We start from the raw sequence: 56,826 nt of genomic DNA on the forward strand, positions 1-56,826 counted from the left end.
CCGACCTTCGACGCCCAGACGGTCGACGTCGAGCCCGGCGAGCAGGCCACACGTGTCGACCTGCTGGCGCTGACGCGCGGGCCGGAGCAGGCGGACGAGACGGCCACACCGGCCGACCGGTACAGCTTCCGGACCGTCTCGGGCGTGCCCGCGGGCTTCGTGGCCGCCGTCGAGGGGTCCGAGCTGGTCGTGTCCGCGCCCGCGACGACCCCGAAGGGCACGACCGGCCGGATCGAGATGCAGCTCCTGTACGGGCGCAGCGGGGTGATGGACGTCGCGGTCGACCTCCGTGTCGTCGCGAGCCTCCGCCGCACCGCGACCGTCCAGAACTTCACGATCGACGACGGTGCGCAGGGTCGTGAGAGGAGCGTCGACGTCCTCGAGGGCTCGGTGAACCCGTTCCCCGACCAGGGGCCGCTGACGGTGGTCGGCGCGGTCGTCGAGACGCAGGGGGCGGGCACGGCCTCGGCGACGTCGAGCAGCGTCTCCGTGCGCCCGGGCAACGAGTTCATCGGCCTGATGGTCGTGCGGTTCCGTGTGCGAGACGTGACCGGCGACCCGGGACGTGAGGTCGAGGGCCGCGTGACCGTCCGGGTCAGCGGTGTCCCGCTCGCGCCCGTCCCGCCCCGGATCGGGGAGGTCCGTGACCGTACGGTCGTCCTGTCCTGGACCGCACCCGACAACCGCGGCGAGCCGATCACGGAGTACCGCGTCACGGCCCAGCCGGGTGGCGCGACGCGCTCGTGCGTGAGCACGACCTGCACCATCGACGGTCTGACCAACGACGTCGAGTACAAGTTCACCGTCGCGGCCCGCAACCGGGTCGGCTGGTCCGAGGAGTCGCCGGCATCGGCCCCTGCGCGCCCGGACGCGGTGCCGGACGCCCCCGCCGCGCCGAGGCTGACGTCGGGTGACGGCGCACTCGCGGTCGCGTGGAGCGCGCCGACGTCGAACGGGTCGGCGATCACCGGCTACGACGTGGAGGTCGTCGGCCCCAACGGCGTGTCGACGCGTACGACGACCGCGACGTCCCTGACGGTCGACGGGCTGCAGAACGGCGCGCAGTACCAGGTGCGGGTCCGTGCCAAGAACCGCGCGCCCGAGCCCGGTCCGTGGAGCCCGTACGCCCTCGAGGTGCCGGCAGGCGTGCCGGACGCCCCGGAGGTGACGGCGGAACGCAAGAGCCAGGGCTGGTACGAGCAGGCCAGCGTCGCCGTGAGCTGGACGACGCCCGATGGCAACGGCGACGCGGTGGCCCAGTACGAGGTGCTCGTCGACGGCAGCGCGTCCTGCGGGATGACAGGGCCCAACTCCTGCGTCATCGCCCCGGCCGAGCGTGGCCGGACCTACTCCATCACGGTGCGTGCCCGGAACAAGGCCGGTTGGTCGGCCTTCGGCTCCACGTCGGGAGAGACGTTCAGCGCGCCCACGGCACCGCGCGACGTCCGGCTGGTCGCCGGCGCCGCGGCGGACTGGGGTCGGGCCACCGCGACCCTGTCGTGGTCGCCGCCGCAGGACGCGGGCGGTGCCGGCATCTCCGTCGCGTCGTACCGCGTCACCGGGCCCGGCGTCGACGAGCCCGTCGACGGCACGTCGCTCGACTTCTCCGGCCTCGGGGCGCAGACCCTCGGGCCCTTCACCGTCGTCGCGGTGTCGTCCCGGGGCCTGACGGGGGAGGCGGCGACGTCGGCCGCTCTCGACATCGTCACCCGGCCCCAGCAGCCCACGGTCACGGTGACCACCGCCGGCGTCGACCAGGTCGCCATCGCGTTCTCCGAGGGGAACGACGGCGGTGCGCCCATCGGTCGTCGCGAGTACTCGGTGAACGGCGGACCGGTGACGACCGAGCGCCCCGCGTCGCCCTTCTCGTCGGGCCGCGAGGTCACGGTGAGGTACCGGGTGCAGAACTCGCAGGGCTGGAGCCCGTGGGCCGAGTCCCGGGCGCAGCCGGGTGCGCCGAGCGTCCCCGGGAGCCCCGGCGTGACGGTCTCGTCCGGCCAGCCCGCGCGGACGCTGCAGTTCACCCTGGTGGCACCGGGGTCGGACGGTGGCCGCGCGATCGACCGGTACGAGTACCGCGTGACCGGCCCGGGGCGTCCCCTCGAGGGCACCGCGGGGAGCGACCCCGTGACCCTGGACGACCTGGCGCCCGGTGAGTACGTCGTCACGGTCCGGGCACGCAACAGCGTGGGCTGGGGGCAGTGGTCCGCCGGCGTCCCGGCCACCGTGGCCGCCGAGCCGCCGGCCACCGAGCCATGACCCGCCGTCCGCACGGCCCCGTCGTCCTCCTGTCCCGCACGTCCGTCCCGAGGAGCCCTTGCACATGACCCCCGAGCAGACCACCTGGTTCGCCGAGACGTTCGACGCCCTGGTGGCCAACGTCGGGCAGGCGCTGCTCGGCAAGGAGGAGACCGTCCGCCTCGTGCTGATCGCGATGCTCGCGGACGGGCACGTGCTGCTCGAGGACGCACCGGGCACCGGCAAGACGTCGCTGGCCAAGGCCATCTCGGCGACCGTGCAGGGCTCGCACCACCGCATCCAGTTCACGCCCGACCTGCTGCCGTCGGACGTCACCGGCGTGACGATCTACGACCAGTCGTCGCAGCGCTTCGAGTTCCACCCCGGTCCGATCTTCGCGTCCGTGGTCCTGGCCGACGAGATCAACCGCGCGTCGCCCAAGACCCAGGCGGCGCTGCTCGAGGTCATGGAGGAGGCGAACGTGACGGTCGACGGGGTCACCCACCCCGTGGGGCGGCCCTTCATGGTCATCGCGACGCAGAACCCGATCGAGCAGGCCGGCACGTACCGCCTCCCCGAGGCCCAGCTGGACCGGTTCCTGCTCAAGACGTCGCTCGGCTACCCGGACCGCGCCTCGTCGGTCGAGATCCTCGCCGGTCTCAAGGACCGCACGGCGGCCCTGCGCCCGCGCATCACGACGCAGGCCGTGGGGACGATGGCCGACCTCGCGCTGACGGTGCACGTCGACCCGGCCGTGCTCGACTACGTCGCGCGGCTGCTCGAGGCCACGCGCGACGACCCGCAGACGTCGCTCGGGGCGAGCATCCGCGGCGGGCTGGCACTCGTGCGGTGCGCCAAGGTGGCGGCGGCCGCCGACGGGCGCGACTACGTCCTGCCGGACGACATCAAGGTGCTGGGTCAGGCCGTGCTCGCGCACCGGCTCGTGCTGGACTCCGAGGCCGAGTTCGCCGGTGTGACGGCGACCGAGGTCGTCGCCCGGGTGCTGTCCCAGGTCGCGCCGCCGGCACTGCGGCAGGGCTGAGCCATGGGTCTGCGCGTCGCGCCCCTCGGGTGGGGGGTGGCCGTCGTGGCGCTCCTCGCCCTGGGGGCGGGGCGCCTGCTCGGGTGGGGCGAGCTCGCCGCGCTCGGCGTGGCGCTGCTCGGCGTGCTCGTCGCGTCGCTGGTGATGACCGCCGGTCGCACCCGGTACCGGGTCGTGCTCGACCTGGCGGACCACCGCGTGCGCATCGGGCAGCGCGCCGTCGGCCGCGTCGACGTGCGCAACGCCGCCAGGCGCCGGTCGCTGCCGTCGCAGGTGGACCTGCCGGTCGGGGACCGTGTGGTCGAGCTGGCCGTCCCGAGCCTGCCGGCGGGTGGGACGCACGACGACCTGTTCGCGGTCCCCACCGACAGGCGCGCCGTGATCGTCGTCGGTCCCGTCGTGTCCCGTCGCGGGGACCCGCTGGGCCTGCTGCAGCGCCGGCTGCGCTGGACCGAGCCGGCCGAGCTGTTCGTCCACCCCGAGGTCGTGGCCCTGGGTGGCGCGAACGCCGGCCTGCTGCGGGACCTGGAGGGGCAGGCCACACGCGACCTGTCGGACTCGGACCTCAACTTCCACGCGCTGCGCGACTACGTCGCGGGGGACGACCGCCGGTACATCCACTGGCGCACCACCGCCCGCCGCGGCAAGCTCATGGTCAAGCAGTTCGAGGACACGCGTCGCACGCTCACGTCCATCGCGCTGGCGACGGCCGTCGGTGACTACGCGCACCCCGACGAGCTCGAGCTCGCGGTCTCGGTCGCCGCGTCGATCGCCGTGCAGGCCATCCGCGACGAGCGCGACGTCGAGCTCCTGGCCGGCACCGGTCGGCTGCGGACGGCGACGCCTCCGCTGCTCCTCGACGACTGCTCGCGCCTGTCGTGGTCACCGGCCGGCGCCGGGGTCGTCCTGCTGGGCCGCCGCGTCGTGCGTGAGACGCCCGACGCGTCCGTCGCGTTCCTCGTCACGGGGGGCACGCCGTCGGACGCCGACCTGCGCCTGGGGGCGCGCGCGCTGCCGGCCGGCACCCGCGCGGTCGTGCTGCGCTGCGCGCTGGGTCAGGACGTCGCCGTGCGCACCCAGGGGGCCCTGACGCTCGGCACCCTGGGCCGCCTGGACGACCTGCCGCGGGCGCTGCGCCGGGTGGTCGGATGAGGCCGGGCCAGCGGATCGGCGTGCGGGAGCCCGCGGACGCGGCGCGTGACGTCGTGGTGCTCGTGGCGGCCGTGACGCTGGCCCTCACGCCGCTCCTGCCGGTGTACGGCACGTCGGCCGTCCTCCCGGCGCTCGTCGGCGGGATGGTGCTCGGCACCGCCGTGACGCTCGTCGGTGCCCTGCGCAGGTGGTCCGCGCTCGTCGTCGTCGCGCTGCTGGTCGCCGTCTACGCGCTGGCCGGGGGTGCGCTGGCGGCGCCGACGACCACCGTGGCGGGGGTGGTGCCCACGCCCGCGACGTTCGTCGCGCTCGCCCGGGGGGCCGCGTCGACCTGGAAGCAGGTCCTCACGCTGCAGCCCCCGGTCGGAACGGGCGGGACGCTGCTGGTCGCCGCCTTCCTGCTCGCGCTGGTCGGCACGGCCGCGACGCTCACCCTCACGCTGCGGGTGCGCCGGCCGGCGGTCTCCTCCCTCGCGGCGGTCGTCCCGCTGCTGGTCCTCGTCGCCGCCGTCGTGCTGGGGACCCGGCAGCCGCCCGTGCCGCCGGCCGTCGCAGGCACCGTGCTGGCGGTGACCGGTCTGGCGTGGGCCGCGTGGCGGACCGGGGCCTGGCGGGCCCGGCGCGTCGTCGCGACCGGGGCGCTCGCGGCCGTGGCGGCGACCGGCGGTCTCCTCGGCGGTCCGCTGGTCGTCGCGGACCAGCCGCGCGTCGTCGTCCGCGAGGAGATCGTCCCGCCCTTCGACCCGCGCGACTACCCGAGCCCGCTCGCGTCGTTCCGGCGCCTCGTCAAGCTGGACGACACGGTCCTGCTGACCGTCGACGGCCTGCCGCAGGGTGCGCGCGTGCGTCTCGCGACGTTCGACCGGTACGACGGGGTCGTGTTCAACGTGGCCGGAGACGGCTCCGCGCAGGCGTCCGGGGAGTTCCGGCGCGTCGGCGACGCCATCGACGTCCCCGTGCGTGGCGAGGCGGCGCGGGTGGACGTCACGGTCGGTGCGCTGCAGGGCGTCTGGCTGCCGACCGTGGGCTACGCGAGGGCCGTCGACCTCGGGCGGGCCACCGGCGACCTGCGGTTCAACGACGCGACGGGGGCGGCGGTGGTCACCTCGGGCGTCCGGGAGGGGATGACGTACTCCCTCGACGTCGTCGTGCCGACGGAGCCGGAGGACGACGAGATCGGGGGAGCGGCCGCCGGCTCGGTCTCGCAGCCGGCGTCCAGCGGCGTGCCGCAGGCCGTCGCCGTCGCGGCGGCGGACGTCGCGCGCGACGCGGGGACGCCCGTCCAGGTCGCACGCGCCATCACCGACCACCTCAGCGAGCAGGGCTACTTCAGCCACGGCCTGACGGACGCCGGCGACTACCCGTCGCTCTCGGGGCACGGTGCCGCGCGGCTCGCGGAGCTGCTGGCCGGTGACGTGATGGTCGGTGACGGTGAGCAGTACGCGGCGTCGGCGGCCCTGATGATCCGTGAGATGGGCCTGCCGGCGCGCGTCGTCCTCGGGTTCGTCCCGGGGTCGGGTGACGACGTCGAGGGTGACGAGACGGCGACCGTGCCGACCGACGAGGACGGCGCCGTCGAGATCCGCGGCCGCGACGTGCAGGCGTGGGTCGAGGTGGCGTTCGCGGGCCGTGGCTGGGTGACGTTCGACCCGACCCCGCCGCGCTCGCGCACGCCCGAGCAGGAGCAGGAGGAGACGGACACCGACCCGCAGCCGCAGGTGGTGCAGCCGCCCGCGCTGCCGCCCGACCGCGTCACGCCGCCCGACGACGACACCGAGCAGCCCCAGACGGAGGACCCGCCCGCGGACGACTCGGGACTCGCGCTGTGGCTGCGCATCGCGGCCTGGGCGGGAGTCGGTCTCGCAGGGGTGCTCGTGCTGCTGTCGCCGCTGCTGGTCGTCATCGCGCTCAAGGCACGTCGGCGACGTCGACGGCGACGTGCGGCTGATCCGGTGCGACGGGTCGCGGGCGGCTGGGACGAGGTCGTCGACACGGCCCGCGACATGGGTGGCGTCCCGCCGGTCGCGGCGACCCGTCGCGAGACCGCCCGCGCATGGACCACGACCATCGCGGCGCGGCACCCCGCGGTGGCGGCCCGCATCGAGGCGCTCGCGCGGCGCGCCGACCGCGCGGTCTTCGGGGCGGGGGCTCCCGAACGGTCGGAGGTGGAGGCGTACTGGGCCGACGTGGACGCCACCGTGGGTGCGCTGCGTCGGACGCTGCCGTGGCGGCGACGCGTCCGGAGCCGTGCGTCGCTCGTCTCGTTGCGCCGGCCGTCGGCGTCGTCCCGTGCGACGCGACGACAGGCGGAGCTCCTGGCGTCGAGCGACCCCGCACCCGGACGACGCCCACGCCGTATTCGCTCGAACCGCCGAGGTGAACGATGACCAGCCGACCCGTGACCGCTCTGGACGACCGGCCCGCGGGCCTGGGGCGGCGGTTCCTCGCCGTGCTCGTCGACCAGGTGGTCGTGATGACGCTCGGTGGCGGGGTCGTGCTCGCCGCGGCGCTGCGCGTCGCGGCGGCGCTGCGCGACGGCGTCGTGCCCGCGGACGCCCCTGTCGTCCCCGTGCCCCTGCTGCTCGCTGCGGTGCTGCTGGCGGCAGCGGTCACGATCGCGCAGTGGATCGCCCACGGACGCCTCGGCTGGACCCTCGGTCGACTGCTGGTGGGCGTGCGGACGGTCGACGTGCACAGCCGCCGGCCGATCGGGGCCGGCCGCGTGCTCGTGCGGGGTCTCGTCGTGGCGGTGGGCGTGCTGGCGTGCGCGGTCGGGCAGCTCGTCGTGCTGCTCTCACCGCTGTTCGACCGGACGGGCCGGCGGCGGGGCTGGCACGACCGGGCGGTCGGCGCCGAGGTGCTGCGGGTGGTGCCGTCGTCCTCGGCCCGCGCCTCGCACGCGCCCGACGCGACGCGGCGCGCGGTGCGTGGCGGCACGGGCGGGCGCAGCGACCCCCCGGCCGGCGGGGCCGGGCCGGCCGACGTCGACGACCTGCCGTTCCTCCCGCCCGCGGGCCCGCCGACGGCCGCACCAGGGATCCCCGCGCCGTCGCCGTCGCCCGAGTCCGCCGCGCCCGCGACCGACGGGCGCGGGCTGGTGCTCGCGCCCCTGCACCCCCAGCGTTCGGCCCCCGACCTCGACACCCGCGCCATCCCGGCCGTGCGGGTGACGCCGACGCTCGCGTTCGGGTTGGCGCCCGAGCTCGAGATGACGCGTCCGGCGCCCCCCCGGACGGACGTGGCCCCGGAACCGCGCGCGGGTGGGACCGCAGGGCTGCGCGTCGCGTTCGACGACGGGCGCGTGCTCACGGTCGAGCGCCTCGCGCTGGTCGGACGCAACCCCTCGCAGGGCCCGGACGTGCAGGTCGTGCGCGTGGTCGACCCCGCTCGTTCCGTCTCGAAGACGCACCTGCAGCTCGCCGTCGACCCTGCCGGCGGCGCGTGGGTGGTGGATCGCGGCTCGACCAACGGCACCCTGGTGACGTTGCCGGACGGTGCACAGGTCGTGTGCCCGGTGGACCACCCGGTGCGGCTGCGTGAAGGCGCGGTCGTGGTGTTCGGCGACAGCTCGCTGCGGGTGGTGGCGGTGCCCGAGGTCACGGGCGACCGTCGGCCCTCGCCCTAGCGGTCCGGGCCCTCGTCCGTGGTGGACCCGTCCGCCGCGGCGCTCACGAGGGCGTCGAGCGCGTCGAGGACCCGGTCGATGCCGAACCGCCATGCGTGCTCGGCGCTGTACGGCGCGTCCATGGCGGCACCGGCTGCGGCTCCGACGCGTCGCGCCAGGGCGAAGCGGTCGCCGACGTAGTCCATGAGCCGGCCCTGCCACGCCGCCCAGACGGTGGCGATCTGCGCGGAGTGCGGGTCGGGGCGGCGCGACCGTGCCGAGGCGCGGACGAAGTCGCAGACGAAGCTGAGGGCCGCGTCACGCTCGACGTCGCCCAGCCCCGTGCCGTCCAGAGCGTGGAGCTGGTGGTCGTAGGTCGCGATCGTGCCGGGTCCGAAGGCGGTGCGCTGGTCCGTGACATCGAGCAGCCAGGCGTGTGCGGCGTACAGCGCTAGCTCGTCGGCGGCGACGTCCCGGACGCGTGCGCGCCAGGTCCGGCCGACGTGGGGCGGGCGGGACCGGCGCGCCTGGACCGCGTCGGCCATCAGCACCAGCAGGTCGTCCCGCGAGCCGACGTGCGTGTAGACGGCGTTCGGCGCGATGCCGAGCGCCGCGCCGAGACGCCGCACGGTCACGGCGTCCAGCCCGTCGTGGTCGGCGATGCCGACGGCGGTGTCGACGATCTGGGACGTCGACACCTTCGACCGGGGCCCCCTGGTGCCGGTGGGCGGCGCGGCGGGGTGGTCCCGCCACAGCAGGTCGATCAGCTCGCGCGACATCACCCTCCACTCGGGGAACACCCCGGTCCGACGATACCTTGTACGGTGCACAAGATATCGTCTCGAGAGGACCGACATGCACATCACCGGCTCGGCAGTCTCGCTCAACGTCCCCGACGTCGCGGCCTCGGCGGACTTCGCGCGGACCCATCTGGGCTTCACCGAGGAGATGTCCGCCGACGGCTTCGTCTCCCTCAGTCACCCCGACGTCGGGTTCAACCTCGCGCTGCTGCGCGTCGGCCTGTCGAGCTTCAAGCCCGCTCGGATCGCGGGGCCGGCCGGGCAGGGCCTGCTGGTGGCGTTCGTCGTCGAGGACGTCGACGCCGAGTTCGAGCGCATCGCCGCGGCAGGGGCACAGGTCGTCACGCCTCCCGAGACCGAGCCGTGGGGGGAGCGGTTCTGCCAGTTCGCCGACGCCAACGGCATCGTCTGGCAGCTCGTCCAGTGGGTCTGACTGCCCGGCCGCCCCAGCGGGGGCCGGTGTTCTAGTCTCGGGCCATGGGTGCCGTGCGACCGGCCCCGAGGATGCGGCCGGTCGAGCTCGTCGACGAGGAGGACGACCGTCCGTGGACGGCCGGCAGGCCGGCACGCGCCGACGCGGCAGACACCGGCGACGCGGGTGGGCCCGACGCCTCGGGCGCGCGCCGGCGCGAGCGTTCCTGGTGGCCCTGGGGTGCCGGAGTCCTCGTCGTGGTGGTGGGTGCCGCAGCCGTCGCCACGGGCGTCACGGAACGGGCGGCCCGCGAGCGCGCCGACGCCTTCGCTGCCCTTCCCGGCGTCGTGCGTCCGCTCGATCGCCCGCCCGTCGAGCGCTGGCGGACCGCCGCCGACGGTCCGACACCGGTGCTGGGCGCTGCGGGCGCGCTCGTGACGCTCAGCGATGCCGGAGGTCGCTGGGTCGTGCGCTCGTCCGACCTCACGACGGGCGCCACGCGCTGGGAGGTCCCGGTGGTGGAGCAGGCGGGCTCCGGGTTCGAGTCCGTCGCCGTCGCGTGCGTCGCGGGTGCGGACGCCTCGGCCGACCTCCTGTGCGCGTGGGTGGAGCCGGACGTCGTGTACGGGACCCCGGGCGGGTCGACGAACTACGTGCCGCCCACGCACGTGATCGCGCTCGCCGGCACGGACGGTGCGCAGCACGGCGCGTGGGACATCGAGGGGAGCGTGCTCGGGCTCCTGCGCCATGAGGACGACGTCCTCGTGGCGACGGGCCGCAGCGACCGGCACGTGCTCGTCGAGCGACGCGACGGGACCGACGGCACGGTCCGCTGGACCTGGACCTCCCCGGTCCCGCTCGTCGACAACGGGGGGGTCCGTGCCGTGCCCAAGCTCGTGGCGGACGGCGGCGTCGTCGCGCTGATGGCGAACTCGACCACGCTGCTCGACGTCCGCACCGGTGCCGTCCTGGAGGCCGGCCCGGCAGGCCAGCAGATCCTCGTCGCCGGGCTGCCCGACGGCGGCTTCGCGACGTGGGAGCCCGTGTACGGCGGGACGCTGCGCGACGCCGACGGCACCGTCCGGGCCAGGGTCCCCGGCCTTCCTCGCCCGGTGGTGGGGGACGGGTCGGTCGACGCGCTCCTGATCGACGTGGGCAACCGGGCGGTCGCGGTGCGGGCCGACGACGGCACGGTCGTCTGGAGACTGCCGACGTCCATGACGCCGGTCGCCGTGGCGCACGGCGTCGTCGTCATGGCAGGTGAGGCGTCGGTCGGGGCCGTGGACGGTGCGGACGGTCGGCTGCTCTGGGAGCAGGAGCTCACCGAGGCGCAGTACATCGCCCCGCTGACCGACGGACTGCACGTGCTGGTCCCGGAGCCCGACGGCGCCGACGGGTTCGACCTCGTCGCCCGAGGGCTGCGCGACGGCGTCGAGGCGTGGCGGGTCGACCTGCCGTCCGACCTGCGCCGGCTCACCGCGGTCGGCGGGCGCGTCCTCGCGCAGACGTCCACCGAGGTGATCGTCCTGGCCTGACCCCCCGCGCGCCGCGCGCGCAGGTTGCGGCGCCCCGCACGCGCGGGGGTATGGTCTTGCCGTGCGCGCACGCTCGCTGCTTCTTCGTCGCCGCGACGAGGCCCTCTAGGCCGGCTCCTCGTCGCGGTGTGTGTCGTGCCCGGCTGAGCCACCGCCGAGACCCGCGATGAAGGATCACCCGATGAGCAGCCAGAGCCCCGCCACCCCCGCGCCGATCGCAGACACCCCGATCACCGACGCACCGGCCGCCGAGCGCAACCCGCAGCAGCCCTCGGGCATGCCGGTGCACCGGTACCGCCCGTTCCACGAGCAGATCCGTGTCGACCTGCCCGACCGCACGTGGCCCGACCGGCGGATCACGCGCGCACCGCGGTGGTGCGCGGTCGACCTGCGCGACGGCAACCAGGCCCTGATCGAGCCGATGAGCCCGGCCCGCAAGCTCGAGATGTTCGAGCTGCTGGTCGACATGGGCTACAAGGAGATCGAGGTCGGGTTCCCCTCGGCGTCGCAGACCGACTTCGACTTCGTCCGGATGCTCATCGAGGAGCGTCGCATCCCGGACGACGTCGTCATCCAGGTGCTGACGCAGGCGCGCGAGCACCTCATCGAGCGCACGTACGAGGCGATCGTGGGCGCGAAGCAGGCGATCGTGCACCTCTACAACTCCACGTCCGTCCTGCAGCGCGAGGTGGTGTTCCGGTCCGACGAGGACGGGATCGCCGACATCGCCGTGTCGGGGGCCCGGTTCTGCAAGAAGTACGAGGAGCTCGTCCCCGACACCGAGGTGCTCTACGAGTACAGCCCCGAGTCGTACACCGGCACCGAGCTCGAGTACGCGGTGCGGGTCTGCAACGCGGTCCTCGACGTGCTGGAGCCGACGCCCGAGCGGCCCGTCATCATCAACCTGCCCGCGACGGTCGAGATGGCGACGCCCAACGTCTACGCCGACTCGATCGAGTGGATGAGCCGCCACCTGCACCACCGCGAGTCGGTGGTCCTGTCGCTGCACCCCCACAACGACCGGGGGACCGCGGTCGCCGCAGCCGAGCTGGGCTACCTGGCGGGCGCCGACCGCATCGAGGGCTGCCTGTTCGGCAACGGCGAGCGGACCGGCAACGTCGACCTGGTCACGCTGGGCCTCAACCTGTTCAGCCAGGGCATCGACCCGCAGATCGACTTCTCCGACATCGACCGCGTGCGGCGCACCGTCGAGCGCTGCAACCAGATGCCGGTGCACGAGCGCCACCCCTACGGCGGCGACCTGGTCTTCACGGCGTTCTCCGGCTCGCACCAGGACGCGATCAAGAAGGGGCTGGACGCCCTGGAGGTCCGCGCGGCTGCGGCGGGCACGGGCGTCGGCGACGTCGAGTGGGCCGTGCCCTACCTGCCGATCGACCCCAAGGACGTCGGCCGCTCGTACGAGGCGATCATCCGCGTCAACTCGCAGTCCGGGAAGGGCGGGATCTCCTACCTGCTCAAGTCCGAGAAGGACCTGGACCTGCCGCGCCGTCTGCAGATCGAGTTCTCGCAGGTCGTGCAGCGGCACACGGACCAGCACGGCACCGAGGTCACGGCCGACGAGCTCTGGTCGATCTTCAGCGACGAGTACCTGCCGGCGACGCCGGGTGGGCCGCTCGCGCCGTGGGGCCGGTTCACGCTGCGCGGCACGCGCGCCACGAGCACCGAGGGCGGGCAGGACACCCTCGAGGTGGACGTCGTGGACCGGGGCGTCGAGAAGACGCTGCGCGGCACGGGCAACGGCCCGGTCGCCGCGTTCGTCGCCGCGCTGCGGACGACGGGTGTCGACGTCGCGGTGCTCGACTACGCCGAGCACGCGCTGTCCGCCGGCGGCGACGCGACGGCCGCCGCCTACGTCGAGTGCGCCATCGGCGACGACATCCTGTGGGGCGTCGGCATCGACCCCTCGATCACGACGGCGTCGCTCAAGGCGATCGTCTCGGCGGTCAACCGCCACGAGCGCTGAGCGAGGGGCCGCGGTGCGCCACGTGCGCGCCGCGGCCCACCTGTCGGTGCCGCGGGGGACAATGGCACCGTGAGCCTCTACCGCGACGAGGCGATCGTGCTGCGCACCCACAAGCTGGGGGAGGCCGACCGCATCGTCACCCTCCTGACGCGCGAGCACGGCAAGGTGCGCGCCGTCGGCAAGGGCGTGCGCCGCACGACCTCGCGCTTCGGGTCCCGGCTCGAGCCCTTCATGCACATCGACGTGCAGCTCAGCACGGGACGCAACCTCGACGTCGTGACCCAGGTCGAGGCGCTCGGGTCGTACGGCCGCCAGGTCTGCGAGGACTACGCGCTCTACACGGTCGGCACGGTGATGCTCGAGACGGCCGAGCGGCTCGTCGAGGCGGAGCGCGAGCCGTCGGTCCAGCAGTACCGGCTGCTGGTCGGCGCCGTGCGGGCGCTGGCGACGCGGGCGCACGCGCCCGGGCTCGTCCTCGACTCGTACCTGCTGCGCGCACTGGCCGTCGCCGGGTGGGCCCCGAGCTTCACCGACTGCGCGCGCTGCGGGGCCCCCGGCCCGCACCACGCGTTCGCCCCGTCCGTGGGCGGCGCGGTCTGCGGGGCGTGCCGTCCGCCGGGTGCGGCGGCGCCCGCGCCGGAGACGTTCGCGCTGCTCGCGGCCCTGCTCTCGGGGGACTGGGACGTCGCCGACGCGAGCGCCGAGCGCCACCGCGCGGAGGGCAACGGGCTCGTCGCGGTGTTCTGCCAGTTCCACCTGGAGCGGCGACTGCGCTCGCTGCCGATGGTGGAGCGCGTCTGACGCCGGCGCGCTGCCCGCACGGCCGTGCCGGGTGGCACGATGTCCACCGTGCCACGCGAGACCGTCCCGCCCTACCCGCACCCGTCCGGCGCACGGCCGCCGCAGATCCCGCGGGAGCTCGTGCCGCGGCACGTCGCGGTCGTGATGGACGGCAACGGCCGCTGGGCCAACGCGCGCGGCCTGCCGCGCGTGGAGGGGCACCGCGCCGGCGAGGCATCGCTGCTGGACGTCGTCGCCGGGGCGATCGAGATCGGTGTGCAGCACATCTCGGCGTACGCGTTCTCGACGGAGAACTGGTCGCGCTCGCCCGAGGAGGTGCGGTTCCTCATGGGCTTCAACCGCGACGTCCTGCGCCGGCGCCGGGACCTCATGGACTCCTGGGGCGTGCGCGTGCGGTGGGCGGGTCGTCGCCCCCGCCTGTGGCGGTCGGTGATCAACGAGCTCGAGACCGCGGAGCGGCAGACCGCCGGCAACTCGACCTGCACCCTGACGATGTGCGTCAACTACGGCGGGCGGGCCGAGATCGCCGACGCCGCCCAGGCCATCGCCCGCGAGGTCGCGGCCGGCCGGCTCAAGCCCGAGCGGGTGAACGAGAAGACGATCCAGAAGTACCTCGACGAGCCCGACCTGCCCGACGTGGACCTCTTCCTGCGCTCGTCCGGGGAGCAGCGGATCTCGAACTTCATGCTGTGGCAGTCGGCGTACGCGGAGCTGGTGTTCCTCGACGAGCCGTGGCCCGACGTCGATCGTCGGCACCTGTGGCGCGCGGTGGAGACCTACGCGCGTCGCGACCGGAGGTACGGCGGCGCCGTGGACGCACCGGCCACGTCCTGACGGTGTCGGTGGTCGGCCGTACGGTCGGTCGTCATGGAGCTGACGATCGGGATGGTCACGGTGGACACGCACGACCCGCAGGAGCTCGGGGCCTGGTGGGCGGCCCGCACGGGCGGCCGGCTGCAGGCGTACGGCGACGACTTCGCGATCGTCGTGCGCCCCGACGGTGCACGACCGGCACTGGGCTTCCAGAAGGTCGAGGACCCGACGCCCGGCAAGAACCGGATGCACCTCGACCTCGAGGCGGCCGACGCGGCGGCCGCCGTGGCGGAGCTCGTCGCCGCGGGAGCGACGCACGTCGCGGAGCACGGCGAGCCGGACGGCTTCACGTGGACGGTGCTCGCCGACCCGCACGGCAACCAGTTCTGCGTGTCGACGGTCCACGCCGACTGAACAGGGCGGGGCCCCGAGAGACCGGGCCACCGGGTGCGCGTCAGCGGTGCTCGGGTGCGGTCACCGGCTCGGCGTGCGTGCTGCCGGCTGCCACCGCGGCGAGCCGCCGTCCGGTCCGCCGGCGCCGGCCGACCATCACGGCCCGCACCACCGCGAGGACCACGACCGCCAGCGCGGCCAGGCCCCACGGTGAGCCGGCGGCGAGCGACAGCGCGCCCCAGACGGCGCCGATCCCGACGGTGCCCCAGATGATCGCCCACATCACGGCCCCGGGGATGGACGCGAGCGTGAAGCGCAGGTAGGGCATGCGCAGCATCCCGGCGCCGACGAACACGGCGGTCTGGATGCCGACGGTGACGTACGCGAGCGTGACGGCGATCCACCCCCACCGGTGCACGAGGGCCACGCCGCGACGGGCTGAGGGCGTCGCCGCCAGGCGACCCGTGCGGTCGACGGTCCGCTGCCACCAGCCGGGGCCGTGGCGGCGTTCACCCTCGAAGCGAGCCCCGCGCTCGACGCCACGGCCGGCCCAGTACGTGAGGTGCGACCGCGCCATCACGATGCCGAAGAGGCACGTCAGCGCGACCGCGACGGGCATCCCGTCGAGGCCGTACTGGGCCAGCAGCTCCGACGACGTCATCGTTCGATCGTACGTCGGCCCTCGGAGGGCCTCACCGGCCCGTGGTCCCGGGTCCGGGCGACGGATCGGCGGCGCAGGCCGGGTCGGAGGCCGCGACCAGCACGTCGTCCAGCACGTCCGGGTGCGGGTCGCGTCCCGCGGCACGACGCCGGGCGACGAGCGGGTGCGCGACGGCCGCGGCCGCGTACAGGACGATCGCGAGGACCACGATGGTCGCTCCCGGCGGCACGTCGTTCCAGTAGGTGATCACGAGGCCCGCGACGCTGACCCCGACGCCGATCGCGCTCGCCAGCAGCATGGTGCGACCGAACGACCGCGAGACGATCTGGGCGACGGCGACCGGCACGATCATCAGGGCGCTGACCAGCAGCAGCCCCACGACGCGCATCGAGATCGTGACGGTGAGGGCCGCGAGCACGGCCACGACCATCGACAGCGCCCGCACGGGCAGCCCGCTGGCGCGCGCGAACTCCTCGTCGTGGCTCACGGCGAAGAGCGCCCAGCGCAGCCCCACGCCCACCACGAGCACGAGCACGGCCAGCGCCGCCGTCCACCACAGGTCACCGGTCGACACGGTGGAGATCGACCCGAACAGGTAGCTCATGAGGTTCGCGTTGGTGCCACCCGCGACCTTGATGAGCAGCACGCCGCCGGCGATGCCCCCGTAGAACATGATCGCGAGCGCCAGGTCGCCGCTGGTGCGGCCGCGTTCCCGGACCAGCTCGATGACGACGGATCCGACGACCGCAGCGACGACCGCGCCGGGGACCGCGAGGGAGTCGGCGGGCGACACCGCGGCCCAGCTGCCCACCAGCCAGCCCATGGCCACACCGGTCAGGGCGACGTGCCCGACGCCGTCACCCATGAGCGCCATGCGGCGCTGGACGAGGAAGGTGCCGACGACGGGGGCCGCCGCACCGACGAGGACGGCCGCGACGAGCGCACGCTGCATCAGCGGCGAGGTCAGCAGCGCGAGCACCTGCTCCCACCCGTTCACGGCGTCACCTCCAGCGTCAGGTCGGGGCCGTCGGTGGGCGGCTCGGGGTCGGCGTGCGGGTGCGTGTGGTCGTGGCCGGCGTCCCCGTGCTCCCCGCGCGCCGGCGGTGGCGGGCCGTCGTGCACGACCCGGCCGTGCCGCAGCACGACCGAGCGGTCGATGAGCGGTGCGAAGGGGCCGATCTCGTGCAGGACCACGACGACGGTGGTGCCCGCGTCGCGCAGCCGGGACAGCGCGTCGACGAACGTGCGCTGGGTGGGCAGGTCGATCCCGGAGGTGGGTTCGTCGAGCACCAGCAGCGCTGGCTCGCGCACCAGCGCGCGGGCGATGAGCACCCGCTGCTGCTGGCCACCGGACAGCTCCTGCACCCGGCGCTCCTGGAGGTCCGCGACCCCCAGCGCGTCGAGCGCGGCGAGCGCCCGCGCCCGCCGGTCGCGCGGCGGGCGCAGGCGGCGTCCGTACAGCATCCCTGACACGACGACCTCGAGCGCCGTCGTCGGGACACCACCGGCCGCCGCCATGCGCTGCGGGACGTACCCGACGCGCTGCCAGGGCACGTCCGGCCCGAGCGGTGCGCCGAGCAGCCGGACGCTGCCGGCGACGTGGGGGACGACGCCCAGCAGCGCGCGCACGAGGGTCGACTTGCCGGACCCGTTGGCGCCCAGCAGCGCGAGGACCTGCCTGGTGGGCACCGTCAGGTCCACGCCGCGGACGATGGGCTGGCCGCCGAGCGTCACGTGGACGCCCTCGGCCTCGATCGCGTTCACGAGCAGGACAATGCCACGCGCAGGGCGTCGAGGTTGGCCTCGGCGATCGAGAAGTAGTCCTGCGAGTCGTCGGTCACGCCCTCGATCGGGTCGAGCACGGCCGTCTCGACGCCGAGATCCGCGGCGAGCGTCTGCGCGACCTTGGGCGACGCGAGCGTCTCGAAGAAGATCGTCGTGACGCCCTCGTCCTGGACCACGTCGCCGATCTCCCGCAGCCGTGCCGGGGACGGCTCGGACTCGGGGTCGATGCCCGAGATGCCGACCTGGTCGAGGTCGTAGCGGTCCGCGAGGTAGCCGAAGGCCTCGTGCGAGGTGACCACGACCCGGCGCTCGCAGGTGGCCAGGGCGCGGGCGTACTCCTCGTCCAGCTCCGTCAGGCGGTCGACGAGGGCGTCGGCGTTGGCCTGGTACGTCGCGGCGCCGTCGGGGTCGATCTCGGACAGCGCGTCGGCGACCGATCCGGCGACCGCGGCCAGGCGCGTCGGGTCGAGCCAGAAGTGCGGGTCGGCACCCTCGTGGTCGTGCTCGTCCTGCGCGTGCTCGTCGTCCGCGTGCTCGTCGTCCTCGTGCGCCCCGGTGCTCTCGAGGTCCGCCTGGTCGGCCGCGTCGACCACGTGCTCGGGTGCGGTCTGCACGACGGCGTCGTCGACGGAGGGCTGGAAGCCGGACTGGTACACCACGAGGTCCGCGGCGCCGAGCTCGGCGACCTGGGCGGGGGAGAGCTCCACGTCGTGCGGCTCCGCGCCCGGGGGGGTGAGCGAACCGACCTCGACCCGGTCGCCTCCCACCTCCTCGGTGACCATCTGCAGCGGGTAGAAGGATGCGAGCGCCCGGATGGTGCCGTCGTCCCCGGGGTTCGCCGCGCAGGCCGAGGACGCCAGCACGGGCAGGACGACGACGGCGGCGAGCACACGGGAGCGACGGAGAGACCTGGACATGAGACCGATTCTCATTCACCGCGAGAACGGTTGTCAACACAGCTGCCCGGTCGCGGCGTGGCGGTCCGGGGCGCCCGTCCCCGATATCCTGGGCCGTTGTGCCCCGCGGCACCCAGCTGCGGGTTCCTCGACCCAGGAGATTCCCACCGTGGCTGCCGCACCTTCCCGTCTCGACGCCGTCGTCTCCCTCGCCAAGCGCCGGGGGTTCGTCTTCCCGAGCGGCGAGATCTACGGAGGCACCCGCTCCGCGTGGGACTACGGCCCGCTCGGGGTCGAGCTCAAGGAGAACATCAAGCGCCAGTGGTGGCGCTCGATGGTCACGAGCCGTGACGACGTCGTCGGCCTCGACTCGTCGGTCATCCTGCCGCGGCAGGTGTGGGTCGCCTCCGGCCACGTCGGGGTCTTCACCGACCCGCTGACCGAGTGCCTGTCGTGCCACAAGCGGTTCCGTGAGGACCACCTGCTCGAGGACTTCGAGGCCAAGAAGGGCCGGGCGCCCGAGACCGGGCTCGCCGAGATCGCATGTCCGAACTGCGGCACCCGCGGGCAGTGGACCGAGCCGCGCGACTTCAACATGATGCTCAAGACGTACCTCGGCCCCGTCGAGGACGAGTCCGGGCTGCACTACCTGCGTCCCGAGACCGCGCAGGGCATCTTCGTGAACTTCAAGAACGTCTACACCGCGGCGCGCATGAAGCCCCCGTTCGGCATCGGCCAGATCGGCAAGTCGTTCCGCAACGAGATCACGCCCGGCAACTTCATCTTCCGCACGCGCGAGTTCGAGCAGATGGAGATGGAGTTCTTCGTCGAGCCCGGCACCGACGAGACGTGGCACCAGTACTGGATCGACGCGCGCACCGACTGGTACGTCGACCTCGGGATCGCGCGCGAGAACCTGCGGCACTACGAGCACCCGGCCGAGAAGCTCTCGCACTACTCCAAGCGCACGGTCGACATCGAGTACAAGTTCGGCTTCAGCGGCAGCGAGTGGGGCGAGCTCGAGGGCGTCGCCAACCGCACCGACTTCGACCTCGGCACGCACTCCGAGCACTCGGGGCAGGACCTGTCGTTCTTCGACCAGGCCAAGAACGAGCGCTACGTGCCGTACGTCATCGAGCCGGCGGCGGGTCTGACGCGCTCGCTCATGGCGTTCCTCGTCGAGTCGTACACCGAGGACGAGGCCCCCAACACCAAGGGCGGCGTGGACACGCGCACCGTGCTCAAGCTCGACCCGCGGCTGGCGCCGATCAAGGCCGCCGTCCTGCCGCTGTCGCGCAACGAGCAGCTCAGCCCCAAGGCGCGCGACCTCGCCGCGGAGCTCCGCAAGAGCTGGAACGTCGAGTTCGACGACGCCGGCGCGATCGGGCGCCGCTACCGCCGCCAGGACGAGATCGGCACGCCGTTCTGCATCACCGTCGACTTCGACACGCTCGACGACCAGGCCGTGACGATCCGCCACCGCGACGACATGTCGCAGCAGCGGGTCGCGCTCGACCAGGTCACCGGGTACCTCGCGCAGCGCCTCGTCGGCGCCTGACGCGGTGCCCACCGGGCCGCGCGTCGCGTCGCGCGACCGCGACCTGCCGGGGTCGTTCGACCCGCAGGTCGTGGCCGCGATCGACGCGCGCCTGGTGGGCGTCGCCCGCGAGCACGGCGTGCACGTGCCGTGGGCCGTCGAGTCCGGCAGCCGCGCCTGGGGGTTCCCGTCGCCGGACAGCGACTACGACTGCCGGTTCGTGTACGTCCGCCCCGTGACGGACTACCTCGACCCGTGGCCGCGGCGCGACGTCGTCGAGACGCCTCTGGACGCGGTGCTCGACGTCAACGGCTGGGACCTGCTCAAGGTCGTCAGGCTCGCGGTCGGTGGTAACGCGACACCCGGCGAGTGGCTGCGCTCACCCCTGGTGTACGCGGGTGACCGGCGCTTCCGGGACGAGCTCCTCGAGCTCGTCGACGCCGCAGCCGACCGTCAGGCGGTCCGCAGGCACTACCTGCACGTGGGCCGCGACCAGTGGCAGCGCAGCGGGGCCGCACGCGGGGCGGAGGTCGCCCTCAAGCGGGTGTTCTACGGACTGCGACCTGCCGCCGCGCTGCACTGGCTCACGATGCACGACGGCACCACGCCGCCCATGAACCTCACGCAGCTGCTCGACGAGGCGCCGCCCCCTGCGGCTGTCCGGGACGACGTCGAGGCGCTCGTCGCAGCCAAGGCCGTGACCCGCGAGCTCGGCACCGGGGTGGTGCCGCCGGCGCTGCGCGCGTGGGTCGACACGCAGCTGTCGGACGCGGCGGACTCCGACGTCAGTCCCGACGGCACGACCGTGGCGCAGCGCCGCGCGGATGCCGCCGCCCGGTTCCGCGGCCTCGTGGCCCGCTGGGCGCCCGGCGGCTGAGGGCGGCCCGCCGGGAGCGCCTACCACGGTCCGTCGCGGCCACGATGCGTGACGTCCGAGGTGCCCAGGGGGCGCCGTTCAGGACTGCTCCTCCGCACGGATCCGCAGCACCACCGTGCCGCGCTTGCGACCGGTGTCGACGTAGCGGTGGGCCTCGACGACGTCCTCGAACGCGTACGTCCGGTCGACGACCGGCCGCACGACCCCCTCGGCCGCGAGCCGCAGGAGCTCGGCGAGGTCGGCGGCCGACGTCGGCAGGTCGCCGGTGACGGCGCGGACGCCGCGGAGCCCGGCGAACGGCGTCCCGAGGGTGCCTGCCAGGTCGGCGACGACGAGCAGCAGCGTGCCGCCACGTCGCAGCACGCGGCGGGCGCGGGCGACGGGCAGCGTGCCGACGCAGTCGACGACGACGTCGACGCGCCGTCCGAGCGTCGTGACGTCCTGCGTGAGGTGGTCGACCACGTCGGTGGCGCCGAGCGAGCGCACGAGGTCGGCGTTCGGTGCGCTGCACACCGCGGTGACGCGTGCACCGCGGGCGGCGGCCAGCTGGACGACCATCGTCCCGACGGCGCCCGACGCGCCGTTGACGAGCACCTCGACGCCGGGCCGCACGCCGGCACGGCGCAGGAACTTGTGAGCGGTGAGCCCGCCGAAGACGAGCGCGACGGCCTCGTCGAGCCGCAGGGCGTCGGGGACGTGCGCGACGACGCCGGACGCGGGCACGCGCACGAGCTCGGCGTGGCCGCCGAACCCGGACCCCGTCGCCGCGACGACGCGGTCGCCGGGGCGGAACCCTGTCACCCGTGGGCCGGTGGCGGCGACGACGCCGGCGACCTCCATGCCGAGCACCTGCCGCCGCGGGCGACGGAAGCCGACGACGGGACCGGCGAGCGCGCCCATGCCGCGGGGCAGGTCCCGCGCGCGCAGCCGGTGGTCCGCGACGCTCACGTCCGAGGCGTACGCGCGCACGAGCAGGTCGTCAGGGCCGAGCGCGGGCACCGGGACGTCGGCGAGGTGGACGACCTCCGGCCCGCCGTAGCGCTCGTGCACCGCGGCGCGCATGCGGTGGCCGACGCCGGAGGCGGTCGGGGCCGTGGGGTCGCTGCGGTGGGGAGTGGTCGGCACGATCGCCTCCGGGGTTCGGGCCTTACGACGTAAGGCTTACGCTGTAAGGGTCGCATCCGACGGTGCGGCGCGTCAACGGTCGGCCGGGACGGTGAGAGGGTGGTGGCGTGGTCGAGGCTCCCGTCGCCGGCGCGTCGCGTCCGCGGCTGACGCGTGAGCGTGTGCTGCGCCGCGCCGTCGACATCGCCGACGCCGCAGGCGTCGAAGCCCTGACGATGCGGCGGCTCGCCGACGAGCTCGGCGTCGAGGCCATGTCGCTGTACCACCACGTGCGCGGCAAGGGGGGCATCCTCGACGGCGCCGTCGAGCTCGTGCTCGACGAGCTGGCCGCCGCAGCCGACGCGAGCGCGGTGCCGCCCGAGGACGGCGGGTGGCGGGCGGCGGTGCGTGCCCGGCTCGTCGCCGCGCGCACGGTTATGCTGCGTCACCCGTGGGCGCCCGACGTCATGGCGGCGCGCAGCGTCATGACCGTGGGCGCGGCGCGGCACGTCGACGCCGTCGTCGGTCTCATGCATGCCGGCGGCCTGTCGTACGACCTCGTGCACCACGGGCTGCACGCGCTGGGCAGCCGGATGTTCGGGTTCAGCCCCGAGATCGCCGAGCCCGACGCCGGTGACCAGCAGGGCGCCGACGCCCTCGCCGGGATGGCCGAGCTGGTGCCGCACCTCGCTGCCATGCTCGCCGAGGTCGCGCACGACGACGCCACGACGCTCGGGTGGTGCGACGACCAGACCGAGTTCGAGTTCGGTCTCGACCTCGTCCTCGACGGTCTCGAGCGGCTCGCGCGCGGCTCGTCGGCCACGGGTGACGGTCCTGGCTGAGCGTCGGCCCGCCGCCCGTGCGTGTCAGCGGGCGACGTCCCGGTAGCGCGCGCGCGTCGCGACCTCCACCTCTGCGGCCGGCTCAAGCGGAGCCCCGATAGCGGCGGGGGAGCCAGGAGTCCCGGGGCCGGTGGACAATGGGGCGGTGCCCGAGACGACCACGACGCCGCACGAGAGCCCGCGGACGACCTCCGCGGTCCTGCCGCCCCTGCGCATCGGCCCCATCACCGTGGACACGCCCGTCGTGCTCGCGCCCATGGCCGGCGTCACCAACGCCGCCTTCCGGCGGCTGTGCCGCGAGTCCGGTGCCGGCCTGTACGTCGCCGAGATGCTGACGTCCCGCGCGCTCGTCGAGCGCAACCCCGAGTCCTTCCGCATCATCGCGTTCGAGCCGGACGAGGTGCCCCGGTCGGTGCAGCTGTACGGCGTCGACCCCACGACCGTCGGGGCAGCGGTACGTCTCCTCGTCGAGGAGGACCGCGCCGACCACATCGACCTGAACTTCGGCTGCCCGGTGCCCAAGGTCACGCGCAAGGGCGGAGGAGCGGTGCTGCCCTGGAAGCGGGACCTCTTCGCGGCCATCGTGCGTGCGGCCGTCGACGCCGCGACACCGCACGGCGTCCCGGTGACGGTCAAGATGCGCAAGGGCATCGACGAGGACCACCTGACCTACGTGGAGGCCGGGCTCACGGCCCAGGACGCCGGGGTCGCCGCGGTCGCCCTGCACGGTCGCACCGCCGCGGACTACTACTCCGGCACGGCCGACTGGGACGCGATCGCCGCGCTCAAGCAGGCGGTCACCGACATCCCCGTGCTGGGCAACGGCGACATCTGGTCCGCCGAGGACGCCCTGGCGATGGTCGTGCACACCGGGTGCGACGGCGTGGTCGTCGGGCGCGGCTGCCAGGGGCGGCCGTGGCTCTTCGCCGACCTGGCCGCTGCGTTCGCGGGGTCCGACGCGCGCATCCGGCCCGGCCTGCGGGAGGTCGCGAGCGTCGTGCGGCGCCACGCCGAGCTGATGGTCGACCACTTCGGCGACGAGGGCAAGGCGCTGCGGGAGATGCGCAAGCACATGGCGTGGTACCTCAAGGGGTACGTCGTCGGTGGTGAGCTGCGCGCGCGGCTGGGCCTGGTGTCGTCGCTCGCCGAGCTGGACGACCTGCTGGGCGAGCTGGACCTGGACCAGCCGTACCCCGGTGAGGCGTCCGAGGGGCCGCGCGGGCGGGCGGGCGCACCCAAGCGCCCGATCCTGCCCTACGGGTGGTTGGACTCGCGCGAGCTCTCCGAGGACTTCCGCCGGGACCTGCACGAGGCCGAGCTCTCCGTCTCGGGCGGCTGACCCGCTCTCGACGGGCGAGCACGCCCACGGGGCAGCAGACTTCACGGCGTGCGAACCATGGGTGTGGAGGAGGAGTACCTGCTGGTCGACGCCGAGGGCGTCCCGACAGGTGTGGCCGACGCGGCAGTGCGCGCGTACGAGCGTGGCGGCGGTGAGCCGGCCGACGAGGGGGAGCCCGGCGGCGGGCTCGAGAAGGAGCTCCAGGAGCAGCAGATCGAGACCGGCACGCACCCGTGCGTCGACCTCGCGGAGCTCGCTGCCGAGCTGCGCGACGGACGCCGCCGCGCCGCCGGTGCCGCGCAGCAGGCCGGGGGTCGGCTCGTCGCCGTCGCCACGTCGCCCGTGCCGGGCCCGACCACGCTGTCGCACGGCGCACGCTACGAGGCGATGGCGCAGACGTACGCCCTGACCGTCCGTGAGCAGCTCACGAGCGGCTGCCACGTGCACGTGTCCGTGGAGGACGACGACGAGGCCGTGGCGGTGCTCGACCGCATCGGTCCGTGGTTGCCCGTGCTGCTCGCGCTGAGTGTCAACTCCCCGTACTGGCGCGGGGAGGACACCGGGTACGCCTCGATCCGCTCGCAGCTGTGGAACCGGTGGCCGACGGCAGGCCCGACCGCGCCGTTCGGATCGGTCCAGGCGTACCGGGACACGGTGGCGGGCCTCGTCGCGACGGGTGCCGCGCTCGACCCGGCGATGATCTACTTCGACGCCCGCCTGTCGCCGCGGTACCCGACGGTCGAGATCCGCGTCGCCGACGTCTGCCTGCGTGCCGACGACGCGGTGCTGGTCGCGGCGCTGGCGCGGGCGCTCGTCGAGACCGCCTCCCGGCAGGCCGCCGACGGGTTCGCGCCGACCCACACCCGGGTCGAGCCGTTGCGGGCGGCGACCTGGCGTGCGGCTCGCACGGGCCTCGCCGGGGACCTGCTGGTCCCGCCGACGCTGACGCCCGTGCCCGCCCGGGACGCGGTGGCGCAGCTGCTGGACCACGTGCGGCCGGCGCTGCAGGACAGCGGTGATCTCACGACCGTCCAGGAGCTCCTCGCGGGCCTGTGGCAGCGCGGCACGGGCGCCGACGAGCAGCGCGCGTGGGCGTTCGAGGGTGGCCTGCCCGGGGTCGTCGAGCACGCGGTCGAGGCGACGCTCGCCTGACACGTCGAGGGCCCGGCCGCGCAGGTGCGACCGGGCCCCCGACTGGGTCGCGGTCCGTCAGGAGGCGCGCAGCCAGACGGTCGTCGCGGGCGCCACCGCGGCCCCCACGTCCGGGGCGGACGCGAGCAGGACCTCGGCGCCCGCGGGCAGCGGCACGTCGACGTCGCCGAGGTTCGCGACCACGACCACGTCACCGTTCCGGTAGGCGAGCACGTGCTCGCCCGCGGGCTCCGGCAGCCACTGCAGCCCACCGGATCCGAGCCGCTCGGCACGACGCAGGCGCAGGGCGGCGCGGTACAGCTCGTAGGTCGAGCCCTCGCGGCCGCGCTGGCGGTCCAGGGCCAGGTCCGCCCACCCGGTGGGCTGCGGCAACCACGTCGCCCCGGTCGGGGAGAATCCCAGGCCGGGCGCGTCGCCGGACCAGGGCAGGGGCACGCGGCACCCGTCGCGCCCTCGCTCGCCGCCGCCCGTGCGGAAGAACGCGGGGTCCTCGCGGATGTCGTCGTCGAGCGCCGTGTGCTCCGGCAGGCCGAGCTCCTCGCCCTGGTACAGGTAGGCGGAGCCCGGCAGGCCGAGCATCAGCAGCGTGGCGGCGCGCGCACGGCGCAGGCCCAGGACCGCGTCGGGCTGCTCGTCGCCGTGGCCGATGCCGTTGGGCCGGTGGGTGGGGTCCGCCAGGCCCAGGCGCGACGCGTGGCGCACGACGTCGTGGTTGGACAGCACCCAGGTGGTGGGGGCGCCGACGGCGTCGTTCGCCGCGTAGGACGCCGTGATGACGCGACGCAGCGCGGGGCCGTCCCAGCCGGCCGCCAGGAACGCGAAGTTGAACGACTGGTGCGCCTCGTCGGCCCGGACGTAGCGCGCGAGCCGGCTCAGTGGCTCCACCCAGGCCTCGGTGACCATCGCGCGGTCGCCGTCGTAGGAGTCGAGGACCTGGCGCCACGCGCGGTAGATGTCGTGGACGCCCTCCTGGTCGAACATCGGTCCGTGGTTCCCGGAGCCGTCGACGGCGTCGACGTCGTGCCCGTCGTCCGTGCCGTCGATCATCGCGACGTGCCCGTCCCAGTCGGGCAGCCCGGGCGCCTTGACCATGCCGTGGGCGACGTCGACGCGGAAGCCGTCGACCCCGCGATCGAGCCAGAACCGCAGCACGTCCTCGAACTCGGCCCGCACCTGCGGGTTGTCCCAGTCGAGGTCGGGCTGCTTGCTGTCGAACAGGTGCAGGTACCACTGGCCGGGGGTGCCGTCCGGAGCGGTCGTGCGGGTCCATGCGGGGCCGCCGAAGATGGACTGCCAGTTGTTCGGCGGCAGCTCGCCGTGCTCGCCGCGTCCGTCGTGGAAGTGGTACCGGGCGCGCTCGGGTGACCCCGGGGCGGCCGCGAGAGCGGCCTGGAACCACGCGTGCTCGTCGGACGTGTGGTTGGGGACGAGGTCGACGACGACGCGCAGACCGAGCTCGTGGGCGCGCGCGATGAGCGCGTCGGCGTCGGCGAGCGTGCCGAAGAGCGGGTCGACGTCGCGGTAGTCGGCGACGTCGTAGCCCGCGTCGGCCTGCGGCGAGCGGTAGAACGGCGACAGCCAGACCGCGTCGACGCCGAGCTCGACGAGGTGGTCGAGGTGCGCGGTGACGCCCGGCAGGTCGCCGATGCCGTCGCCGGACGCGTCGGCGAAGGACCGCGGGTAGACCTGGTAGATGACGGCGGTGCGCCACCAGCTCGTGCCGTTGTCGGGTCGGTGCGCGATCTGCGCCGAGGGGACGGCCTCGAGGGTCACTGGGGTGCCTTCCTGGTGGGGGTCGAGGTGGCGCGCGGCCGCGTGGGGGCGCACCGTCGCGCGCCGCGGCGTGCGACGCGGTCGACGGACGAGGTGCTCAGTGGGTGGGTGCCGCGTCCCGCCGGACCGCGACGGGCGAGAGGGTCGGGGCGCTGCCGGTCGAGCCCCGGACGACGAGCTCGGGATGGAACAGGAGCTCGGCGCGCGGCGCGGGTGTGCCGGACATCTCGGCGACGAGCGCCGAGACCGCCGCGTGCCCCATCGCGGAGACCGGCTGGCGCACGGTCGTCAGCGGCGGGTCGGTGAAGGCGATCAGGGGGGAGTCGTCGAACCCGACGACCGACACGTCCTCAGGGACGCGCAGCCCGAGGGAGCGCGCGGCGCGCACGGCACCGAGCGCCATGAGGTCGGACCCGCAGACCACCGCGGTGTGACCCGAGCGGAAGAGCTCGGTGGCGGCCGCGTGGCCGCCCTCCACGGTGAACAGCGTCGACACGACGTGCGGGCCGGCGTCCGTGACGCCCAGGTGCTTCCCGATGAGCGCCGCGAAAGCATCGCGCTTACGCTGCGAAGGGACGAACCGTGTGGGTCCGACAGCGAGTCCGATGGCACGGTGGCCGAGGGAGCGCAGGTGGCGAACAGCCTGATCCATCGCGGCCGTGTCGTCAGTCGACACGGCGGGAGCGTCCACGCCCTCGGCGTGCCCGTTGACCAGGACGAGCGGGACGCCCCGCCCGCGCAGCCGGTGGTAACGGTCCTTGCTCGCGGAGGTGTCCGCGTGCAGACCGGAGACGAAGACGATCCCGTCGACCCCGTGGTCCATGAGGAGCTCGACGTACTGGTCCTCGGTGGTCCCGCCCGGCGACTGCGTGCACAGCAGCGGCGTGTACCCGCGGTCGCTCAGCATCGTCTCGATGACCTGCGCGAACGCGGGGAAGACGGGGTTGGTGAGCTCGGGCACGACGAGGCCGACGAGGCCGGCGGACCGCATGCGCAGCTTCTCCGGGCGCTCGTAGCCGAGCATGTCCAGCGCGGTGAGCACGGCCTGACGGGCTTGCGCGGACACCCCGGGCTTGCCGTTCAGCACGCGCGACACCGTCGCGGTGCTCACGCCCGCCTGCTCGGCGAGGTCGGTCAGTCGTGTCCGCACAGTCCGCAGCGTAGTCGGGGTCACCAGCCCTCCTTCTCCGCCGCACGGGAGCATGCAGGCGCTTACCTTGGAACGCTTGGCTGCAAGTTACCGTAACGAGTTGCAACGGGGGGTGCAACGCGCATAGCGTCGCGTCAACAGCCGGCATCGGCGTCAGTCGGGCTCGGCAGGTCGAACGACAACAGGAGAAGACGATGCGACGAGGCATCCCGGCCGTTGCGGTGACGCTCGGCCTTGCGCTGACGCTCACGGCGTGCGGCGGTTCTGGTGACGACAACTCTGGTGACGCGGCATCGGCCACCCCGGCCTCGGGGGACGGCCTCGTGGTGTGGGTGGACGAGACGCGTCAGGCAGCGGTCGAGGTGGCGGCCGAGGCGTTCGAGAACGAGAACGACGTGGACGTCGAGCTCGTGCTCAAGAACTTCGAGGACATCCGCGCGGACTTCCTCGCCCAGGTCCCGACCGGCGAGGGGCCCGACCTGACGGTCGGCGCGCACGACTGGCTCGGTGAGCTGACGACCAACGGGGTCGTCGCGCCCATCGAGCTCGGCGACAAGGCCGGTGACTTCATCGAGGTCGCGGTCGAGGCGTTCACGGAGGACGGGCAGGTGTACGGCCTGCCGTACGCGATCGAGAACATCGCCCTCATCCGCAACACGGCGCTCGCGGCCGAGGCTCCGTCGACCTGGGACGCGGCCGTCGCCGCCGGCCAGGCCGCCGGCACCCCCTACCAGGTGCTCATCCAGACCGGTGTCGAGGGTGACCCCTACACCTACTACCCGCTGCAGACGTCGTTCGGCGCCCCGGTCTTCGTCCAGAACGAGGACGGCACCTACACCTCCGAGCTCGCCATGGGCGGTGCTCCCGGCCAGGCCTTCGCGACGTGGCTGCAGGCGCAGGGCGCGGCCGGCGTGCTGTCGACCGACGTCACGTACGACATCGCGGTCGAGGCGTTCAAGAACGGCGAGTCGCCGTTCATCATCGGCGGGCCGTGGATGGTCGAGCAGTTCGAGGCTCTCGACCTGTCGATCGACCCGATCCCGTCCGCGGGTGGCGAGCCGGCGCAGCCGTTCGTCGGCGTGCAGGGCTTCTACGTCTCGGCGCAGAGCGACAACGCGCTGCTCGCGAACGACTTCCTCGTGAACTACATCGCGACGGACGAGGCGCAGCTGGCTCTGTACGAGGCCGGCAACCGCCCGCCGGCGCTCGCGTCGGCAGCCGAGGAGGCCTCGGCCGACCCGGTCACCGCCGGCTTCCTGGCCGTCGGTGAGGAGGCGGTGCCGATGCCGTCCATCCCCGAGATGGGCTCGGTCTGGGCGTTCTGGGGCGTCACCGAGGCGAACATCATCTCGGGCGCGGCCGAGCCCGTCGCGGCCTGGGACAAGATGATCGCCGACATCCAGGGTGCGATCGGGTCCTGACCCGCACCGGTCGCACCGCGGGCACGCCCGCGGTGCGACCGTCAGCCCCTCGGCCGTCACGGCGGCCGGGTGGTGACCTTCCCGGCGCCGATGCGCCGACCGACAGCACGGAAGGCGCGCGATGCCCAGCCAGCCCACCCTCACCGGCGACGCCACGGACCCCACGGGGACCACGGGCGGCACGTCCGGGCCCCGGGGCGTGTCGTCACGCGACCGTGACCGGCCCGCACGCGGTCCGGTCCGTCCCGGCACGCTCGTCAAGATCGCCGTCATGGCGGTCGTCAACGCCTTGGGGGTCTTCGGGGTCCTCGCCGCGTGGCGCGAGGGCCACATGGGCATCCTCGCCGCGATGGTCGCGCTGGTCGTCGCCGCGGACTGGGTGTACTTCTCGCGGCGCACGCTGCCGCTGAAGTACATCCTGCCGGGCCTGGCGTTCCTGCTCGTCTTCCAGGTCTACGTCGTCGCCTACACCGGCTGGGTCGCGTTCACCAACTACGGCGACGGTCACAACTCCACCAAGGAGCAGGCCGTCGAGGCGCTGCTGCTGCAGAACGAGCGCCGTGTCGAGGGCTCCGCGACCTACCCGCTGACCGTCGTCGAGCGCGGCGGTGCGCTCGGCTTCGCGATCGTCGAGGACGGCGAGGCGATGGTCGGCACGGCGGACGACCCGCTGAGCGAGGTGCCGGACGCGACCGTCGACGACGACCGCGTCACCGAGGTCCCCGGCGCCACCGTCCTGAGCCGCCAGGAGATCCTGCGCCGGCAGTCGGAGGTCACGAGCCTGCGGGTGCCCGTGTCGGACGACCCGAACGACGGCTGGGTGCGCACGCAGGACGCCCGCACCGGGTTCCTCGCGACCCCGTCGCTCGAGTGGGACCCCGAGGCCGACACGATGACGGACGTCGCGACCGGCACCGTGTACAGGGCGACCTCCGACGGCTCCTTCCGCTCCGACGACGGTCAGCGGCTCAACGTCGGCTGGCGGGTCATGGTGGGCATCGACAACTTCCGCACCGCGTTCGGTGACGAGCGGTACGCCCAGCCCTTCGTCAAGATCCTCGTGTGGACCTTCGCGTTCGCGATCCTGTCGGTCGTCACCACGTTCCTGCTGGGCCTGTTCCTCGCCATCACCTTCAACGACACGCGGGTGCGGGGCCGCAAGGTCTACCGCACGCTGCTGATCTTCCCGTACGCGATCCCCGGCTTCCTGGCGGCGCTGCTGTGGTCCGGCATGCTCAACCGCTCGTACGGGTTCATCAACCAGGTGCTGCTCGGCGGGGCCGCCGTGCCCTGGCTGACGGACCCGTGGCTGGCGAAGCTGTCGGTGCTCGGGGTGAACCTGTGGCTGGGCTTCCCCTACATGTTCCTCATCTGCACCGGCGCGCTGCAGTCGCTTCCCGGCGACGTGCTCGAGGCGGCGAAGGTCGACGGTGCCAGCGCGTGGCGGACCTGGCGCTCGGTGACGCTGCCGCTGCTGCTGGTCGCGACGTCGCCGCTGCTCATCTCGTCGTTCGCCTTCAACTTCAACAACTTCACGCTCATCTACATGCTCACGGGCGGCGGTCCGCGCTTCGCCGACGCGTCCGTGCCGCTCGGCCACACCGACATCCTCATCTCGATGGTGTACTCCGTGTCCGGCCTGGACGGCACCGCGGCCAAGAACTACGGCCTGGCGAGCGCGCTGTCGATCGTCATCTTCGTCATCGTCGCGACGATCTCGGCGATCACGTTCAAGCGGACCAAGCAGTTCGAGGAGATCAGCTGACATGGTCACCACCGACGTCACCACCTCGTCCAGCGCCGCACCGCGTCCCGACGAGCACCGCATGCCCCGGCGGCGGTGGTTCGCCGAGCTCGGCTGGCGCCACCTCGTCGGCATCGTGGCCATCGTCTACGCGCTGTTCCCGATCGTCTACGTGATCTCGGCGTCGCTGTCCGAGGGCGGCACGCTGACCGGCTCCAACGAGCTGTTCGCCGAGGTGAGCACCTCGAACTACGAGGCGCTCGGCGGCACGCTGTTCTGGACGTGGCTGGGCAACTCGCTGCAGATCGCGATCGCGACCGGTGTCGGGACGGTCCTCATGGGTGCCGCCGCGGCGTACGCGTTCTCCCGGTTCCGGTTCACGGGCCGCCGCGCGGGACTGACCACGCTGCTCATCATCCAGATGTTCCCGCAGATGCTCGCGTTCGTCGCGGTCTTCCTGCTGCTGATCACGCTCGGCAACGTCGTGCCGGTCCTGGGGCTGAACAGCAAGCTCGCGCTCATCGCCGTGTACCTCGGCGGCGCACTGGGCGTGAACACGTTCCTCATGTACGGGTTCTTCAACACCATCCCGCGCGAGCTCGACGAGGCCGCCAAGATCGATGGCGCCACGCACGCCCAGACCTACTGGACGATCATCCTGCGGCTCGTCACGCCGATCCTGGCCGTCGTCGCGCTGCTGTCGTTCATCAGCACGTTCGGGGAGTTCATCATCGCCCGGCTCGTGCTGCAGTCCGAACGCAACTGGACCGTCGCCGTCGGGCTGTACGGCTGGGTGTCGGCGCTGCTCGAGGCGAACTGGGGGCTCTTCGCCGCCGGCGCCGTCATCTCCGCCCTGCCGGTGCTGGTGCTGTTCCTCTTCCTGCAGAAGTACATCGTCGGTGGGCTCACGGCGGGCGCCGTCAAGGGGTGAGCAGGGCAGGGCCCGCCGGCTCTACCCTGGGCACGTGACCGCTCTCGACCACATCGCGCCCGACGTCGACGGGTACGCCGACGCCGACCGTGAACGCTGGGTCGCCGAGGGGGAGAAGTCCCGCGAGCGCACGCCGTTCGAACGGGACCGTGCGCGCATCGTGCACTCCTCGGCGCTGCGCCGCCTGGGGGCGAAGACGCAGGTGCTCGGGCCGTCCTCGGACGACTTCGTGCGCACCCGGCTGACCCACACGCTCGAGGTCGCGCAGGTGGGGCGCGAGCTCGGCAAGGCGCTCGGCTGCGACCCCGACGTCGTCGACACGGCCTGCCTCGCGCACGACCTGGGTCACCCGCCCTTCGGGCACAACGGCGAGCGCGCGCTGGCCGAGCTCGCGCGGGGGATCGGCGGGTTCGAGGGCAACGCGCAGACGCTGCGTCTCCTGACGCGCCTCGACCCGAAGGTCGTCGCCCCGGACGGACGGTCGGTGGGCCTGAACCTCACGCGCGCGAGCCTGGACGCGTCCGTGAAGTACCCGTGGCGGTACGGGCGGGGGCCCATCAGCCCCGCCAGCGGGCGGCCCACCCACAAGTTCGGCGTCTACGAGGACGACCTGCCGGTGTTCACGTGGCTGCGTGCGGACGCGCCAGACGGCCGCAAGTGCCTCGAGGCTCAGGTCATGGACCTCGCCGACGACATCTCGTACTCGGTGCACGACGTGGAGGACGCCGTCGTGGGCGGGCGCCTCGACCTGGGCGTGCTGACCCGGCCCGACGAGCGCGCCCGTGTCGTCGAGGCCGTCGACACCTGGTACGGCGCGCAGGTCACCGCGGACGAGCTCTCCGCCGCCATGGACCGGCTCGTGGCGGCGCGGCTGTGGGAGCGTGGGTTCGACGGGTCGCGTCGGGCGCTCGCGGTGCTCAAGGACGCCACGAGCCAGCTCATCGGCCGGTTCGCGAAGGCCGCGCAGCAGGCGACGCGCGCCCGGTACGGCGACGGGCCGCTGACCCGGTACGGCGCCGAGCTCGTCGTCCCGCACGACACGCTCGCGGAGATCCTGGTGCTCAAGGGCCTGGCGGTCGCCTACGTGATGGCACCGCGCGAGCTCGAGCCGCTCTACCAGCGCCAGCGCCAGGTCCTCACCGACCTGGTGGAGCTGATGGCCGACCGCGGCGCCGACGTCCTGGAGCCCCCGTTCGCCGTCGACTGGCACGCGGCCGACGACGACGCGCAGCGGCTGCGCGTCGTCGTCGACCAGGTCGCCTCCCTCACCGACGTGTCGGCGGTCGAGCTCCACGACCGGCTCGTGGGGCCGTCGCGCGGCTGACTCCCTGGACGTGCGGCCTCAGTCGCCCGCGTCCAGCGGCCAGACGGGCCGCACCTCGACCCTGCCCGCGCGGGCCATGGGGTGAGCGGCGGCGATCGCGACCGCCTCGTCGAGGTCGGCCGCCTCGATGACGTCGTACCCGGCGATGTGCTCCCGGGTCTCCGCGAACGGGCCGTCGGTCAGCACGACCGCGTCACCCCGACGCCGGACCGTCGTCGCGGCCTCGACCGGGCGCAGGCGGTCGCCGTGCTTCCACACGCCGCGCGCGTCCACGTCGGCGCCCCACTGCTCGATCGTCAGATCCCCGGGCGCGGCGTCCTCGCCGTCGGGGTCGGTGCAGATGAAGAGCATGTACTCCACGTCGTCCTCCTCGTGCCTCGCGGGGGTGGTCCACCCGTCACCCGCATGACGCGCGGCCCGCAGGACATTCGACAGCACGGAGGCCCGCGGCGCCTGCACGGAGCAGCGCGCGTCCCCGCGTCCGGTCGGGACGCCTAGACTCTGGGCCGTGGCCGGACGGATTCTGCGGGAGGACGTGGAGGCCGTCCGCGAGCGCGTCCGCATCGAGGAGGTCGTCGGTGCCCACGTCGCGCTGCGGCCGGCCGGCGTCGGCTCCCTCAAGGGCCTGTGCCCCTTCCACGACGAGCGCTCGCCGTCCTTCCACGTGCGCCCACAGGTGGGGCGCTACCACTGCTTCGGGTGCGGCGAGGGCGGCGACGTCATCGCGTTCGTGCAGCAGGTCGACGGCCTGGGGTTCACCGACGCCGTCGAGTACCTCGCGTCCCGGGCGGGCATGCAGCTGCGGTACGAGGAGGGCGGGGGGCCCTCGCGGCCCGGTGAGGAGCCCGGTCGGCGTCGCCGCCTGCTGGACGCCCACCGCATCAGCGAGGAGTTCTTCCGCGAGCAGCTCGTCACCCCGCAGGCCGCGGTGGCCCGGGCGTTCCTCGCGGAGCGCGGGTTCGACAGGTCGGCGGCCGACGACTTCGGCGTCGGCTTCGCCCCGCAGGGCTGGGACGGCCTGCTGCGGCACCTGCGCGGGCGCGGCTTCACCGAGGCCGAGCTGACGGCCTCCGGGCTCGTCAGCCAGGGCCAGCGCGGGATCTACGACCGGTTCCGTGGGCGGCTGGTGTGGCCGATCCGGGAGGTGACCGGGGAGACCGTGGGGTTCGGCGCGCGCAAGCTCCTCGACGACGACACCGGCCCCAAGTACCTCAACACCCCCGAGACGCCGCTGTACCGCAAGTCGCACGTGCTCTACGGCATCGACCTGGCCAAGCGGGAGATCGCCCGCGAGAAGCAGGTGGTCGTGGTCGAGGGCTACACCGACGTCATGGCGATGCACCTGTCGGGCGTGCGGACGGCGGTGGCCACCTGCGGGACGGCCTTCGGCCCGGAGCACGCGCGCATCGTGCGGCGGCTCGTCGGGGACTCCGGGGGAGCAGGTGGCGTGCAGCTCGCGGGCGGCTCGTCCGTGGGCGGCGCGATCGTCTTCACGTTCGACGGCGACGCGGCGGGCCAGAAGGCGGCGTTGCGCGCGTTCGGCGAGGACCAGGCGTTCAACGCGCAGACGTTCGTGGCGGTGGAGCCCTCGGGGATGGACCCGTGCGAGCTGCGCCAGGCGCGCGGACCCGACGCCGTGCGAGCCCTGGTGGCGTCGCGGCAGCCGCTGTTCGAGTTCGTCATCCGCTCGACGCTCGCGGCGCACGACCTGACGACGGCCGAGGGACGCGTCAGCGCCCTGCGCGCCACCGCACCCGTGGTCGCCGGGATCCGTGACTCGGCGCTGCGACCCGAGTACGAGCGGCTGCTGGCGGGCTGGCTCGGCATGGACGACGTCTCCGGGGTGCGCCGCACGGTCGCCGACGCGGCACGACGCGGCACGCGCACGCCCTCCCGCCCGGGCGACCGGGACGGCGTCCGGCGTCCGGGCGCCGGGTCGCCCGACACCTCCGGTCCCGTGCCGGTGGTCCGCATGGCCGCGCCCGACCGTCGGGACCCGGTGGCGCAGGTGGAGCGCACGGCCCTCGAGGTGGTGCTGCAGCACCCGACGCTCGTCCCCCCGGAGTTCGACGCGCTGGCGCCGGACGCCTGCACGGCGCCCGCGTACCGCGCCGCGCACGAGGCCGTCCGTGCCGCCGGGGGTGTCGCGACAGCCGTCGAGATCGTGGCCCGTGGCGGTGAGTCCGCCTGGGTGGGCGCGGTGATCGACGCGGCGGCGGAGCCGGTGCGGGCGCTGCTCACCGAGCTGTCGGTGGCACCGCTGCCCGAGGACCGCCCGGACTCGCTGCCGGGGTACGTGCGCGGCGTCGTCATGCGCCTGGTCGACGTGGGCCTCACGCGCCGGGTCGCGGACGTCCGCGGACGGCTGCAGAGGCTCGGCGCCGATGCGGACGCCGACGAGCAGCGCACGCTGCTCGGTGAGCTCCTGGAGCTCGAGGCGCAGCGCCGCACCCTCCGGCCCGCCTGACGTCGTCCTGGCGGCCCGCGGACGCCCTCAGCGCAGCGCGACGAGCCCGGTGCCGTCGTCCGTGACCCTCGTGTCGGTCACGGCCGTGACGGTCATGGACCGCAGCCGCAGGTTCCCGCCGTAGTACGACAGGAACGCGGTGTCCGTCGCGTCGCGCCCCGTGGCGATGCGCAGCAGCGACGCGCGCGGCGCGAGCCCTGTCGCGTCGACGACGTGCCAGGCGCCCTCGACGTACGCCTCGGCGACCGCGTGGAAGTCCATCGGCTTGAGCCCGGGCGCGTACGCGGACGCGAGACGGGCCGGCACGTCGCACGCCCGCAGCAGCGCCACGACGAGGTGCGCGAAGTCCCGGCACACGCCGCGCCGCTTCAGGAGCGTGTCCGTGGCGCTGTCCGTCGGCAGGCTGGATCCGGGCAGGTAGGTGACGTGCCTGCTCACCCACGTCACGACGGCGTCGAGGAGCTCGGCCTCGGCAAGGTCACGGAACTGGTCCCGCGCGAACGCGAGGAGCCGGTCGGAGTCGGCGTACCGGCTGGGGCGGCGGTACTCGACGAGGTCGACGTCCTCGACCGGGGGAGCCGTGGCCTGACCGGTGACCGTCGCCTGGTAGTCCACGACGACGCGTCCGGCCGGCGCGAGGATCCGGTGCATGCGTCCGCCGTGCGGCGTCTTGATCTCGAGCACGTCGAGCGGGTCGTCGTCGGTGCGCGCGAGCATCAGCTCGGTGCGCTCGAACGGACCCTCCGCGACAGCCACGGAGAGCAGCAGCTCGAGCGGCGCGTGGACGTCGAGCGAGAGGTGGGCAGCCACGGAGCGCAGCACGGACGACGCATCCTTCCCCGGCCAGGACGGGCCGGACGACGGGTGGTGACAGGGGACGGCACGGTGAGGAGCGGATGCGCGGGACGCGGGGTCGACGGCTCGTCCGGAAGCCGGTCGACGATGTCGGTGGGCACCCGGACGGGGGCACGGCGAGGCGGGGGAGAGACGGGGGAGAGGCGGTGAGATGGTCCCGGGGCGAGCGGGATCGAGGCAAGTGTGAGGCTCGTGGGGGCGTACGTCCAGCCCTCGGATCGCCCCCGACGCCGCCGCAGGTCACAGGCCTGTCCGGGGTGTGCTCAGGGGTGCCCAGGCGCTGCGTGGCACGTCCCGCGGGCCCGGCCGGCGGGGCTGGTGCGAGCCGCCCCCGGCGGTCGCGTGGTGGCGTGCCGGCGCGCGTGCCACGCTGGGACGCGCCGCGGCGTGGGCCGCGCGGTGAAGGGAGGCAGACACGTGCCGCGACGTCTCTCGAGCGCCCAGGTCGCCGCGTCGAGCACCTGGACCGACCCCGACGGTGTGCGTCGCCCCGCGGGTGACGTGCACGCGTGGGTCCAGGGCAAGAACCAGACCGTCTGCGGCCTGGCGCTGAGCCGGTCGTCGCTCGCACGCTTCCCGCACGTCGAGTGGCACGAGGCGCTGCCCGAGTCCGGGCCGCACGCCGATGCCGTGCAGCACGTGTGCCCGCGCTGCCGAGCCGCGCTGCGGCCCCGGGAGGCCGGGGTCGACCGGCGCGCGTTCCGCCGCCCGTGACCCGCGCTGCCGACGGCGCCCCGGTGCGCGTGCTCGCCGTCGCCGACACCCACGTGCCGGCGCGCGCGCGTGACCTGCCGCCGGTCGTCTGGCAGGCCGTCGCCGACGCCGACCTCGTCGTGCACGCGGGGGACTGGGTGGCGACCGAGCTGCTCGACCGGTTCGAGCGACGCGCGACCCGCCTGCTCGCGTGTCACGGCAACAACGACCCGCCCGCGCTCGCGGCCCGGGTGCCCGAGGTGGCCCGGGCGGTCGTGGCCGGCGTGCGCGTCGGCGTCGTGCACGAGACCGGTGCCGCGGCGGGTCGCGAGCGGCGGTGCGACGAGCGGTTCGACGACCTGGACCTGCTGGTCTTCGGGCACAGCCACATCCCGTGGGACTCGGTGACGCCGGCGGGGCTGCGCCTGCTGAACCCCGGCTCGCCGACCGACCGTCGCCGGCAGCCCGCCTGCACGTACCTGACGTTCACGCTGCGGGCCGGGACCGTGGCGGACGTCGAGCTGCACCGGCTGCCGCGACGAGCGGCCGGTCACGCCTCCCGGACCGGCAGCACGAAGGCCCCCGACCCGCGGTGACGCGGGACGGAGGCCTCGTTCTGCGGCTCCCCCGACTGGACTCGAACCAGTAACCCTTCGATTAACAGTCGAATGCTCTGCCAATTGAGCTACGGGGGATCGTGCGGGGAAAACCCTAGCAGGCTCGCGGGGGTGCCGGACCCCACGGGGTCGTGCACCGCGCCCTGCGCGCCGGTCTCAGGGGGCCAGACCGGCCTCGGCGCGCACGTGCGTCTCGGCATCGGCCACGCGCCGCGCGACGGCGGGGTCGGTGAGGTCGACGGTGCCGTCGCCGATCACCTGGGTGAACAGGTCGCCGTCCTCGTCGCGTCGCAGCGCGACCCGCACGGCGGTACGCCCGCCGGGGAGCGTCACGTGCTCGACGTGGACGACGGACTGCTGCACTCGCTCCCGGAACGACTGCACCAGGTCCCACGCGTCGTCGTCGGTCTCGAGGACGAGCTCGGTGCGCGCACCGCTGACCCAGTGCACCGTCAGCGTGCGGGTCCGGGCGTCGAGCGAGCCGCGGTCCACGTCGGCCCACGGCGTGCGCACCGCGCCGTCGTCCACGACGAGGTGCAGCGCGCGGCGGGTCGTCACGACCCAGCGGCCGTCGTCGAGGGGAGCGGCCGCGAGGACCGCGTCGGCCCGCAGGTCGAGCGCATGTCGCAGGGGATCGGGCAGCCGGCGTCGCCGGGAGAACAGGGCCACGGCACCACCGTAGCCGTGCCGCGGACCGCCGCCGCGCCGGGCGGGCTCAGCGCCCGTCCGGACCGCGCCGCAGGTAGTTCCACGCGAGGAGCGCGCACGTGGCGCCGTTGAGGAACCCCACCAGGACGTCGGTCAGGGAGTGCATCCCCCGGTACGTGCGCGCGACGCCGACCGAAACGGGCACGAGCACGCACAGGACGGTCACGGTCCACCGGGCCACCGGGTTCGTGATGCGCTGCGCCATGAACGCCAGCGAGAGGTAGAACGCCGTCGCGGCGCCCGTGTGACCGCTGGGGAAGCTCGACGTGGGCGGTGCGTGGTCGAGCTGCTCGACCTGCGGACGCTCGCGGCCCACGACCAGCGCGGCGGTCAGGAAGATCGCCGCCTGCACCGCGACGGCCAGCCCGGGCACGATCGCGTACCACCACTGCCGCGTGCGCCACCACACCAGGGCGATGGCCAGCACGCACGCCCCGATGAGGAACTCGGTCTGCCCGATCGCGGACAGCACCGTGGTCACCGCATCGAGGGCGGGTGTGCGCTGCGCGACGAACCACGTGTTGACGCCGGCCTCGCTCGGCAGGTTGCCCAGCGGTCCGGTGATGAGCAGCCCGATGCCCACGACCACGCACCACAGCGCGACGGCGGGCAGCAGCACGCGCCTCGTCAGGTCGTGGCGGACCTGCCTGCCGGACGGTGCACGGGTGTCGGTCTCGTAGCGGTGCCAGAAGTCGTGCACGCGTCCTCCGGGGGTCAGGGGGTCGGTCGTCCCGCGCCGGGCGGGTCGCCGGGGTCGGGATGGTCGGCCTCGTCGGCGACCGAGCGTCGCCAGCCGACGTACGAGGCGCCGGCGACGGCCAGCCCGAGCAGGGTGCCGGCGACCACGTCGGACGGATGGTGCACCCCCAGCAGGACGCGGTTCGCCGCCGTCAGGGCCACGAGTGCGGCCGCCGTCACCGGCATCACCACCCGGCCCGTGCGCCCGAGCAGCGGCCACACCAGCACGGTGAGCGCGACGGCCACGACGGTGGTGTTCGCGGCGTGCCCTGACGGGAAGCTCGAGCCCGGCGCGTGCGCGACCGCGTCCTCGACCACCGGACGCGCGCGCTGCACGAGTCCCTTGGCGGCTGCCTGGAGCACCCAGCCCGCCGCGACCGTCGCCGCGCACCACACGACGCGGTCCCGCAGGCCGTGCCGCCGCCACGCCCAGACGCACACCGCGGGGACGACGAGCAGGTTCACCCAGCGGGCGGCGAACACCGCCTGCCACACGACGAGCACCAGCCGCAGCCCCTCCGAGCCGCGGGTCACCTCGGTCGCGGCGCGCACGACGGACTCGTCGAACCGCACGACGGCGCCCGACTCGCCGCGCACCACCACGGCGAGCGCGACGACGGGCACCGTGACGGCTGCACCGAGCGCGGCAGCACGCAGCACGGCCCTGCGGCGTGCGGGTTCGGCGAGCATGGCGTGACAGTAGGGGCCGGCTGTGCTGCTCGCACCCCGGACCAGGCATGATGCCCGCCCGGACGGTCGGCACGGCCCCGACGCGGTGGGCCAGGTGGGGCTTGAACCCACGACCGACGGATTATGAGTCCGCTGCTCTGACCGACTGAGCTACTGGCCCCTGATCTCGTGCAGGTTACCGGCACGTCGGACGCACCCGTCGCCTCTCCGGATGCCGAACGGGCCGACCGCTGCCACGATCGCTGCGGGCACCGACGGTCGTCGGACAGTGGGGGGAGCCCGCGTCGAGGAGGTGTCATGGCCACGGTCGCGACGAGGTCCCCGCAGGGTGCTTGGGAGCTGGGCGCACGGGCGGGCTACGCCGCCAGCGGTCTGCTCCACGTGCTGATCGGCGTCCTCGCGGCGCAGCTCGCGCTCGGGTCCTCCGGAGGCAGTGCGGACGAGTCGGGGGCGTTCACGACGATCGCCGCGTCACCCTTCGGCGCGGTGGTGCTCTGGTTCAGCGTCGTGGCGTTCGTCGCGCTCGCGGCGTGGCAGGCGGCTGCTGCGCTCAGCGGTGCTGCCGGTGAGACGTCGGACCGCGTCAAGTCCGGAGCCAAGGCCGTCGTGTACCTGGCGCTCGCGGCGACGGCCTACTCGGTGCTGCAGGGTGCGTCGAGCGGTGGCCAGACCGAGAGCGCCACGGCGCGGCTCATGCAGTCGACGGGCGGGCGGCTGCTCGTGGGTGCGGTGGGCGTCGGGGTCGTGGTCGTCGGCGTCTACCACGTCCACAAGGGCCTGACGAAGAAGTTCCTGCAGGACCTGCACCGGCTGCCGAGCGGGACCGCGGGCCGGGTGGCGCGGAACGCCGGCGTCGTGGGGTACGCCGCCAAGGGTGTCGCCCTCGTGGTCGTCGGGGTGCTGTTCGTGATCGCGGCCGCGACGGCGAACCCGCAGGAGGCCAGCGGTCTGGACGGCGCGCTGCAGGCGCTGCGGGACGCCCCGGCCGGCCCCGTGCTGCTCCTGCTCGTCGCGCTCGGCCTCGTAGCTTTTGGGGTGTACTGCGGTGTGAGGTCCCGGTTCGGCAGGCTGTGACTTTTCACCCGCTCCGGACAGATCTGGCATCGCGGAGGTTCTTGCACACTTGTCCAGGTTGGTGCATAGTCGAGCCTGTCAGCGACAAACGGCAAACCCGCCGCAAGGTGGGGACGCAAAGCCACGGGGCCTTCAGGGTCAGCCGAGCTACCGAACGACGAAGGAGTACCAGCCATGGCTGTTCACACCCCCCTCAACGAGTCGCCCCTCACGCAGGGTGCGCTGCTCACGCCCGGTGAGGTCGCGGTCCTGTTCCGCGTCGACCCGAAGACCGTGACGCGCTGGGCGCAGGCGGGCAAGCTCTCCGCCGTCCGCACCCTGGGCGGCCACCGCCGGTTCCACGAGGCTGAGGTCCGTCAGCTCCTCACCGGCGTCCCGCAGCAGCGCGCGGCGGAGTGATCTCCGCGCCGTCAACGACGACGCATCCACGACGCCGACGCCGGTGGTGACCTGTTCACCACCGGCGTCGTGCTGCCTCCTCGAGCCGTGTCCCGGAGTCGTCGCGCACCGCGGACGGCCGACGGGCGCGGCTCGCCTGCCGTGTCGGACGTGAAAGGATCAAGGCATGGCCCTGCGTGAGATCCGCATCGTCGGCGACCCCGTCCTGCGCACCCCCTGCGACCCCATCACCACGATCGACGACCGTGTCCGGTCCTTGGTCGAGGACCTCCTCGAGACCGTGGACATGGACGGGCGCGCCGGCCTCGCCGCGAACCAGATCGGCGTGAACCTGCGCGCGTTCTCCTGGAACATCGACGACGAGATCGGCTACGTGCTGAACCCGGTCGTCGTCGAGCTGTCCGAGGACGAGTACCAGGACGGCGACGAGGGGTGCCTCTCGGTGCCCGGGCTCTGGTTCCCGACCCACCGCGCCTGGTACGCGCGGGTGGTCGGCACCGACCTGGACGGCCGCGAGGTCGTGGTCGAGGGCACCGAACTCATGGCGCGGTGCCTGCAGCACGAGGTCGACCACCTCGACGGGATGCTCTACCTCGACAGGCTCGAGCGCTCGGTGCGCAAGAAGGCCATGCGGGCGATCCGCGAGCAGCTCTAGCACTGCGCCGCGAGTCCGCTGGACCTGCGGGGATGGATGGGGCATCCTGAGCCCTGCACGCCGCGTGCGCTGCATCTGTGCTGGTGACGTTCCCTGTCCGGGGCGAGGTCGTTGGGGAAGGCGACCCTCGAGCCCTTCCGGGAGGACGACATGGCCGGTGCCATCACCCGCGGTGTACTTTTCGTGCACTCCGCGCCGCGCGCGCTGTGCCCCCACGTCGAGTGGGCGGCAGGCAACGCGCTGGGCGCGCGCGTCAGCCTGGACTGGACGCCCCAGCCCGCCGGCCCGACGTTCTACCGTGCCGAGCTCTCCTGGCAGGCCGCGCCGGGGACGGGGGCGCGGCTCGCGTCGGCCCTGCGTGGCTGGGCGCACCTGCGGTACGAGGTGACCGAGGAGCCGAGCGCCGGCGTCGACGGGTCGCGCTGGAGCCACACACCCGAGCTCGGCATCTTCCACGCCGCGACGGACGTGCACGGCAACGTCGTGATCCCCGAGGACCGCATCCGTGCGGCTCTCGAGCACGCGGCCGACCCCGACCGTCTGCGCAGCGAGCTGGACCTGGCGCTCGGCCAGGCGTGGGACGACGAGCTCGAGCCGTTCCGGTACGCGGGTGCGGGTGCCCCCGTGCGCTGGCTGCACCGCGTCGGCTGACGTCCTGGTCGTCGGGGCGGCTGGCCCACCGTTCGGGTGGATCGGCCGCCCCGACGGCGTTGTGAAACCTTTCGCACGTCGGATGCGGATACGGCGTCCGAGCGCCGGTCCGCTAGCGTCCCACCCACGCACCGCCGGCCTGCGGGGTGCGTCGACAGCCATCCGGGGGGAGACGGACCGCGAGCGCGGCACGTCTGTCACACGCGGAGGACGCCGATGCCAGCACGACCTCGGCTGCTGCCCGGGGCCCTGCGGGCCACCGCCGGCCTGGGCGCAGGTCTCGCACTGACCGGGTGCGCCGTCCCGACACCGGCCGACACCGGCGCCGTGACGCGGCCCGACGGTCACGACACCCGTGCCCTGCCGACCGCGAACGGCACGTACAGCGGGAGCGGCAGCTACGAGACGCCCGGAGGGCCGCAGCAGATCGACGTGACCGTCGTCCTCGCGCGCGGCGTGGTGACGGGTGTGCGGGTCGACCCGGCGGCGACGAACACGACGTCCCTGCGGTTCCAGGAGCGGTTCGCGTCCGCGGTGGTGGAGTCCGTGGTGGGTCGTCCGCTGGACGAGGTCACCGTGGACCGGCTCGCGGGATCGTCCTCGACAGGTGCCGGCTTCATGGCGGCGCTCGACCAGGTGGTGCGCGATGCCGCCGACGAGTGAGAGGTCCGGTGCGTCGGAGGGGTGCGCGCCGGACCCGACGGTGGCGCCCTGATGGGCCGGTTCGACGGCCTGGCGGGAGGGCTCGGCGCGTACCGGACGGCGACGTTGGCGCTGCTGACGGTGCACGGGGCAGCAGCCGGGCTCGGGCACCTCGGCATGCTCGACGTGGACCCCGTCGCGCTCGCCGCCACCGTCGGCGCGGCGTCGGCAGGCACGCTCCTGACGAGCCTGGTCGGTGCGCTCGTCAGCGGTGTGCGGGCGCACGTCGAGTCGTCGCTGATCACGGGCCTGCTCCTGGCGCTGCTGCTCTGGCCCGCGCTCACGGTGGAGTCCCTGGTGGGCGCCGGGCTCGTCGGGGCCGCCGCGGGGCTCTCCAAGGTCCTCGTCCGGTGGCGTGGCCGCCACCTGCTCAACCCCGCCGCGGCCGGCGCGCTGGTCGCGGGGCTCGTGGTGGCGCCCGTGCTCGGCACCGCTGCCCCTGTGTGGTGGGTCGCGACGCCGTTGCTCGCGCCCGTCGTCCTCGTGGCCGGCCTGGCCGTGCTGCGCCGGACGGGCACGGGCACGGTGGCCGTCGCGTACGGGTCGGCGTACCTGGCCGTGACCGTGCCCCGGCTCGTGCTGTCCGGGCAGGATCCGCTCGACGCACTCGCGTCGGTGGCCGGCTCGCACCCCGTGCTCGTCGTCGCCGCGTTCATGGTCGTCGAGCCGCTCACGCAGGCCCCGCGGCGACGCGCGCGGCTCGCGGTCGCCGTGCTCGTGGGGGCGCTCGCCGGAGTCCCGTTCGCCGTCGGGCCGCTCTCGACGTCACCCGAGCTCGCGATCGTCACCGGCAACCTGGTCACGGCCCTCGTCGCGGCGCCGCGGGCGCTGCGCCTCGTGGTCGTGGGCCACGGCTCACCCGGCCCCGGCGCCCACGAGGTGCTGCTGCGCCCTGCCCGCGCCCTGCGCTGGCAACCCGGGCAGTGGGCCGAGATCGACGTGGTGCGGATGCGCCCCGACGGGCGAGGGCGGCGCCGCGTGTTCTCCTTGGTCCCCGCAGGGCGGGACGCGGTCTCCGTCGCGTTCAGCGTGCGGGACCGCCCCTCGGGCTTCAAGCGCGCGCTCATGGCGGCCCCGGTCGGCTCCACGGTGCGCGCGACCGCGGTCGGCGGCGACTTCCTGCTGCCGGACGACCCGACGCGTCCCGTTCTCATGATCGCCGGCGGGATCGGTGTCACGCCCTTCATCTCCCAGATCGAGCACGCGGGACCACGGGACATGGTCCTCGTCCTCGTGTGCCCCACGGGGATGCCTCCGCCGTACCTGCGGCGCCTGGCACGCACGCGGGCGCGCGTCGTGATCGTCTCGCCGGAGCCCGTGCCCGCGCTCCCGCCTCGCTGGACGTGGCACCGGGGCACCCGGCTGACGGTGTCGGCCCTGGCGTCGGCGATGCCGGACCTGCCGCGGCGGGCGGCGTACGTCTCGGGGTCGCCGGACCTCGTGCGGCGGGCGCGCGCGGTGCTGCGCGAGGCAGGGGTGCGTCACGTGCGCACCGACAACTTCACGGGGTACGGCCGGCGTCCGGCGCACCGGTCGCCCGCCGGGGTAGCCGTACCGGCCGCACCCGCCGCGGCGGTTCCGGCGGTGCGCGCCCGCGCACGGCGGCGGGTGCCGGGCAGCAGGCGCGACCGCGCCGCCGCCCACGTCGAGCCGGGCGGGGTCACGGCCGGTGCCACGCGCTGAGACCAGGTTCGAGGCGATCGGGACCCTCTGGAGCATCGACACCCCGGCGCCGCTCGCGCACTCGACGCTCGGCCGGGTCCACGCGGTCATCGACGCGTACGACCGCGTGTGGTCGCGGTTCCGTGCGGACTCCGTCGTGTCCCGGATGGCCCAGGAGGGCGGTACGCACGACCTCCCGGGCCACGCGGCGGAGCTCCTCGACCTGTACGACGTCCTGGAGGAGCGCACCTGCGGCGCCGTGACCCCGCTCGTCGGACGCAGCCTCGAGCGGCTCGGCTACGACGCGACGTACCGCCTGCGTCCCGCCGGCACCCCGCTGGCCGTGGGCCGCGGCGTCCGCACGCGCGACGTGCTCACGCGCCGGGTGCGCGACGGGCAGGCGCTCACGGTCACCGCGACGCTCCCGGTGCTCCTGGACGTCGGAGCGGCCGGCAAGGGTCAGCTCGTCGACCTGGTCGCGGCGGAGCTGCGCGCGTGCGGCGTGGGGGAGTACCTCGTGGATGCCGGCGGCGACATGCTCCACCGTGGCCCGGACGCGGTGCGCGTCGGGCTGCAGCTGCCGGGCGACCCGGGACGTGTCCTGGGGGTCGTCGAGCTGCGCGACGCGGCGCTGTGCGCCTCCGCGGTCGACCGGCGAACCTGGGGCGACGGCCTGCACCACGTCCTCGACGCCCGCACCGGTGCACCCGCCCGCGGGGTCGTCGCCACGTGGGTCCTCGGCGAGCGGGCGATGGTCGCGGACGGGTTGGCGACCGCACTCTTCCTGGCCGACGCCGACGTCCTGCAGGGAGTCGCCGAGCACACGTACGTGCAGCTGCACGCCGACTCCCGCGCGCGCGTCGCGCTCGCGCTGCCGGGTGAGGTGTTCGCGCGACGCGGCGGCGACCCGGTGCGGACCGTCGGGTGACGACCCGCGCAGCAGCGTGGGCACCTCGTCGAGGAGCGCCACGGTCGCGGACGCGCCGCACGCGAGCAGGACCAGAACCCCAGCAGGACGGCGACCGCCCTGACGACGGCTCCTGTCAGGCGGAGGTCACCACGAGCGCGACGTTGTGGCCGCCGAACCCGAAGGAGTTGTTGATCGCCGCCACGGGGCCCGCGCGCAGTGCCCGCGGCTCGTCCCGCACCAGGTCGAGGACCAGCTCCGGGTCGGGCTTGGCGACGTTGATCGTCGGCGGCGCCGTGCGCTCGTGCAGCGCGAGGACGCTGAAGATGGTCTCCAGCGCGCCCGCCCCGCCGAGCAGGTGACCGGTCATCGACTTGGTCGCCGAGAGCACGGCGTGATCCGCGTCGTCACCCAGGACCGCCCGGATCGAGCGCGCCTCGATGAGGTCGCCGACCACGGTGGACGTCGCGTGCGCGTTCACGTGCACGACGTCGGTCGTCGCGACGCCCGAGTCGGCGATCGCGGCGCGCATCGCCCGGATCTGGCCGTCGCCCGACGGCTCGGGGGATGTGAGGTGGTAGCCGTCGGCGGACAGCCCCAGGCCGGCGATCCGGCCGTACACCCGAGCCCCACGGGCCGCCGCGTGCGCGGCGGACTCCAGGACCACGATGCCCGCGCCCTCGCCGATCACGAACCCGTCGCGGTCGACGTCGTAGGGGCGCGAGGCGCCGGCAGGGTCGTCGTTACGGGTCGACAGCGTGCGGGACGCCGCGAACGCGGCGATCGGCATCGGGTGGATCGTGGCCTCGGTCCCGCCGGCGACGACGACGTCCGCGCGCCCGTTGCGGATCATCTCGACGCCGTAGGCGATGGCCTCGGCACCGGACGCGCACGCCGAGACCAGGGCGTGGGCACCGGCCCGTGCGCCCAGCTCGAGCGAGACGTAGGCGACGGGCGAGTTCGGCATGAGCATCGGCACGGTCATGGGCAGCACGCGCCGGCCGCCCTTCTCACGCAGGGTGTCCCACCCGTCGAGGGTCGTCCAGATGCCGCCGATGCCGGACGACACCACGGCGCCCAGCCGGTCGCCGTCGACCTCGGGGGAGCCCGCGTCGGCCCACGCCTCGCGCGTGGCGATGATCGCGTACTGCGCCGAGGGGTCCATGCGCTTGAGCTCGGGACGGGGGAGGACCTGGTCGGCGGGGACCTTGAGCGTCGCACCGAAGTTGACGGCGATCTCGTACCGCTCGGCCCAGTCGTTGTCGAACGGGCGTGCGCCGGACTCGCCGGCGAGCGCTGCCTGCCAGGTGCTGGGGACGTCACCGCCGAGCGGCGTGGTGGCGCCCAGTCCGGTGACGACGACCTCGGGGACGGTGCTCATGGGTTCTCCTCGGTTCAGGCGGGCGGTGCGCTCGGCCGTGGGGCCGGCGCACCGCCCGGGTGCACACGGGGTGCAGCGCGCAGGCTCAGGCCTGGGCGCCGGCGATGAAGCTCACGGCGTCGCCGACGGTGGCGAGGTTCTTGACCTCGTCGTCGGGGATGCGGACGTCGAACTTCTCCTCCGCGAGCGTGACGATCGTCATCATCGACAGGGAGTCGATGTCGAGGTCGTCGGTGAAGGACTTCTCGGGCAGGACGGAGTCGGTCGGCAGACCGGTCTCCTCGCTGACGATCTCGGCCAGGCCGGCCAGGATCTCCTGCTCGCTGTGGGCCATCGGGTGTCTCCTCGTGTCGGGTGGTGCAGGGACGTGCTGAACGGTACAGGCGCGCGTCGCGCCGGCCGCCGGGGGCGGGTCAGGGCAGCGCGACGACCTGGGCGGCGTACACCAGGCCCGCGCCGAAGCCGATCTGGAGCGCCAGCGCGCCGGGGCCGACCTGGCCCTCGCGTCGCAGCCGCTCGGCGGCCAGGGGGATCGAGGCCGCGGACGTGTTGCCGGTCTCGGCGATGTCGCGGCCGACGACGACCGACGCAGGCAGCTTCAGCTGCTTGATCATCTGGTCGATGATCCGCATGTTCGCCTGGTGGGGGATGAACGCCTCGATGTCGTCGGGCGTGACCCCCGCGGCGTCCATGGCCTTCTGCGCGACGGGTGCCATCTGCCACACGGCCCACTTGAAGACCGACTGGCCCTCCTGGCGCAGCGTGGGCCAGCCGGCGCCCTCGTCCCGCGTCGCGAGCCACGAGTGCGTCTGGCGGATCGCCTGGGCCTGCGCCCCGTCCGACCCCCACACCGTCGGCCCGATGCCCGGGGTGTCCGACGGCCCGATGACGACCGCACCGGCACCGTCGCCGAGCAGGAACGAGATGGACCGGTCCGTCGGGTCGACGAACTCGCTCATCTTCTCCGCGCCGATCACCAGGACGTGACGAGCCGTGCCCGCCCGGACCAGGGCGTCCGCCTGCCCGATGCCGTAGCAGTACCCGGCGCACGCGGCGGAGATGTCGAAGGCCGCGGCCGGCGTCGCGCCGATCCGGTCGGCGATGATCGCGGCCCCCGCGGGTGTCTGGTGGAAGTAGGTGACGGTCGACAGGATGACCGTGTCGATGTCGGCGCCGGTCAGGCCCGCGTCCTCGAGGGCGGCACGGGCGGCGCCCTCCGCCAGGTCGAGGACGTCGGTGCCCTCGGCGGCGCGGCGGCGCGTGACGATGCCCGTGCGCTGGCGGATCCACTCGTCGGACGACTCGATCGGTCCCACCAGGTCGTCGTTGGTCACGACACGCTCGCCGCGCACGCCCCCCAGGCCGAGGATGCGGGTGTGCGCGGGCCCCGTGGCCTGCGTCAGGGTCGGTCGGGTCACGACGTGCTCTCCTGGGGTGTGGGGGCGGTACCGGCGTGCCGGCGGACGAGGTCGCGCGCGGCGTCGAGGTCGGCAGGGGACTTCAGGGCGAGGGTCTCGACGCCCGGCAGCGTACGCCGGGCCAGGCCGGTCAGGACACCGCCCGGTGCCACCTCGAGGAGTGCTGTCACGCCCAGGTCGCGGAGCGTCGCCTGGCACAGGTCCCAGCGCACGGGCCGGGCGACCTGCGCGACGATGCGCGCGAGCGCGTCGGCGCCGTCCTCGACGACCGCGCCGTCGGCGTTGCCGAGGAGCGTGACGACGGGGCGACGGGGAACGACTGCTGCGGCGGCTGCGGCGAGCTCGTCGACGGCCGGCTGCATGTGACGGGTGTGGAACGCGCCTGCGACCTGCAGGGTCACGACGCGGGCCCGCGTCGGTGGGTCGGCGGTGAGTGCCGCGAGGGCGTCGAGCGTCCCCGCCGCCACCACCTGGCCGCCGCCGTTGACGTTGGCCGCCACGAGGTCGAGCGCCGCCAGCCGGGCCAGCACCTCCTGCGGGTCGCCGCCGAGGACGGCGCTCATGCCCGTCGGGGTCGCGGCGGCGGCGCGCGCCATGGCGGCGCCGCGCACGGCGACGAGGGCCAGTGCCTCGTCGTCCGTCAGGACCCCGGCTGCCGCGGCCGCGGCGAGCTCGCCGACCGAGTGGCCCGCCACGACGTCCAGGGCGCCGGGGGCGACGTCGGCGAGGTCGGTACCCGCCGGGGCGCCGAGGACGGCGCGCAGGCTCGCGAGCGCGGTCGCGACCAGCAGCGGCTGTGCGACGGCGGTGTCCCGGATGGTGTCGGCGTCCGACGTCGTGCCGTGGGCGAGCAGGTCGGTGCCGACGACGTCACCGGCGTGCCGGAGCGCGTCGGCGAAGCCGTCCACCTCGGTCCAGGGGACGAGCATGCCGGGGGACTGGGCACCCTGGCCGGGGCAGGCGACGACGAGCACCCGACAACCATGCCGCCCGAGGGGCTCGACGCCCGGTCACGGCTCGCACCAACCTCACGACCCAGGGTTGTCGGACACGCACAAACGTCGTCTCGTGGAGCGCGCCCGCCGAGGTCCGGCCGGTCAGTCGTCCGCGGAGCCGAGCCGCCCCACGGCCAGCGCGATCTGCAGGACGTACGACTCGCGGGCATCGAGGGGGTCCCACCCCGTCACGTCGGACACCCGACGCAGCCGGTACCGGACGGTGTTGGGGTGCACGTACAGGGTCCGGGCGGCGGCCTCCAGGGACCTGCCCGCGCCGAGGTAGGCCGACAGCGTGTCGAGCAGCGACCCCTGGCTCGCCGCGAGCGGCGCGTAGGCGCGCTCCACGAGCGCCCGACGTGCGGTGGTGTCCCCGACGAGGACACGCTCGGGCAGGAGGTCGTCGGCGTGCACGGGGCGGGGCGCCTGCGCCCAGGCGGGCGCGGCGAGCAGCCCGGCCAGTGCGGCGCGCGCCGACCTGGTCGCCTCGGCCAGCCCGGCCGCGGTGGGGCCGACCACGACGGGTCCGGGACCGAAGCGCGGGAGCAGGGCCATGGCGGCTGCGCCCAGATCTCCCTCACCGCCGAGGAAGACCACGAGGCGGTCGCCGAGGATGCCGACGAGCGCGTCGTCAGCGGCGCGTCGGGTGGCCCGGCGCAGGTCCGCCGCCCGCACCTCGTCCAGGTGCGCCCCGGCCGTTCCCACGACCACCAGCGTCGAGCCGCGTCCGCTCCAGCCGAGCGCCGCCACGCGCGAGCGCAGCGCGTCGTCGACGTCACCACGCACGAGGGCGTCCACCACGAACGCCTCGAGGCGCGCGTCCCAGGCACCGCGCACCTCGGCCGCCCGTGCGTAGACCTCGGCTGCCGAGAACGCCACCTCGCGCGAGTACCGCAGGACCGCCTCGCGCAGCTCGCGCTCGGCACCCGGTGCGGCCAACCGGTCCGAGTGGGTCTCGACCACGTCGACGACGACGCGGACGAGCTGCAGCGTGTGCTGCAACGAGATCGACCGGGTCAGCTCGGGGGGTGCCGCGGCGAAGATCTCACCGACGCCGTGCGGCGGCCGCGACGGGTCGGCGTACCAGGTGACGAACGCCGTGATGCCGGCCTGCGCGACGAGGTTCACCCAGGAACGGTCCTCGGCCGGCAGCGCGCGGTACCACTCGAGGTCGTCGTCGAGCCGACGCATCGCGGCTGCGGCGAGCAGCCCTGTACCGTCGCGGACCCGGCGTTGCGTCTCGCTCTGGTCGCTCGGCCCCGCCGACGCACCGGCGAGGGCGGTCGGGGGCGGCTGGCTGCGGCGGGGCGAACGCGCCGCCGGCGGCCTCGAAGACGTCGCCATCCCGCGAGCATAGGGCCATGTTGTGGGAAGCCCACAAACCTCAGGGGCGCGGCGCCCACCGTCCACGGGCGGTCGGACGGGTGCGCACGCAACGGAACGGATAAGGTCGCGACATGGCTCTTCTGCCCCGCCTGCGCCAGCTCATGCGGAGACCCTCCTCGGCCTCCAAGGTCGGGGCGCGCCGCCCGACGACGGCCTCGCGGCGCGGGGACACGCTCCACGAGGACGCGTTGCGCTCGATGCTGAGCGACGACCCCAACAACGAGCGCGCGTTCCTGGCGCTCGCCGAGATCGTCCGTCGGCGTGCTGCCGAGTCCGTCGCGGAGGAGGACCCGCTGACGGCACCGAACGTCGAGCACGAGCGCCAGCACGCCGCCGACCTGGCCGTGTGGTCGTTGGGCGAGGAGCTCGCCGGCAACCCGCGCGCGTGGTACCCGCTCATCGAGGTGGCGCGGCTGTCGGTGCGCGACGACCACGAGGGCACCATCCGCCGCCTGACGACGGCTGCCGAGCGCGACCCCTCGGGTCAGGCGCTCGTGCAGGGCATCGCGCTGCTGTGCGAGGCGGGCCAGCCTGTCGAGGCCCTCAACCTGGGCGTCGGGCACTGGCGGCCGCGTGAGCACGTCCCTGAGGTGGCGCGCGAGCTGGTCCGGGCGGCGATCGCCGCTGAGCGGCCGCTCGAGGCCAAGCAGCACCTGGCGTCGCTCGACCTGTACCCCGACCAGCGTGCGATCGCAGGGCTGAAGGACGAGCTCCGGATCGAGATCGCCCAGGCGCAGCAGGCGATCCCCGGGACCTGACCTCCGGCGTCTCGCCCAGCGAGCCGCACCCGACAGTGGCGTCCGCATGCAGGACGCAGGACGCCCCCGGCCGTACGGCCGGGGGCGTCCTCGTGTCAGCGGGAGGTCAGGAGTCGCCGCCCGTGTTGCCGGACGTGCCCGCCGTGACGTCGTGGAGCCGGTAGCGCTCGATCGCCTGCGCCGGGAGCGACGGGTCGAGCTTGCCCTCCAGCACCAGCTGCTGGAGCACCCGCACGACCGTCGAGGGTCCGTCGATCTTGAAGTGCCGACGTGCCGCCGCGCGCGTGTCCGAGAACCCGAACCCGTCGGCGCCGAGCGTGGCGTACCGACCGGGGATCCAGGCGCGGACCTGGTCCGGGACGAGGTGGTCGTAGTCCGTCGTCGCGACGAACGGACCCTCCGCGCCCTGCAGCTTCTGCGTGAGGTACGGCGTGCGGATCTCGTCGCCCGGGTGCAGGAACGCCGCCTGCTCGGCCGCGAGCGCGTCCCGGCGCAGCTCGTTCCAGCTCGTCACCGACCACACCGCGGCGCGCACGCCCCAGTCCTCGGCGAGCAGGTGCTGCGCCTCGAGCGCCCACGGCACCGCGACACCGGACGCGAGGATCTGGGCGCGCGGCCCGTCGCCCTCGGCCGGCGCGATGAGGTGGATGCCCCGCAGGATCCCCTCGACGTCGACGCCCTCCGGCTCGGCCGGCTGGACCATCGGCTCGTTGTAGACCGTCAGGTAGTAGATGACGTCCTTGTCCCGGCCGTCCGCCGTCTCGCCGTACATGCGCTCGATGCCGTCGCGGACGATGTGCCGGATCTCGTACCCGTACGCGGGGTCGTAGTGCACGACGTGCGACATGGTCCCCGCGAGCAGCGGCGAGTGGCCGTCGGCGTGCTGCAGGCCCTCGCCCGTCAGCGTCGTGCGGCCGGCGGTGGCACCGATGAGGAAGCCGCGGGCCATCTGGTCACCGGCCGCCCAGAACTGGTCGCCCGTGCGCTGGAACCCGAACATCGAGTAGTAGAAGTAGAACGGGATCAGCGGCTCGCCGTGCGTCGCGTACGACGTGCCGACGGCCTGGAACGCCGATGCGGAACCGGCCTCGTTGATCCCGGTGTGCATGATCTGACCGGACTCGGACTCCTTGTACGAGAGCATGAGCTCGCGGTCCACGGCCATGTAGTTCTGGCCGTTGGTGTTGAAGATCTTCGCGCTCGGGAAGATGGAGTCCAGGCCGAAGGTGCGGGCCTCGTCCGGGATGATCGGCACCAGGCGGTGGCCGAACTCCTTGTCCTTCACGAGGTCCTTGAACAGGCGCACGAGCGCCATGGTCGTGGCGACCTCCTGCGTGCCCGAGCCCTTGGCCAGGCCCGAGTACACCTTGTCGCCCGGCAGCGTGAGCTTGGTGTGCTCGGTGCGCCGCTCGGGGACGAACCCGCCGAGCTGACGGCGGCGCTCCAGCATGTAGCGGATCGCCTCGTCGTCCGGGCCCGGGTTGTAGTACGGCGGGAGGTACGGGTCGGCCTCGAGCTGCTCGTCGGTGATCGGGATGTGCAGCGAGTCGCGCAGCGTCTTGAGCTGGTCGAGCTTCAGCTTCTTCATCTGGTGCGTCGCGTTGCGCCCGGCGAAGCCCGAGCCGAGCCCGTAGCCCTTGATCGTGTGCGCGAGGATCACGGTCGGCTGCCCGGTGTGCTCGCGGGCCGCCTTGTAGGCCGCGTAGAGCTTGCGGTAGTCGTGCCCGCCGCGCTTGAGCGCCCAGATCTCGTCGTCCGTCATCTTCTCGACGAGCTGCTTGGTGCGGGGGTCACGGCCGAAGAAGTGCTCGCGGATGAACGCGCCGTTCTCCGCCCGGTACGTCTGGAAGTCGCCGTCGGGCGTCGTGTTCATCAGGTGGACCAGCGCGCGGTCCTTGTCGGCGTTGAGCAGCACGTCCCACTCGCGGCCCCAGATCACCTTGATGACGTTCCAGCCGGCACCGCGGAACTGTGCCTCGAGCTCCTGGATGATCTTGCCGTTGCCGCGGACCGGGCCGTCGAGCCGCTGCAGGTTGCAGTTGACGACGAACGTCAGGTTGTCCAGACCCTGCTGCGCTGCGTGCTGGAGCATCCCGCGGGACTCCGGCTCGTCCATCTCGCCGTCGCCCAGGTACGCCCAGACGTCCTGCTGGGAGGTGTCCTTGATCCCGCGGTTGTGCAGGTACTTGTTGGTCCACGCCTGGTAGATCGCCGACGCCGGGCCCAGGCCCATCGACACCGTGGGGAACTCCCACAGCTCGGGCGCCAGACGCGGGTGCGGGTACGACGGCAGCCCGCCGCCCGGGTGCGAGAGCTCCTGACGGAACCCGTCGAGCTGGTGCTCCGAGAGGCGACCCTCGAGGAACGCACGGGCGTAGACGCCGGGGGACGCGTGGCCCTGGAAGTAGACCTGGTCGCCACCGCCCGGGTGGTCCTTGCCGCGGAAGAAGTGGTTGAGACCGACCTCGGTCAGCGTCGCCACCGACGCGTAGGACGAGATGTGCCCGCCGACGGCCACCCCAGGACGCTGCGCGCGCGTCACCATGACGGCCGCGTTCCAGCGGATCCAGGAGCGGTAGCGGCGCTCCATGACCTCGTCACCGGGGAAGTACGGCTCGTTGTGGACCGCGATGGTGTTGACGTAGGGCGTGTTGAGCGACGCGGGGATCGCGACGTTGCGCTCGCGCGCGCGCCGCAGGAGGTTCATGAGCACGTACCGCGCGCGCGGGCCGCCCTTGTCGTCGATCAGCCCGTCGAGCGACTCGACCCACTCACCGGTCTCCTCCGGGTCGATGTCGGGGACCTGGCTGAGCAGGCCGCCGATGAGCGGACCCGTCTCGTCGATGGAAGCCACCGGTGCTCCTTCTGCGTCTCGTGCGCGCCCGGTGCCTGGTGGCACCACAGCCCGCTGCATTGCCTGCCGCCGGCGACCTGCGCGGTGGCGCGGGTGCGGTTGCGGGCCGTCGGACCATTCTCGGTCCGTCCGGCCCCGAAAGTCACACCGTGGTGCCGCTCGAGTGGCGTGACGTCCATGACACGCGCACTGATCGCCCTCTTGCCAGCGCCCCCCTGCCTGCGGTGGGCTAACGTGTGCCGACATCGACAGGTGGGTCTGCGGACAGTGCGGCGCACCGGGGGAGAAGGGAACGGGCCACGTGTCATCCACCGCGGACGACTCCGCGACGCAGGCGGTCACCCGCCTCGGCTTCACGGCCGGGCAGGTCATCCAGGAGCTGAACTACGACGACGACGTCGATGCCGACGTCCGTACGCGTATCGAGGCCGTGACGGGGACGGAGCTCGTCGACGAGGACTACGACGACGTCACCGACGGTGCCATCATCTGGTTCCGGGAGGACGACGGGGACCTGACGGACGCCCTCGTCGACGCGACGAGCGTGCTCGAGGACAGCGGGCCGATCTGGGTGTTCTCGCCCAAGGCAGGCCGTGCCGGCCACGTGTCGCACTCCGACATCGAGGAGGCGGCGACCACGTCGGGCCTCCACGCGATGTCGACCTTCGCCATCGGCCCGGACTGGTCCGCGACGCGGCTCTCCACGCGCGGCCGCGGCAAGTGACCGCCGCGGGCGTCCCACTCCTCGGGACGCGCGCGCCGGAGCTGACGCTGCCGGACACGCACGGCACACCGGTGGAGCTCTCGCAGCTGCGGGGGACACCGGTCGCCGTCGTGTTCTTCCCGTTCGCCTTCTCCGGCATCTGCACCGGTGAGCTGTGCGAGCTGCGCGACAACGTCGCGGCCTTCGACGAGGCGGGGGTGCGGCTGCTGGCCGTGTCGTGCGACCCCATGTTCACGCTGCGTGCGTGGTCGGAGCAGGAGGGCTACACGTTCGACCTGCTGTCGGACTTCTGGCCGCACGGCGCCGCAGCGCGTGCCTTCGGCGTGTTCGACGAGACCACGGGACACGCCCTGCGCGGCTCGTTCCTCCTCGACGCCGACGGGGTCGTGCGCTGGAGCGTGGTGAACCCCCGCGGGCAGGCGCGCCCCCTGTCCGCGTACCGCGAGGCGCTCGCGGCGCTGCCGGCGTGATCGAGGGGTGGGCCCGGCCGGTCTCGAACCGGCGACCTCCGCGGTGTAAGCGCGGCGCTCTGACCAACTGAGCTACAGGCCCCTGCGGTCGGTCAGCCTACCGGCGCGCCCGGCCCTTGCCGCACGTGCGGGGCACGCCGCGGCAGACGCTCGTAGCGGCGCTCGTGCGTAGGCTTCGGGGTGTGCGAGCCACCGTCATCCACGGCCCCCGCGACGTGCGCGTCGAGCAGGTGCCGGACCCCGTGATCCACCGCCCCACGGACGCCGTCGTGCGGGTCGTCGCGACCTGCGTGTGCGGCTCCGACCTGTGGGGCTACCGGGGGGTGCGTCCCCCGAAGCAGCCGCAGCGCATCGGCCACGAGTTCGTGGGCGTGGTCGAGGAGGTCGGCTCGGGCGTGCGTCGGGTGAAGGTCGGCGACTTCGTCGTCGCGCCGTTCTCGATCGCCGACGGCACGTGCGCGCACTGCCGCAACGGCGTCCACACGTCTTGCGAGCAGGTCGCCTGGTGGGGGTCGCCGGACCACGAGGGCATCGCGTCGGACGGCGCCCAGGGCGAGTACGTGCGTGTGCCGCTGGCCGACGGGACGCTCGTCGTGACGCCCGAGCACCCCGACGACGCACTCCTGCCGCACGTCCTGACGCTGACCGACGTGCTCGGCACGGGTCACCACGCGGCGCTGTCCGCCGGTGTCCACGCCGGCTCGAGCGTGGC

General features: G+C 73.9%; 53 protein-coding genes, 3 tRNA genes and 1 riboswitch (2 of these 57 running past the window's edge). Of the genes, 34 read left to right on the top strand and 22 right to left on the bottom strand.

From position 1 onward, the window contains the following. The 5 genes from IR158_RS03960 to IR158_RS03980 form a co-directional block, all read left to right on the top strand. Positions 1-2,259, top strand: partial view of a fibronectin type III domain-containing protein gene (locus IR158_RS03960; protein WP_291809822.1) — the 3' portion only. Its footprint begins 3,783 nt before the window's first position; only the last 2,259 of its 6,042 coding nucleotides appear in the window; its start codon lies beyond the left edge, outside the window; the stop codon is at positions 2,257-2,259. 64 nt (positions 2,260-2,323) lie between these two features. After that, the gene (locus tag IR158_RS03965) at positions 2,324-3,280 is read left to right on the top strand and encodes a MoxR family ATPase (protein WP_291809825.1); all 957 of its coding nucleotides are present in this window, start codon (positions 2,324-2,326) and stop codon (positions 3,278-3,280) included. Positions 3,281-3,283: 3 nt separating this feature from the next. Continuing rightward, complete coding sequence (locus tag IR158_RS03970) at positions 3,284-4,432, top strand: DUF58 domain-containing protein (protein WP_291809828.1); 1,149 nt, start codon at positions 3,284-3,286, stop codon at positions 4,430-4,432. Beyond that, the gene (locus IR158_RS03975; RefSeq protein ID WP_291809831.1) at positions 4,429-6,819 is read left to right on the top strand and encodes a transglutaminase-like domain-containing protein; all 2,391 of its coding nucleotides are present in this window, start codon (positions 4,429-4,431) and stop codon (positions 6,817-6,819) included. Before IR158_RS03970 ends, IR158_RS03975 begins: the two co-directional genes overlap by 4 nt. Beyond that, entirely contained in the window at positions 6,816-8,057 is a 1,242-nt protein-coding gene (locus tag IR158_RS03980) for an RDD family protein (RefSeq protein ID WP_291809833.1), read from the top strand. The genes IR158_RS03975 and IR158_RS03980 overlap by 4 nt, the downstream gene beginning before the upstream one ends. On the opposite strand, the gene IR158_RS03985 is transcribed toward IR158_RS03980, so the two are convergent. Then, a complete protein-coding gene (locus tag IR158_RS03985) occupies positions 8,054-8,815 on the bottom strand; it encodes a TetR/AcrR family transcriptional regulator (RefSeq protein ID WP_291809836.1) in 762 nt (253 codons plus the stop codon). The two genes, IR158_RS03980 and IR158_RS03985, sit on opposite strands and share 4 nt — an antisense overlap. A 76-nt stretch (positions 8,816-8,891) precedes the next feature. On the opposite strand from IR158_RS03985, the gene IR158_RS03990 reads away from it, so the two are divergent. From IR158_RS03990 to IR158_RS04015, 6 genes are all read left to right on the top strand, one after another. Next, the gene (locus tag IR158_RS03990; RefSeq protein WP_291809838.1) at positions 8,892-9,269 is read left to right on the top strand and encodes a VOC family protein; all 378 of its coding nucleotides are present in this window, start codon (positions 8,892-8,894) and stop codon (positions 9,267-9,269) included. Positions 9,270-9,313: 44 nt separating this feature from the next. Then, positions 9,314-10,783, top strand: coding sequence for a PQQ-binding-like beta-propeller repeat protein (locus tag IR158_RS03995; protein WP_291809840.1), 1,470 nt, complete (start codon positions 9,314-9,316; stop codon positions 10,781-10,783). 181 nt (positions 10,784-10,964) lie between these two features. Beyond that, positions 10,965-12,767 (top strand): 2-isopropylmalate synthase, encoded by a 1,803-nt coding sequence (gene leuA / locus IR158_RS04000; protein ID WP_291809842.1) that lies wholly within the window; start codon positions 10,965-10,967, stop codon positions 12,765-12,767. Between the two features lie 69 nt (positions 12,768-12,836). After that, positions 12,837-13,568 (top strand): DNA repair protein RecO, encoded by a 732-nt coding sequence (recO, locus tag IR158_RS04005; protein ID WP_291809845.1) that lies wholly within the window; start codon positions 12,837-12,839, stop codon positions 13,566-13,568. 39 nt (positions 13,569-13,607) lie between these two features. Next, the gene (locus tag IR158_RS04010; RefSeq protein ID WP_291809848.1) at positions 13,608-14,402 is read left to right on the top strand and encodes an isoprenyl transferase; all 795 of its coding nucleotides are present in this window, start codon (positions 13,608-13,610) and stop codon (positions 14,400-14,402) included. Positions 14,403-14,435: 33 nt separating this feature from the next. Then, complete coding sequence (locus IR158_RS04015) at positions 14,436-14,795, top strand: VOC family protein (protein WP_291809849.1); 360 nt, start codon at positions 14,436-14,438, stop codon at positions 14,793-14,795. A gap of 40 nt (positions 14,796-14,835) precedes the next feature. Here the strand turns inward: IR158_RS04015 and IR158_RS04020 are convergent, their stop codons facing one another. From IR158_RS04020 to IR158_RS04035, 4 genes are read right to left on the bottom strand one after another with little or no spacing between them, the layout of a single operon-like run. Beyond that, a complete protein-coding gene (locus tag IR158_RS04020) occupies positions 14,836-15,435 on the bottom strand; it encodes a VTT domain-containing protein (RefSeq protein ID WP_291809851.1) in 600 nt (199 codons plus the stop codon). A gap of 31 nt (positions 15,436-15,466) precedes the next feature. Then, positions 15,467-16,387, bottom strand: a complete 921-nt coding sequence (locus tag IR158_RS04025) for a metal ABC transporter permease (protein WP_291810135.1) — start codon at positions 16,385-16,387, stop codon at positions 15,467-15,469. Between the two features lie 41 nt (positions 16,388-16,428). Then, complete coding sequence (locus IR158_RS04030) at positions 16,429-17,199, bottom strand: metal ABC transporter ATP-binding protein (RefSeq protein ID WP_291809853.1); 771 nt, start codon at positions 17,197-17,199, stop codon at positions 16,429-16,431. Further along, positions 17,196-18,137: a metal ABC transporter substrate-binding protein gene (locus tag IR158_RS04035; protein ID WP_291809856.1), complete on the bottom strand. Its 942-nt coding sequence runs from the start codon at positions 18,135-18,137 to the stop codon at positions 17,196-17,198. Before IR158_RS04035 ends, IR158_RS04030 begins: the two co-directional genes overlap by 4 nt. Before the next feature lie 148 nt (positions 18,138-18,285). On the opposite strand from IR158_RS04035, the gene IR158_RS04040 reads away from it, so the two are divergent. Together IR158_RS04040 and IR158_RS04045 are read left to right on the top strand one after the other, a co-directional pair. After that, a complete protein-coding gene (locus tag IR158_RS04040) occupies positions 18,286-19,674 on the top strand; it encodes a glycine--tRNA ligase (protein WP_291809858.1) in 1,389 nt (462 codons plus the stop codon). A gap of 4 nt (positions 19,675-19,678) precedes the next feature. Continuing rightward, positions 19,679-20,530, top strand: a complete 852-nt coding sequence (locus tag IR158_RS04045) for a nucleotidyltransferase domain-containing protein (protein ID WP_291809861.1) — start codon at positions 19,679-19,681, stop codon at positions 20,528-20,530. A gap of 78 nt (positions 20,531-20,608) precedes the next feature. On the opposite strand, the gene IR158_RS04050 is transcribed toward IR158_RS04045, so the two are convergent. Next, the gene (locus IR158_RS04050; protein ID WP_291809865.1) at positions 20,609-21,655 is read right to left on the bottom strand and encodes an NAD(P)-dependent alcohol dehydrogenase; all 1,047 of its coding nucleotides are present in this window, start codon (positions 21,653-21,655) and stop codon (positions 20,609-20,611) included. 107 nt (positions 21,656-21,762) lie between these two features. Here IR158_RS04050 and IR158_RS04055 point away from each other — a divergent pair, with 107 nt between their 5' ends. From IR158_RS04055 to IR158_RS04065, 3 genes are all read left to right on the top strand, one after another. Then, positions 21,763-22,476: a TetR/AcrR family transcriptional regulator C-terminal domain-containing protein gene (locus tag IR158_RS04055; RefSeq protein WP_291809867.1), complete on the top strand. Its 714-nt coding sequence runs from the start codon at positions 21,763-21,765 to the stop codon at positions 22,474-22,476. A gap of 145 nt (positions 22,477-22,621) precedes the next feature. Next, entirely contained in the window at positions 22,622-23,815 is a 1,194-nt protein-coding gene (gene dusB / locus IR158_RS04060) for a tRNA dihydrouridine synthase DusB (RefSeq protein ID WP_291809870.1), read from the top strand. 57 nt (positions 23,816-23,872) lie between these two features. Continuing rightward, positions 23,873-24,967, top strand: a complete 1,095-nt coding sequence (locus IR158_RS04065; RefSeq protein WP_291810136.1) for a glutamate--cysteine ligase — start codon at positions 23,873-23,875, stop codon at positions 24,965-24,967. 57 nt (positions 24,968-25,024) lie between these two features. Here the strand turns inward: IR158_RS04065 and IR158_RS04070 are convergent, their stop codons facing one another. Further along, a complete protein-coding gene (locus IR158_RS04070) occupies positions 25,025-26,740 on the bottom strand; it encodes a glycoside hydrolase family 13 protein (RefSeq protein WP_291809873.1) in 1,716 nt (571 codons plus the stop codon). Positions 26,741-26,837: 97 nt separating this feature from the next. After that, positions 26,838-27,914, bottom strand: a complete 1,077-nt coding sequence (locus IR158_RS04075; RefSeq protein ID WP_291809876.1) for a LacI family DNA-binding transcriptional regulator — start codon at positions 27,912-27,914, stop codon at positions 26,838-26,840. 170 nt (positions 27,915-28,084) lie between these two features. On the opposite strand from IR158_RS04075, the gene IR158_RS04080 reads away from it, so the two are divergent. The 4 genes from IR158_RS04080 to IR158_RS04095 all read left to right on the top strand — a co-directional run bounded on the left by IR158_RS04080 (position 28,085) and on the right by IR158_RS04095 (position 33,310). After that, on the top strand, positions 28,085-29,311 hold the full coding sequence (locus IR158_RS04080; protein ID WP_291809879.1) for an extracellular solute-binding protein: 1,227 nt from the start codon (positions 28,085-28,087) through the stop codon (positions 29,309-29,311). Between the two features lie 121 nt (positions 29,312-29,432). Further along, complete coding sequence (locus IR158_RS04085; protein ID WP_291809884.1) at positions 29,433-31,076, top strand: ABC transporter permease subunit; 1,644 nt, start codon at positions 29,433-29,435, stop codon at positions 31,074-31,076. A 61-nt stretch (positions 31,077-31,137) separates the two neighbouring features. Beyond that, positions 31,138-31,986, top strand: a complete 849-nt coding sequence (locus IR158_RS04090) for a sugar ABC transporter permease (RefSeq protein ID WP_291810138.1) — start codon at positions 31,138-31,140, stop codon at positions 31,984-31,986. 34 nt (positions 31,987-32,020) lie between these two features. Next, positions 32,021-33,310 carry a deoxyguanosinetriphosphate triphosphohydrolase gene (locus tag IR158_RS04095; protein ID WP_291809887.1) on the top strand — a complete coding sequence of 430 codons (1,290 nt, stop codon included), beginning with the start codon at positions 32,021-32,023 and terminating at the stop codon, positions 33,308-33,310. 18 nt (positions 33,311-33,328) lie between these two features. On the opposite strand, the gene IR158_RS04100 is transcribed toward IR158_RS04095, so the two are convergent. After that, a complete protein-coding gene (locus IR158_RS04100) occupies positions 33,329-33,661 on the bottom strand; it encodes a YciI family protein (protein ID WP_366928408.1) in 333 nt (110 codons plus the stop codon). A gap of 157 nt (positions 33,662-33,818) precedes the next feature. Here IR158_RS04100 and dnaG point away from each other — a divergent pair, with 157 nt between their 5' ends. Beyond that, positions 33,819-35,777, top strand: a complete 1,959-nt coding sequence (gene dnaG / locus IR158_RS04105) for a DNA primase (RefSeq protein WP_291809892.1) — start codon at positions 33,819-33,821, stop codon at positions 35,775-35,777. Between the two features lie 27 nt (positions 35,778-35,804). Here dnaG and IR158_RS04110 read toward each other — a convergent pair whose 3' ends face one another. Beyond that, positions 35,805-36,599, bottom strand: coding sequence for a transglutaminase family protein (locus IR158_RS04110; RefSeq protein WP_291809895.1), 795 nt, complete (start codon positions 36,597-36,599; stop codon positions 35,805-35,807). A 450-nt stretch (positions 36,600-37,049) separates the two neighbouring features. On the opposite strand from IR158_RS04110, the gene IR158_RS04115 reads away from it, so the two are divergent. Both IR158_RS04115 and IR158_RS04120 read left to right on the top strand, forming a co-directional pair. After that, positions 37,050-37,346, top strand: coding sequence for a hypothetical protein (locus IR158_RS04115; RefSeq protein ID WP_291809898.1), 297 nt, complete (start codon positions 37,050-37,052; stop codon positions 37,344-37,346). Beyond that, positions 37,343-37,921, top strand: coding sequence for a metallophosphoesterase (locus tag IR158_RS04120; RefSeq protein WP_291809901.1), 579 nt, complete (start codon positions 37,343-37,345; stop codon positions 37,919-37,921). The genes IR158_RS04115 and IR158_RS04120 overlap by 4 nt, the downstream gene beginning before the upstream one ends. Positions 37,922-37,947: 26 nt before the next feature. Here IR158_RS04120 and IR158_RS04125 read toward each other — a convergent pair. The 5 genes from IR158_RS04125 to IR158_RS04145 form a co-directional block, all read right to left on the bottom strand. Next, a tRNA-Asn gene (locus tag IR158_RS04125) sits at positions 37,948-38,020 on the bottom strand. Positions 38,021-38,098: 78 nt separating this feature from the next. Continuing rightward, entirely contained in the window at positions 38,099-38,611 is a 513-nt protein-coding gene (locus IR158_RS04130; protein WP_291809904.1) for a hypothetical protein, read from the bottom strand. Between the two features lie 46 nt (positions 38,612-38,657). After that, positions 38,658-39,350: a phosphatase PAP2 family protein gene (locus IR158_RS04135; protein WP_291809907.1), complete on the bottom strand. Its 693-nt coding sequence runs from the start codon at positions 39,348-39,350 to the stop codon at positions 38,658-38,660. A 14-nt stretch (positions 39,351-39,364) separates the two neighbouring features. Next, positions 39,365-40,078 carry a phosphatase PAP2 family protein gene (locus IR158_RS04140; RefSeq protein ID WP_291809910.1) on the bottom strand — a complete coding sequence of 238 codons (714 nt, stop codon included), beginning with the start codon at positions 40,076-40,078 and terminating at the stop codon, positions 39,365-39,367. Between the two features lie 86 nt (positions 40,079-40,164). Beyond that, positions 40,165-40,238, bottom strand: a tRNA-Ile gene (locus IR158_RS04145). 137 nt (positions 40,239-40,375) lie between these two features. Here IR158_RS04145 and IR158_RS04150 point away from each other — a divergent pair. The 7 genes from IR158_RS04150 to IR158_RS04180 all read left to right on the top strand — a co-directional run bounded on the left by IR158_RS04150 (position 40,376) and on the right by IR158_RS04180 (position 46,149). Further along, positions 40,376-41,152 carry a DUF1206 domain-containing protein gene (locus IR158_RS04150; RefSeq protein WP_291809913.1) on the top strand — a complete coding sequence of 259 codons (777 nt, stop codon included), beginning with the start codon at positions 40,376-40,378 and terminating at the stop codon, positions 41,150-41,152. A gap of 80 nt (positions 41,153-41,232) precedes the next feature. Beyond that, positions 41,233-41,307, top strand: a riboswitch (cyclic di-GMP riboswitch). Positions 41,308-41,326: 19 nt separating this feature from the next. After that, entirely contained in the window at positions 41,327-41,551 is a 225-nt protein-coding gene (locus IR158_RS04155; RefSeq protein ID WP_227575646.1) for a BldC family transcriptional regulator, read from the top strand. 166 nt (positions 41,552-41,717) lie between these two features. Then, positions 41,718-42,206: a peptide deformylase gene (gene def, locus IR158_RS04160; protein WP_291809916.1), complete on the top strand. Its 489-nt coding sequence runs from the start codon at positions 41,718-41,720 to the stop codon at positions 42,204-42,206. 150 nt (positions 42,207-42,356) lie between these two features. Then, complete coding sequence (locus IR158_RS04165) at positions 42,357-42,857, top strand: DUF3145 domain-containing protein (RefSeq protein ID WP_227575995.1); 501 nt, start codon at positions 42,357-42,359, stop codon at positions 42,855-42,857. Between the two features lie 216 nt (positions 42,858-43,073). Further along, a complete protein-coding gene (locus tag IR158_RS04170) occupies positions 43,074-43,520 on the top strand; it encodes a hypothetical protein (RefSeq protein WP_291809922.1) in 447 nt (148 codons plus the stop codon). 51 nt (positions 43,521-43,571) lie between these two features. Then, positions 43,572-45,242 carry an FAD-dependent oxidoreductase gene (locus IR158_RS04175; RefSeq protein WP_291809926.1) on the top strand — a complete coding sequence of 557 codons (1,671 nt, stop codon included), beginning with the start codon at positions 43,572-43,574 and terminating at the stop codon, positions 45,240-45,242. Continuing rightward, the gene (locus IR158_RS04180) at positions 45,229-46,149 is read left to right on the top strand and encodes an FAD:protein FMN transferase (RefSeq protein ID WP_291809929.1); all 921 of its coding nucleotides are present in this window, start codon (positions 45,229-45,231) and stop codon (positions 46,147-46,149) included. Before IR158_RS04175 ends, IR158_RS04180 begins: the two co-directional genes overlap by 14 nt. Positions 46,150-46,264: 115 nt before the next feature. On the opposite strand, the gene IR158_RS04185 is transcribed toward IR158_RS04180, so the two are convergent. The 5 genes from IR158_RS04185 to IR158_RS04205 all read right to left on the bottom strand — a co-directional run bounded on the left by IR158_RS04185 (position 46,265) and on the right by IR158_RS04205 (position 51,266). Beyond that, entirely contained in the window at positions 46,265-47,509 is a 1,245-nt protein-coding gene (locus tag IR158_RS04185; protein ID WP_291809931.1) for a beta-ketoacyl synthase, read from the bottom strand. A gap of 85 nt (positions 47,510-47,594) precedes the next feature. Then, positions 47,595-47,843 (bottom strand): acyl carrier protein, encoded by a 249-nt coding sequence (locus IR158_RS04190; RefSeq protein ID WP_013117379.1) that lies wholly within the window; start codon positions 47,841-47,843, stop codon positions 47,595-47,597. A 79-nt stretch (positions 47,844-47,922) separates the two neighbouring features. Then, on the bottom strand, positions 47,923-48,927 hold the full coding sequence (locus tag IR158_RS04195; protein WP_291809945.1) for a beta-ketoacyl-ACP synthase III: 1,005 nt from the start codon (positions 48,925-48,927) through the stop codon (positions 47,923-47,925). Next, entirely contained in the window at positions 48,924-49,901 is a 978-nt protein-coding gene (locus IR158_RS04200; protein WP_291809948.1) for an ACP S-malonyltransferase, read from the bottom strand. Before IR158_RS04200 ends, IR158_RS04195 begins: the two co-directional genes overlap by 4 nt. 123 nt (positions 49,902-50,024) lie before the next feature. Beyond that, positions 50,025-51,266, bottom strand: coding sequence for a CdaR family transcriptional regulator (locus IR158_RS04205; protein ID WP_291809952.1), 1,242 nt, complete (start codon positions 51,264-51,266; stop codon positions 50,025-50,027). 113 nt (positions 51,267-51,379) lie between these two features. Between IR158_RS04205 and IR158_RS04210 the strand changes: the two genes are divergently transcribed. Continuing rightward, entirely contained in the window at positions 51,380-52,066 is a 687-nt protein-coding gene (locus tag IR158_RS04210) for a hypothetical protein (protein WP_291809954.1), read from the top strand. A 106-nt stretch (positions 52,067-52,172) separates the two neighbouring features. On the opposite strand, the gene aceE is transcribed toward IR158_RS04210, so the two are convergent. After that, the gene (aceE, locus tag IR158_RS04215; RefSeq protein WP_291809958.1) at positions 52,173-54,920 is read right to left on the bottom strand and encodes a pyruvate dehydrogenase (acetyl-transferring), homodimeric type; all 2,748 of its coding nucleotides are present in this window, start codon (positions 54,918-54,920) and stop codon (positions 52,173-52,175) included. 301 nt (positions 54,921-55,221) lie between these two features. Between aceE and IR158_RS04220 the strand changes: the two genes are divergently transcribed. Together IR158_RS04220 and IR158_RS04225 are read left to right on the top strand one after the other, a co-directional pair. Next, positions 55,222-55,644, top strand: a complete 423-nt coding sequence (locus IR158_RS04220) for a DUF3052 domain-containing protein (protein WP_291809961.1) — start codon at positions 55,222-55,224, stop codon at positions 55,642-55,644. After that, entirely contained in the window at positions 55,641-56,114 is a 474-nt protein-coding gene (locus IR158_RS04225) for a peroxiredoxin (RefSeq protein WP_291809963.1), read from the top strand. The genes IR158_RS04220 and IR158_RS04225 overlap by 4 nt, the downstream gene beginning before the upstream one ends. A gap of 8 nt (positions 56,115-56,122) precedes the next feature. Here IR158_RS04225 and IR158_RS04230 read toward each other — a convergent pair. Continuing rightward, positions 56,123-56,196, bottom strand: a tRNA-Val gene (locus tag IR158_RS04230). Positions 56,197-56,296: 100 nt separating this feature from the next. Here IR158_RS04230 and IR158_RS04235 point away from each other — a divergent pair. Then, positions 56,297-56,826, top strand: partial view of a zinc-dependent alcohol dehydrogenase family protein gene (locus IR158_RS04235; RefSeq protein WP_291809966.1) — the 5' portion only. The gene runs 520 nt beyond the window's last position; the window shows 530 of its 1,050 coding nt (coding positions 1-530); its start codon is at positions 56,297-56,299; its stop codon lies off the right edge, out of view.

The organism is Cellulomonas sp. (assembly GCF_015234515.1).
Taxonomy (GTDB): Bacteria; Actinomycetota; Actinomycetes; order Actinomycetales; family Cellulomonadaceae; genus Cellulomonas.

What these genes read in the sequence shown, in the direction of transcription:
- IR158_RS03965 (WP_291809825.1), top strand. Translation starts at nt 2,324, where the DNA reads ATGACCCCCGAGCAGACCACCTGGTTCGCCGAGACGTTCGACGCCCTG.
- IR158_RS03970 (WP_291809828.1), top strand. Translation starts at nt 3,284, where the DNA reads ATGGGTCTGCGCGTCGCGCCCCTCGGGTGGGGGGTGGCCGTCGTGGCG.
- IR158_RS03975 (WP_291809831.1), top strand. Translation starts at nt 4,429, where the DNA reads ATGAGGCCGGGCCAGCGGATCGGCGTGCGGGAGCCCGCGGACGCGGCG.
- IR158_RS03980 (WP_291809833.1), top strand. Translation starts at nt 6,816, where the DNA reads ATGACCAGCCGACCCGTGACCGCTCTGGACGACCGGCCCGCGGGCCTG.
- IR158_RS03985 (WP_291809836.1), bottom strand. Translation starts at nt 8,815, where the DNA reads ATGTCGCGCGAGCTGATCGACCTGCTGTGGCGGGACCACCCCGCCGCG.
- IR158_RS03990 (WP_291809838.1), top strand. Translation starts at nt 8,892, where the DNA reads ATGCACATCACCGGCTCGGCAGTCTCGCTCAACGTCCCCGACGTCGCG.
- IR158_RS03995 (WP_291809840.1), top strand. Translation starts at nt 9,314, where the DNA reads ATGGGTGCCGTGCGACCGGCCCCGAGGATGCGGCCGGTCGAGCTCGTC.
- leuA (WP_291809842.1), top strand. Translation starts at nt 10,965, where the DNA reads ATGAGCAGCCAGAGCCCCGCCACCCCCGCGCCGATCGCAGACACCCCG.
- IR158_RS04010 (WP_291809848.1), top strand. Translation starts at nt 13,608, where the DNA reads ATGTCCACCGTGCCACGCGAGACCGTCCCGCCCTACCCGCACCCGTCC.
- IR158_RS04015 (WP_291809849.1), top strand. Translation starts at nt 14,436, where the DNA reads ATGGAGCTGACGATCGGGATGGTCACGGTGGACACGCACGACCCGCAG.
- IR158_RS04020 (WP_291809851.1), bottom strand. Translation starts at nt 15,435, where the DNA reads ATGACGTCGTCGGAGCTGCTGGCCCAGTACGGCCTCGACGGGATGCCC.
- IR158_RS04025 (WP_291810135.1), bottom strand. Translation starts at nt 16,387, where the DNA reads ATGCAGCGTGCGCTCGTCGCGGCCGTCCTCGTCGGTGCGGCGGCCCCC.
- IR158_RS04035 (WP_291809856.1), bottom strand. Translation starts at nt 18,137, where the DNA reads ATGTCCAGGTCTCTCCGTCGCTCCCGTGTGCTCGCCGCCGTCGTCGTC.
- IR158_RS04065 (WP_291810136.1), top strand. Translation starts at nt 23,873, where the DNA reads ATGGGTGTGGAGGAGGAGTACCTGCTGGTCGACGCCGAGGGCGTCCCG.
- IR158_RS04080 (WP_291809879.1), top strand. Translation starts at nt 28,085, where the DNA reads ATGCGACGAGGCATCCCGGCCGTTGCGGTGACGCTCGGCCTTGCGCTG.
- IR158_RS04085 (WP_291809884.1), top strand. Translation starts at nt 29,433, where the DNA reads ATGCCCAGCCAGCCCACCCTCACCGGCGACGCCACGGACCCCACGGGG.
- IR158_RS04090 (WP_291810138.1), top strand. Translation starts at nt 31,138, where the DNA reads ATGCCCCGGCGGCGGTGGTTCGCCGAGCTCGGCTGGCGCCACCTCGTC.
- IR158_RS04100 (WP_366928408.1), bottom strand. Translation starts at nt 33,661, where the DNA reads ATGCTCTTCATCTGCACCGACCCCGACGGCGAGGACGCCGCGCCCGGG.
- IR158_RS04140 (WP_291809910.1), bottom strand. Translation starts at nt 40,078, where the DNA reads ATGCTCGCCGAACCCGCACGCCGCAGGGCCGTGCTGCGTGCTGCCGCG.
- IR158_RS04150 (WP_291809913.1), top strand. Translation starts at nt 40,376, where the DNA reads ATGGCCACGGTCGCGACGAGGTCCCCGCAGGGTGCTTGGGAGCTGGGC.
- IR158_RS04155 (WP_227575646.1), top strand. Translation starts at nt 41,327, where the DNA reads ATGGCTGTTCACACCCCCCTCAACGAGTCGCCCCTCACGCAGGGTGCG.
- def (WP_291809916.1), top strand. Translation starts at nt 41,718, where the DNA reads ATGGCCCTGCGTGAGATCCGCATCGTCGGCGACCCCGTCCTGCGCACC.
- IR158_RS04165 (WP_227575995.1), top strand. Translation starts at nt 42,357, where the DNA reads ATGGCCGGTGCCATCACCCGCGGTGTACTTTTCGTGCACTCCGCGCCG.
- IR158_RS04170 (WP_291809922.1), top strand. Translation starts at nt 43,074, where the DNA reads ATGCCAGCACGACCTCGGCTGCTGCCCGGGGCCCTGCGGGCCACCGCC.
- IR158_RS04175 (WP_291809926.1), top strand. Translation starts at nt 43,572, where the DNA reads ATGGGCCGGTTCGACGGCCTGGCGGGAGGGCTCGGCGCGTACCGGACG.
- IR158_RS04185 (WP_291809931.1), bottom strand. Translation starts at nt 47,509, where the DNA reads ATGAGCACCGTCCCCGAGGTCGTCGTCACCGGACTGGGCGCCACCACG.
- IR158_RS04190 (WP_013117379.1), bottom strand. Translation starts at nt 47,843, where the DNA reads ATGGCCCACAGCGAGCAGGAGATCCTGGCCGGCCTGGCCGAGATCGTC.
- IR158_RS04205 (WP_291809952.1), bottom strand. Translation starts at nt 51,266, where the DNA reads ATGGCGACGTCTTCGAGGCCGCCGGCGGCGCGTTCGCCCCGCCGCAGC.
- IR158_RS04210 (WP_291809954.1), top strand. Translation starts at nt 51,380, where the DNA reads ATGGCTCTTCTGCCCCGCCTGCGCCAGCTCATGCGGAGACCCTCCTCG.